General features: G+C 33.2%; 48 protein-coding genes, 1 pseudogene and 1 CRISPR repeat array (2 of these 50 only partly in view). Of the genes and pseudogenes, 30 read left to right on the plus strand and 19 right to left on the minus strand.

Annotation, left to right across the window (positions count from 1 at the left end; all coding sequences use genetic code 11):
* The 18 genes from ABRY23_09955 to ABRY23_10040 form a co-directional block, all read left to right on the plus strand.
* A protein-coding gene (locus tag ABRY23_09955; GenBank protein ID MFA3783374.1) for a helix-turn-helix transcriptional regulator crosses the window boundary here: on the plus strand, positions 1-230 show its final stretch. The gene continues 628 nt to the left of window position 1, outside the view; the window shows 230 of its 858 coding nt (coding positions 629-858); the start codon falls outside the window, past its left edge; its stop codon occupies positions 228-230.
* A gap of 127 nt (positions 231-357) precedes the next feature.
* Positions 358-606 (plus strand): septation protein SpoVG family protein, encoded by a 249-nt coding sequence (locus ABRY23_09960; protein ID MFA3783375.1) that lies wholly within the window; start codon positions 358-360, stop codon positions 604-606.
* A 238-nt stretch (positions 607-844) separates the two neighbouring features.
* A complete protein-coding gene (locus tag ABRY23_09965) occupies positions 845-1231 on the plus strand; it encodes a GxxExxY protein (protein MFA3783376.1) in 387 nt (128 codons plus the stop codon).
* A 128-nt stretch (positions 1232-1359) separates the two neighbouring features.
* Complete coding sequence (locus ABRY23_09970) at positions 1360-1749, plus strand: HIRAN domain-containing protein (GenBank protein MFA3783377.1); 390 nt, start codon at positions 1360-1362, stop codon at positions 1747-1749.
* Between the two features lie 199 nt (positions 1750-1948).
* Positions 1949-2605, plus strand: a complete 657-nt coding sequence (cas6, locus tag ABRY23_09975; protein ID MFA3783378.1) for a CRISPR-associated endoribonuclease Cas6 — start codon at positions 1949-1951, stop codon at positions 2603-2605.
* Positions 2606-2657: 52 nt separating this feature from the next.
* Positions 2658-4397, plus strand: a complete 1740-nt coding sequence (locus tag ABRY23_09980; protein MFA3783379.1) for a hypothetical protein — start codon at positions 2658-2660, stop codon at positions 4395-4397.
* A 12-nt stretch (positions 4398-4409) separates the two neighbouring features.
* Positions 4410-5435, plus strand: a complete 1026-nt coding sequence (gene cas7b, locus ABRY23_09985) for a type I-B CRISPR-associated protein Cas7/Csh2 (protein ID MFA3783380.1) — start codon at positions 4410-4412, stop codon at positions 5433-5435.
* Entirely contained in the window at positions 5432-6145 is a 714-nt protein-coding gene (gene cas5 / locus ABRY23_09990; GenBank protein ID MFA3783381.1) for a CRISPR-associated protein Cas5, read from the plus strand. Before cas7b ends, cas5 begins: the two co-directional genes overlap by 4 nt.
* Positions 6133-8505, plus strand: coding sequence for a CRISPR-associated helicase Cas3' (gene cas3, locus ABRY23_09995; GenBank protein ID MFA3783382.1), 2373 nt, complete (start codon positions 6133-6135; stop codon positions 8503-8505). The genes cas5 and cas3 (ABRY23_09995) overlap by 13 nt, the downstream gene beginning before the upstream one ends.
* A gap of 161 nt (positions 8506-8666) precedes the next feature.
* The gene (locus ABRY23_10000) at positions 8667-9437 is read left to right on the plus strand and encodes a hypothetical protein (protein MFA3783383.1); all 771 of its coding nucleotides are present in this window, start codon (positions 8667-8669) and stop codon (positions 9435-9437) included.
* Between the two features lies 1 nt (position 9438).
* Entirely contained in the window at positions 9439-10359 is a 921-nt protein-coding gene (locus tag ABRY23_10005; protein ID MFA3783384.1) for a nucleotidyl transferase AbiEii/AbiGii toxin family protein, read from the plus strand.
* A 205-nt stretch (positions 10360-10564) separates the two neighbouring features.
* Positions 10565-11272: a CRISPR-associated endoribonuclease Cas6 gene (gene cas6 / locus ABRY23_10010; GenBank protein ID MFA3783385.1), complete on the plus strand. Its 708-nt coding sequence runs from the start codon at positions 10565-10567 to the stop codon at positions 11270-11272.
* Positions 11269-12390 (plus strand): hypothetical protein, encoded by a 1122-nt coding sequence (locus tag ABRY23_10015; GenBank protein MFA3783386.1) that lies wholly within the window; start codon positions 11269-11271, stop codon positions 12388-12390. Before cas6 (ABRY23_10010) ends, ABRY23_10015 begins: the two co-directional genes overlap by 4 nt.
* Positions 12391-12392: 2 nt before the next feature.
* Positions 12393-12872 (plus strand): hypothetical protein, encoded by a 480-nt coding sequence (locus tag ABRY23_10020; protein MFA3783387.1) that lies wholly within the window; start codon positions 12393-12395, stop codon positions 12870-12872.
* A gap of 12 nt (positions 12873-12884) precedes the next feature.
* Complete coding sequence (gene cas7i, locus ABRY23_10025) at positions 12885-14327, plus strand: type I-B CRISPR-associated protein Cas7/Cst2/DevR (GenBank protein ID MFA3783388.1); 1443 nt, start codon at positions 12885-12887, stop codon at positions 14325-14327.
* Positions 14308-15126: a type I-B CRISPR-associated protein Cas5b gene (cas5b, locus tag ABRY23_10030; protein ID MFA3783389.1), complete on the plus strand. Its 819-nt coding sequence runs from the start codon at positions 14308-14310 to the stop codon at positions 15124-15126. Before cas7i ends, cas5b begins: the two co-directional genes overlap by 20 nt.
* Entirely contained in the window at positions 15113-17758 is a 2646-nt protein-coding gene (cas3, locus tag ABRY23_10035) for a CRISPR-associated helicase Cas3' (protein ID MFA3783390.1), read from the plus strand. Before cas5b ends, cas3 (ABRY23_10035) begins: the two co-directional genes overlap by 14 nt.
* Positions 17759-17877: 119 nt before the next feature.
* Positions 17878-18309 (plus strand): DUF1841 family protein, encoded by a 432-nt coding sequence (locus ABRY23_10040; protein ID MFA3783391.1) that lies wholly within the window; start codon positions 17878-17880, stop codon positions 18307-18309.
* Positions 18310-18398: 89 nt separating this feature from the next.
* On the opposite strand, the gene ABRY23_10045 is transcribed toward ABRY23_10040, so the two are convergent.
* From ABRY23_10045 to ABRY23_10055, 3 genes are all read right to left on the minus strand, one after another.
* Positions 18399-19580, minus strand: a complete 1182-nt coding sequence (locus ABRY23_10045; GenBank protein MFA3783392.1) for an ATP-binding protein — start codon at positions 19578-19580, stop codon at positions 18399-18401.
* A gap of 257 nt (positions 19581-19837) precedes the next feature.
* Entirely contained in the window at positions 19838-20146 is a 309-nt protein-coding gene (locus ABRY23_10050) for a nucleotidyltransferase domain-containing protein (GenBank protein ID MFA3783393.1), read from the minus strand.
* On the minus strand, positions 20131-20526 hold the full coding sequence (locus tag ABRY23_10055) for a HEPN domain-containing protein (GenBank protein MFA3783394.1): 396 nt from the start codon (positions 20524-20526) through the stop codon (positions 20131-20133). The genes ABRY23_10050 and ABRY23_10055 overlap by 16 nt, the downstream gene beginning before the upstream one ends.
* Positions 20527-21294: 768 nt before the next feature.
* Here ABRY23_10055 and cas4 point away from each other — a divergent pair.
* The 12 genes and pseudogenes from cas4 (at position 21295) to ABRY23_10115 (ending at position 38312) form a co-directional block, all read left to right on the plus strand.
* Positions 21295-21789, plus strand: a complete 495-nt coding sequence (gene cas4 / locus ABRY23_10060; GenBank protein ID MFA3783395.1) for a CRISPR-associated protein Cas4 — start codon at positions 21295-21297, stop codon at positions 21787-21789.
* A 177-nt stretch (positions 21790-21966) separates the two neighbouring features.
* Positions 21967-22263 (plus strand): annotated as a pseudogene (locus tag ABRY23_10065) (four helix bundle protein).
* 310 nt (positions 22264-22573) lie between these two features.
* Positions 22574-22828 carry a hypothetical protein gene (locus tag ABRY23_10070; GenBank protein ID MFA3783396.1) on the plus strand — a complete coding sequence of 85 codons (255 nt, stop codon included), beginning with the start codon at positions 22574-22576 and terminating at the stop codon, positions 22826-22828.
* The gene (locus tag ABRY23_10075; GenBank protein ID MFA3783397.1) at positions 22812-23375 is read left to right on the plus strand and encodes a nucleotidyl transferase AbiEii/AbiGii toxin family protein; all 564 of its coding nucleotides are present in this window, start codon (positions 22812-22814) and stop codon (positions 23373-23375) included. The genes ABRY23_10070 and ABRY23_10075 overlap by 17 nt, the downstream gene beginning before the upstream one ends.
* Positions 23376-23565: 190 nt before the next feature.
* A complete protein-coding gene (gene cas1b, locus ABRY23_10080) occupies positions 23566-24657 on the plus strand; it encodes a type I-B CRISPR-associated endonuclease Cas1b (GenBank protein ID MFA3783398.1) in 1092 nt (363 codons plus the stop codon).
* Between the two features lie 68 nt (positions 24658-24725).
* Positions 24726-25088, plus strand: a complete 363-nt coding sequence (locus ABRY23_10085; GenBank protein MFA3783399.1) for a four helix bundle protein — start codon at positions 24726-24728, stop codon at positions 25086-25088.
* A 45-nt stretch (positions 25089-25133) separates the two neighbouring features.
* Complete coding sequence (gene cas2, locus ABRY23_10090; GenBank protein ID MFA3783400.1) at positions 25134-25397, plus strand: CRISPR-associated endonuclease Cas2; 264 nt, start codon at positions 25134-25136, stop codon at positions 25395-25397.
* 108 nt (positions 25398-25505) lie between these two features.
* Positions 25506-30329: direct repeats of the CRISPR family, unit length 30 nt; unit sequence GTCTTAATCGCACTACAGTAGAATTGAAAC.
* A gap of 155 nt (positions 30330-30484) precedes the next feature.
* The gene (locus ABRY23_10095) at positions 30485-34252 is read left to right on the plus strand and encodes a LamG-like jellyroll fold domain-containing protein (protein ID MFA3783401.1); all 3768 of its coding nucleotides are present in this window, start codon (positions 30485-30487) and stop codon (positions 34250-34252) included.
* Between the two features lie 1339 nt (positions 34253-35591).
* Entirely contained in the window at positions 35592-36311 is a 720-nt protein-coding gene (locus ABRY23_10100) for a hypothetical protein (protein ID MFA3783402.1), read from the plus strand.
* A 186-nt stretch (positions 36312-36497) separates the two neighbouring features.
* A complete protein-coding gene (locus ABRY23_10105) occupies positions 36498-36929 on the plus strand; it encodes an Rrf2 family transcriptional regulator (protein MFA3783403.1) in 432 nt (143 codons plus the stop codon).
* A 55-nt stretch (positions 36930-36984) separates the two neighbouring features.
* Positions 36985-37437, plus strand: coding sequence for a carbonic anhydrase (locus ABRY23_10110; protein ID MFA3783404.1), 453 nt, complete (start codon positions 36985-36987; stop codon positions 37435-37437).
* A 29-nt stretch (positions 37438-37466) separates the two neighbouring features.
* Positions 37467-38312 carry a RimK family alpha-L-glutamate ligase gene (locus ABRY23_10115; GenBank protein ID MFA3783405.1) on the plus strand — a complete coding sequence of 282 codons (846 nt, stop codon included), beginning with the start codon at positions 37467-37469 and terminating at the stop codon, positions 38310-38312.
* A gap of 353 nt (positions 38313-38665) precedes the next feature.
* On the opposite strand, the gene ABRY23_10120 is transcribed toward ABRY23_10115, so the two are convergent.
* The 16 genes from ABRY23_10120 to ABRY23_10195 form a co-directional block, all read right to left on the minus strand.
* Positions 38666-39043: a cupredoxin domain-containing protein gene (locus ABRY23_10120; GenBank protein MFA3783406.1), complete on the minus strand. Its 378-nt coding sequence runs from the start codon at positions 39041-39043 to the stop codon at positions 38666-38668.
* A gap of 56 nt (positions 39044-39099) precedes the next feature.
* Positions 39100-39555 carry a heavy metal-binding domain-containing protein gene (locus ABRY23_10125; GenBank protein ID MFA3783407.1) on the minus strand — a complete coding sequence of 152 codons (456 nt, stop codon included), beginning with the start codon at positions 39553-39555 and terminating at the stop codon, positions 39100-39102.
* An 18-nt stretch (positions 39556-39573) separates the two neighbouring features.
* Positions 39574-39744 (minus strand): hypothetical protein, encoded by a 171-nt coding sequence (locus ABRY23_10130; protein MFA3783408.1) that lies wholly within the window; start codon positions 39742-39744, stop codon positions 39574-39576.
* Between the two features lie 2 nt (positions 39745-39746).
* The gene (locus ABRY23_10135; protein ID MFA3783409.1) at positions 39747-39956 is read right to left on the minus strand and encodes a P-II family nitrogen regulator; all 210 of its coding nucleotides are present in this window, start codon (positions 39954-39956) and stop codon (positions 39747-39749) included.
* 164 nt (positions 39957-40120) lie between these two features.
* A complete protein-coding gene (locus tag ABRY23_10140) occupies positions 40121-43267 on the minus strand; it encodes an efflux RND transporter permease subunit (protein ID MFA3783410.1) in 3147 nt (1048 codons plus the stop codon).
* A 265-nt stretch (positions 43268-43532) separates the two neighbouring features.
* Complete coding sequence (locus ABRY23_10145) at positions 43533-45227, minus strand: efflux RND transporter periplasmic adaptor subunit (GenBank protein MFA3783411.1); 1695 nt, start codon at positions 45225-45227, stop codon at positions 43533-43535.
* 13 nt (positions 45228-45240) lie between these two features.
* Positions 45241-46521 carry a TolC family protein gene (locus ABRY23_10150; GenBank protein ID MFA3783412.1) on the minus strand — a complete coding sequence of 427 codons (1281 nt, stop codon included), beginning with the start codon at positions 46519-46521 and terminating at the stop codon, positions 45241-45243.
* 393 nt (positions 46522-46914) lie between these two features.
* Entirely contained in the window at positions 46915-47103 is a 189-nt protein-coding gene (locus ABRY23_10155; protein ID MFA3783413.1) for a type II toxin-antitoxin system HicA family toxin, read from the minus strand.
* Between the two features lie 58 nt (positions 47104-47161).
* Entirely contained in the window at positions 47162-47308 is a 147-nt protein-coding gene (locus tag ABRY23_10160) for a type II toxin-antitoxin system HicB family antitoxin (protein MFA3783414.1), read from the minus strand.
* 127 nt (positions 47309-47435) lie between these two features.
* Complete coding sequence (locus ABRY23_10165; GenBank protein ID MFA3783415.1) at positions 47436-48812, minus strand: sigma-54-dependent transcriptional regulator; 1377 nt, start codon at positions 48810-48812, stop codon at positions 47436-47438.
* On the minus strand, positions 48763-50886 hold the full coding sequence (locus ABRY23_10170; GenBank protein MFA3783416.1) for an ATP-binding protein: 2124 nt from the start codon (positions 50884-50886) through the stop codon (positions 48763-48765). Before ABRY23_10170 ends, ABRY23_10165 begins: the two co-directional genes overlap by 50 nt.
* A 103-nt stretch (positions 50887-50989) precedes the next feature.
* Positions 50990-51448, minus strand: coding sequence for an acyl-CoA thioesterase (locus ABRY23_10175; protein MFA3783417.1), 459 nt, complete (start codon positions 51446-51448; stop codon positions 50990-50992).
* Entirely contained in the window at positions 51445-52323 is an 879-nt protein-coding gene (locus ABRY23_10180) for an SDR family oxidoreductase (GenBank protein ID MFA3783418.1), read from the minus strand. The genes ABRY23_10175 and ABRY23_10180 overlap by 4 nt, the downstream gene beginning before the upstream one ends.
* Positions 52324-52387: 64 nt before the next feature.
* The gene (locus tag ABRY23_10185; GenBank protein MFA3783419.1) at positions 52388-54181 is read right to left on the minus strand and encodes an acyl-CoA dehydrogenase family protein; all 1794 of its coding nucleotides are present in this window, start codon (positions 54179-54181) and stop codon (positions 52388-52390) included.
* 40 nt (positions 54182-54221) lie between these two features.
* A complete protein-coding gene (locus tag ABRY23_10190; protein ID MFA3783420.1) occupies positions 54222-55397 on the minus strand; it encodes an acetyl-CoA C-acyltransferase in 1176 nt (391 codons plus the stop codon).
* A 14-nt stretch (positions 55398-55411) separates the two neighbouring features.
* A protein-coding gene (locus ABRY23_10195) for a 3-hydroxyacyl-CoA dehydrogenase NAD-binding domain-containing protein (GenBank protein MFA3783421.1) crosses the window boundary here: on the minus strand, positions 55412-57671 show its 3' portion. Its footprint extends 146 nt past the window's final position; the window shows 2260 of its 2406 coding nt (coding positions 147-2406); the start codon falls outside the window, past its right edge — the gene reads right to left on this strand; it ends in the stop codon at positions 55412-55414.

A 57671-nucleotide genomic window follows, 5' to 3' on the forward strand; every position in this document is an offset into this window, starting at 1 on the left:
AATTCCTGCCGCCCTGGTCAGAAAGAATTAAACCTTCTCAATTAATGGAATCCCAAAAAGTAATTGAAAATCCGGACGGTTCAATTTTCTTTGAAACAGAAGTAAACTCCTTAAAAGAAATTGCAAGCTGGATTGTGAGTCGAGGTAAAGGAGTTATTGTTATTGAACCGCCTGAATTAAAAAAAATTGTAATTGACACAGCGAATGGTGTGCTTGAGAATTACAAGTAAGTATAAAAAAGTATCATTTAATGATACTGTTTAAAAAGAAATTAATTGCGAAATTCGACTTGTAATTTTACAGCTTCAAATTCAGCTATATAAATAAAATCAAATCACAAAAAATGGAGGAGCAAAAATGAAAATCCTACGTATGAACAAACTCGATAAATCTAATGGCGGAAAAACCTTAGCCTTTTTCGACATCGAGACTGATGATGGAATTTTAATCAAAGGCTTCAGGGTTGTCAATGGCAACAATGGTTTGTTTATTTCATCACCGGATGAAAAAGGAAAAGATGGTAAATACTACGAGACAGTTACACTTCCAAGAGAAATGAAAAAGAAATTAGAAAAAATGGCAATTGATGAATACAATACGAAGTGAGGGTATTATTACCAAGATTACCAAATTACCATGATTACCAAATTACCAGATTACCAAGATTAGCAAATTACCAAGATTAAATAATTGAAAAAGTAATCTATGATAAATTACTTTAATTCTTTAGATACTCCGTGTAAATCCGTGCTATCCGTGTCGCCCGTGTCCTATAAACGTGGGGATAGAATACGGATAACACGGACTACACGGGTAAGCACAGAGAAATAAAAAAGGTATAATAATGTTACACTCAGAATTGACAGAGAAAATTATTAAAGCGTTTTATAAAGTAAATGACACTTTGGGTTATGGCTTTTTAGAAAAAGTTTATGAAAATGCATTAAGAATTGAGTTACAGAGAATGGGATTAAAAGTAGAACAACAAAAAAATATAAAAGTGCACTATTTAGGTTATGAGATTGGGGATTACTATGCTGATCTTATAGTAAATGATTTGATAATTATAGAACTGAAAGCAGCAGAATCGTTATGTGAAGAGCACGAAGCACAATTAATAAATTATTTACGTGCAACCAATAAAAAGGTAGGACTATTATTAAACTTCGGTAAAAAAGCTGAATTCAGAAGAAAAATATTTACAAATAATAGAAAGCAATTGTCCGTGTAAGTCCGTGTTGTCAGTGTCGTCCGTGTTCTATAAGCGTGGATAGAACACGGATAACACGGACTACACAGATTAGCACGGAACGAAAGTGTTTATAAGTTATCATCAATAAAAACTAAACGGGTAGAACAATGAACCGTTTATCTTTTATTAAAAAAATACTTTTAGGAGCGGCGGGATTATCAATACCTACCAAGACTAATAGTGAAGGCAGGAAAATTTTTCTATCTAAATTTTACATAGCTGGTTTTTCATATTATGATGGTGATATTGCATTGAAAACCCTTAAAGAAAACGATAGGCTTATAATTAAATATGAACCTGATAATCCTTATGATCACCGCGCTTTAGAAGTTTATACTACTGATAGAAAAAAACTAGGCTATGTACCTCGTACAGAAAACCCAATACCCTCACGATTAATACGACAAAACATAAAGCTTACAGGAGAAGTGGAAAAAATAAATTATAATGAAGAAGATTGGAAAAAGGTGAAAATACGACTTTATATGGCAGTATAAATAAGTCCGTGTAAATCTGTGCTATCCGTGTTCTAAAAGCGTGGAGATAGAACACGGATTACGCGGATGACGCGGATTAGTACGGATAAATAGAATTGATAATTAAATAGGGAGGTGAGATGTGAGACACGAATTTCACGGCTTGCACCGTGTAATTTTCGAGGAATTAACACGGATTAAAAAATAATATGGAGGTAAAATGAGGTTACATTTTAATTTAACACCGAATAAGGAAATGGTTCCATTTGATTACCAACACTTTTTAATCGGTACATTTCATAAGTGGATGGGATGGAACGAGATCCATGATGAAATTAGTCTTTATTCATTAAGCTGGCTGCATGGTGGGAAAATGGTTAAAGATGGATTTAATTTTCCCAAAGGTGCAAAATGGTTTATCAGTTTTTGGGATGAAGAAATTGGTAAACAATTAATAATGAATGCTATGAAAGATCCTGTTGTGTGTTGTGGAATGCTAGTAAAAGAAATTCAGATTCAAGAAACTCCTCAGTTTGGTGCAAAGGAAAAGTTTATTGCTGCAAGTCCAATATTTATTCGTAAATATGATGAGAATAGGAAAGCAATTCATTTAACAACTAAAGATGATGATGTAGATTACTACTTAACTGAAACACTAAAGAAGAAATTAAAAACTGCAAATCTTAATTACGATGTAAAAGTAACTTTTGATAAAAGTTATTATAGTCCTAAGACAAAACTGGTAAAGATTAATGGAATTGAAAATAAAGCAAATTTTTGTCCTGTAATTGTTGAAGGTCATCCCGAAGCAGTTAAATTTGCATGGAATGTAGGAGTTGGGCATTCAACCGGCTGCGGGTTCGGAGCATTGGGATGAAAAAATAATTTTATTTTATCATAAATCAATTAAGTGAAATTATGGAGGTGAGATGCTGGATACAGTTTTACAAATAGGAAAAACTTTTCGTAATTCACCTGATGGTTTTAAATATCATCGATATATATTTTCATTAAGTGAAAAAGAAAAGGAAAAAGTAGCTTTTTATAGCATTCCAGTTCTTGAAGATTATTCGTTCGACTTAAATAATTGCACACCTATAATGAACGAAAATCTGAAACATAAGCTGTACTTTCTTAAATTTAAGACATCAGACCAAGATGGGGCTATAAAATATATTTATGGGGACATTTATTACGGGTTAAATAAAAGCGGTAAAGAATTTGGAAATTATCGGATTACTATAGACGCGTTTGAAAACGGAGTAAAATATTTAAAGGGTTCTAAAAATGAAGCACTTTTGAAATTCACAGACTCTTTTAGAAAGAATAAAAATGATATTCATAATCTTCTTAGAAGCATTAAAGCTGTTTTTTTACATTTTGATTTTGATAACAAGCATTGGTATGAAACCGATGCATTAGATGAGATTAATAAAATAATGATTAGCAATTTTACAAATACAGTTGAAAAAGATGGACATAAGGGTCTAGTATTTCAAAAAATGCTATACCGTACATTGTGCTCTGGGGATGAAAAAAATGATAGGCAATTCCCTTTATTTACAAATAGAAATAAATATAAATCAAAGTTGTTTAATGTAGAAGAAATAAAAAATTTGTTTTACGGTATTAATTATACTGAGAAACCAGCTATTACTCCATATAATTTCCATATTAATAATAAGGCGGCTGAAAAAATAAAAATTGTGATCCTTCCTAAAGCGAAGGATGACCGATTGACAGCAGAGGATTATGAAGATTTTTCAGTAACCCGCGAGGAAGTTATAAAGGCATCATACGAATTAAAAGACAATGATTGGTTGTTCTCACCTTTGTTAAATAATGTTAAAGAAAGTATGATAGCATTTGATGTTATTTTTGTTAAAGAAGGAGCAAGAACTGAAAATGATATTCTGGAAATAGCCGGTATTGAAAAGAGTTACATAAAAGAGTTAAATAATAGAATTAATAAAATAAAAAGTAATTTTGAACAGAGATTTAATAGACAATTTTTTATAGTAAATTCTTTTCTAAATATTTTCGATGATAAAACAAAGGCTTTAAAAAAGTATCAGAACCACCTTTACAAAACTCTTCCTAAAATATACAGCGGTAATTATTATAATGACCAGAATCTTCTGAATGCAACTATCGAGAAAATAGAATTTTCGGTACGGAATCAAGACAATCAAAATTCTTATACTGCCAATTACAAAGCAAATCAATTGATACAAGATTTTAGTTTTTTAACCACAATTCAAAATACACCAATAGAAGGAGAAAATCTTATGAAAATTTTAGAATCGCCGAGTTATAAGCTCGGCTTGTTATTGGGAATAATGTCTCGTCCTTTTGCTTCGTGGCGAAAGGATTGTCCGATAAAGTCTTTTGAGAAAAATTATGTGGGTAATTTAACGAGAAGAATAGCTTCCTTAGATGATCTAATTGAGTGTAAAGTCGATATCGACCAAAAACTGATAATGCATGGCAGAATTTATCCTGATATTAAAGAGGCATCCTTAACATTAGTAGAAGAAGTTAAATCCTTCAAGGGGAGATTTGATAAGAATGAATGTGCCTTTGGCTTCTTTGAGAGTTACTTTGCTAGCTCAAAGAAAAATGAAGAAGATAATCAAGAAGAAAATCAAATCGATAATTTAAATAATTAAGTGAGGTAAAAAATGGAAAATAATAATAACTCAATAGTTCAAACTAAGTCCGAGCTTCTATTTTTATACGAAAGCATTTATAATATTCCTAACGGCGATCCCTTCACAGGTGAACAAAGATATGATGAAGAAACAAAAAAAATTCTTGTGAGTGATGTTAGGATAAAAAGATATATTCGTGATTACTTATTCGAAAGAAAATATCCAATTTATGTTGTAAGTAATAAAGAGAGTATTGATCTTGATGGAGAAGGTTCTGAGGCGGCAAGAAGATTTAAAAAACTACAACAGACATTTAAGAATTTAACAGAACCAGAAAAAATATTATTACAATGTATCGATGTAAGGCTCTTTGGTGGTATTGTAACTATTAAAAAAGCTAAAGGTAAAAAGAAAGCTGAACCTTCATCAGATGAAGAAGATGCCGCTGCTTTTAATTTAACTGGACCAGTACAATTTGCTTTATTAAATCCTTCTCTTAATGAAGTTGAACTTAGAATACATCAGAATACTTCAGTCTTTTCATCAAGTGAAGAAAAGAAACAAGGCGCTATCGGTACTACAACTGTTGTTCCCTATGCAATAAATCAAATTCACGGATGGATAAATTCCTATTCTGCAAAATACACAAACCTTTCAGATACTGATGTAAATATTATGTTCAAAGCATTGTGGGAAAGTATTAATAATGTAAACACTCGAACTAAAGCAAATCAAAACTCACTATTGCTGTTGCAAATAATCTATTCGGAACCGAATAAAAAATTATATGGCTTGGATAGATTAATAAAAATTAATACCAAGATTAACGACGAAGTGGAAAAGAAAGGTGAACAGTTACGCTCATTAGAGGATTTTAAATTTGATTTTAGCGGATTATTCTCTATAGCTAACAATGATATAGTTCAAGAAATACGATACTACACAGAGTCAAGCAAAATAAAGAAATCTTTGATCCAGAGACAAAAAAAAGAAAAATCAAAATTCAAGGAACTAAAATTATCTGAGATAAATTTCGATGGTGAGGCTAAAAAATGAAAGGGTTTCAGTTGAAAATTGAAGGCAACTGGGCTCACTTTAAGAAACCGGAAACTAATAATAATCCATTAACCCATGATTTTATTACAAAGACTGCTTTTATCGGGCTGCTCGGCGCTGTTTTAGGTAAGGATCGTGATGAAATGAAGGAGTTATTTCCTGTGCTTAGTGATGATATTCTTTACGGTGTTCAGTTATTAAATTCAGTAAAGAAAGAATCGTGGGGATTTACTTTGCGAAAAGCGGTCAACCTATTTGAGAAAGCGCCAAAGAATATGGAATTTTTAAAGCATCCGAAATATTTAGTATCTATCGCCTTAAAGAATCAGCGTTCTGAAAAAGTATTTGATTCTTTTTTAACTGCAGTTAAAAATAGTGAGGCGCAGTTTACCCCAGTTCTTGGACTACACAATTGTCCAGCTAACTTGTATTATTTCTCAGAAGGTGAATTCTCTGATTTACAAAATGGTAGATTTACTGCTAAATGTTTTATATCCAAAAATCATAGAGTTGTGGATATATCACTTACAAAACATTTTAGAGTGGGTTTGGATAAAATACCAACATACCAGAATAATGATTTTTGGAATTTGCCAGAGAAATACAAGGAAGTTATATATCCTGCAGCTGGCAATGAAATTATAGTTGAAGGAGAATATTATTTATATAAAAGTAAAAATAAAGAGGAGGAATATTGGTGGTTAACTTAGGTGAATATTTATCACATAGTAACCCAAACAAAAAGTTAATCGATCATATAAATGGAGTTGTTGCGGGTGTAAAAAGAAGAACTGATTCAAAGGTAGCTGAGTTATCTGCTATCTTTCATGATATTGGTAAAATGAATCCATACTTTCAAGAAAAACTAAAGACAGGTAAAACAAAACGGTATGCTAATCACTCGTATTTATCCGCTTACATTTTTTTATGCTATTTAAAAGAAAATTATAAACAGGTTATAGATTATTTACATGGAAATGACAATTTAATAAGCTCTGTATTGGCATTAATTACACATCATCATGGGGATCTTCCTGATTTTCCCAAGATCTTGGATGACTCCGAAAAAGAAAAACTTAGTTCTTTTTTAAGTGAAGTGCTGAATCTTCCGGCTTCTGAATATTTGGACAAGTATTTTCCTCATGTTTCATTCAATCTTAATATTCCATATAAAGATATAATTTTGGATGATATATCTAACAAAATTTGTCTTATAACACAGAAATCGGAAAAGGATCCACTAAATTTTTTCTTTACAACTCGATTTTCATTTGCTTCATTAATCACCGCTGATAAAGAAGATGCTAGCAATTTTATATCTACTTCTGATTTAAGGAATTTTTGTAAGACATTTAATAGTAATCTTAAAAACTATATTAGCAATTTTAGGAATGATAGCGAAATTAACAAGATTAGAACTGAGATTCGTGAGGAAGCAAAATTAAACATTAAAAGTCTTCTGGGTAAGGGTTATAGAATTTTTTCCCTTACTTCACCGACAGGCTCGGGCAAGACAGTGATACTTTTGAGTTTAGCTGGTGAAATTTTGAAAAGTAAAGGCGATTATCGAATCATATACGCATTACCTTTTCTTTCTATCACTGAGCAAGTGGAATCTATTTGTAACGACATATTTAAAGAGAATAGTAACAGTATAGTTAGGATTGATTCAAAAGCTGAGAATAAATTATTTGAAGTATACCAGAAAGAATTAGATGCAGACCCTCAAGCAAATAAAAAAATAATCAATGCCCAATTTGCGGATGATCTATTTGATCATCCTTTTATAATAACTACTTTTGTAAAAATATTTGAAACGTTGTTAAGTAATAAAAACTCAACTTTGCTTAAGCTTCCAAATTTTTCAAGAGCAATTTTTTTGATAGATGAGATTCAGGCTTTACCACCAAGACTTTATGGCTTTTTCGTAGCATTACTTGATATATTCTGCAAGAAATATGATTCTTATGCAATTATTTCTACCGCTACGATGCCATATTTTGAATTACCATCAAATAATAAACATGATTTAACAAAATTCTTCGGAAGTTATACTGTACCCCCAGAATTAGTGTCATTAAATTACTTTAGTTCCAAAGTCTTTAACAGATACAAAATGAAAATAATCAGTGAAAAAATAGATATTGATAGACTTGCTTCTCTAATAGTAGAAAATGATTCCTCTGCATTAGTAATACTAAATACTATTGAAGATACTAAATCATTGTTTTCTAAGTTGTGTGAACTTAAATCAAAATTAAAATTAATTTTGTTAAATACTCATTTTACACCGTCAGATAGAAAGAAAAAAATTCGAGTTGCAAAATGGTATTTAAAAAAGAAAACAAAGGTCGTTTTAATATCTACTCAACTTATTGAAGCGGGAGTAGACATAGATTTTCCACTCGTATACAGAGACTTTGCACCAATTCCAAACCTTATTCAATCCGCAGGCAGAGGTAACAGAAATGGTTTAGTAAAAGAGGGTGCACAAATTGTTATCTTTCAATTAGTAAAAGGTGATTATGATAGGGCATCTTTAATCTATAAAGGAATGGATCGAGATATCTTATCTTTTTCTAAAATACTTTTTCTAATGAGTGATATTGATGAAGCTAGACTATTAGAAGTTCAAAAAAAATTTTTTCAGTTTACACAGCAAAATTTAATCTTTGGACAACATAATGGGACTGATCTGATTGATGAAATAAAAAAGATGGCTTTCGAAAAAGTTGGTCAATTTAAACTAATTAATGAAAGAGAATACGGAGAGGAGATACGGTATTATATACCTCGAAACAAAAATGACAACGAGTTTGAAATACTTGAGCGATTATATGAGGAATTACAAAATATTATGTACAACGATTTTGAAAAGAAAAAAGTGAAATGGATTGAAATCGAAAATCAGTTGAAAAAAATGTCAGATAGAATTGTGCAGGTAAGAATAAAATCAAAAGATGTTAAACCAGTCGCTGATAAAGACCCCTGCTTTCAAATTTATAAGTTGTCAACTGGATATAGTTCAGCAAAAGGGGTGGAATTATCAAGTATTAATCAAATATTATAATAATATAATCGACACTTGCATTCGATTACGAAAACCAATTAAAATAATTACAGAGTAGCAAAGCTCGTATATCTTTATTTTGTTGGAATTTATATTATCATTACCTATATTTTGTAATAGATAGAACACATTATTCTATTATAAACTATAATTAGGTAAAAATGAGCGGACTATTAAAATTATTTGCAGAAAAAGAGTTGTTCACTTTTGACCAGGCTTTGCAATATTCTACAACATCAAAAGCAAGTTTATCGCGGTTGCTTAATAAATATATTAACCAAAACAAAATACTTAAGATAAGAAATGGACTTTATTATTTAATCCCATTTGGTAAATCTACCGTTACTCCTAATCCTTATAAAATAGCTGCTTCACTAACTACTGATTATTATCTGGCGTATCACACTGCATTGGAATTACATGGAGTAGCTTATACAACTTTTAATATTAAATACATTGCTGCAAAAAAATTATTTAAACCTTTTTTCTATAATGAAATAACTTACCAATCAACCAAAGCAATAAATGACAATCTTAATACTGGAATAGTAGAGCTGTTGATTGATAATCTTTTGGTAAAAGTATCTGACCGAGAAAGAACATTAATTGATTGCTTAGATAGAATGAATTACTGCGGTGGTATCGAGGAAACAATAAAAAGTCTACGCAACTTTCCGTCTGTAAATTTTAATAACTTATATAAATACTTAACTAAACTTAATCGTAAAATATTATTCTCAAAAACCGGCTGGCTACTTCAACTATTGCAAGATAGATGGAACGTAGAAAACAAATTCTTAGATAAATTGAAGCGACATGTATCCAAACGTCCTATGTACCTTTATAACTTGGAAGGATTTGAATATAAGTACAACTCTTTTTGGAATTTGATGATCCCTTCCAACATCAACAACATGTTAAAGGGAGTATAATTTGCAAGCCTATACCAGCAGTCAACTTGAAAATACACCTTTTGGTCATCTCCATATTGTTGAAAAGGTATTGCGCATGATTAAACTTCTTGAGGAAATCAATCGCTCCGATTTTCTTATGAAGTCGCTGGCTCTCAAAGGCGGAACGGCACTTAATCTTATTTATTGGGACCTTCCACGTTTGTCTATAGATCTTGACTTCAATTACGTCGGTCAGATTGAAAAAGATAAAATGCTCAACGATAGAAACAAAATAACTGACCTCATTTTTAACATAGCTTCTTTTCTAGGTTACTCATTCAACCATCAAAAAGATAAATATGCTCAAGATCGATTTATATTATCTTATGATAAATTCAATGGTGGTAATGAAACAATAGAAATTGAAATTAACTATATGCTTCGTGTTCCTCTATTCGCCCCGAAAAAAAATAAGCCCAAAATAATATTGAATAAATTCCATATACCTTCAGTTGTTTCTTTATCTTTTGAAGAGATAGCTGCAAGTAAATTTACTGCTCTCTTGTTTCGTGCAACTCCTCGCGATTTATTTGATGCCGTCGAAATTGTGAAAAGTAAAAGCATGTTAAAATATAGACTTCTTAAATCTGCTTTCATTTTTTATTGCTCTATTCAAAGTGATAATTTTGAGAAAATCACACAAAAATTGTATAGAAGAATTTCAAATCACGAAATAAAAACTAATTTACTTCAAACATTGAGAAGGGGTGTTCACTTTAAACTGAAAACAGCTTTTGAAATCTTAGATCCTTTTATCGATAGACTACTTAGATTTAACAAAAAAGAAAATTTATATTTAACGCTTTTCTCAAATAAGGAATTTAAACCCGAACTTTTATTCAAGGATAATATTAAAAAGATTAAAAACCACCCTCGTGTTCCTTGGTTATTCGAAAAATAAAATCTATTTCCTGAGTTAGATGTGAAATTTTCACTTTATCATCCATTATAAACAAATTGTTAAAAGAACAGAATATGAATTGTACTGATTAGCATTGAATAAAAACCGTGTAAATCCGTGTTGTCCGTGTTCTAAAAGCGTGGAGATAGAACACGGATTACGCGGATGACGCGGATTAGCACGGATAAAAAAATAAGGAGGTAAAATGAGGTTAACACTTGATTATGAAATAACTCCCGATGTAATTCCCAAAAATTATGGTCGTGGATTTATTTCTCTAATTAAAAAACTTATTGAAGAAACGGATCCATTACTTTTCAATTGTTATTATAATCAACACAAATTAAAACCTTTCACTTTCGGAACATATTTCCCTGAGCTGCAAGGGAATGAAGGCGACAAGTTAAATGTTGGAAAAATTGTTAAAGTAAATTTTTCTACGTCTTCAATTCAACTTGCAACAAATATTTACAATGGATTTTTGAAAGTGAAAGAGCATACCTGGCAAAACAACGGAAGCTCAATTAATTTCAGACCGTTGAGAGCTTACCTCCAGTCGAATAAAAAAATTAACAAAGAAAAGATTGTTGTAAAAACACTTTCGCCGTTACTTGTTAATAATATAGGGGATTCCAACAAATTTTTGCTGCCAGGTGAAGAAGGATTTTTAGAAGGATTGGAATTTTCAGTCCGTGAATGTGCAAAAGAATTTTTGTGTGACGATTCTAATTTTCCGTTTGAGTTTGAGGTAAAGGCATGGAAAAGAAGAGTTCTTTATCATTACAAAAAAATGCCAAGTACAACTGGAATGTTTACAATTAAATCCAAACCTGAGATACTCCAAATGATTTACGATGTTGGACTTGGAGTTCACCGCTCTCAAGGTTTCGGAATGCTGGAGGTGGTGGGATGAGTGAAGAAAAAAATGTAATAACTCTTTATCCTTCTAATTGGCTGTATAATGCTAGTGTAATCGGTTTTATCAATTCTGTTGAAACCGTTGAAAAAGAAATTGATATAAAAAATTCTTTAAAAAATACCGGTGCAGTAATCTTAGATTTACCTCTTTTTAGTATGTTAAATATAAAAACCAGGTATTTCGATGAAAATAAGGATAGTCGCGTTTCATCAATTTATAGAAATGCAGTATATCGTAATTATTTAACCACCGAAGATGAAAAAGTACTTTTTTATGACTTTGTCAAATCATTAGATAGAGTTAAGCAAGGTGATAATTGTGATTTTTGCAATAATGGATATTTCTTAACAAATGAAGATTCAACAAGAATAAATAACAAGCAGAAAAGTGATAAAAAATTTCTAAGTAGAATAACAAATTTTAATTTTGTTCATAACCAAGATTTAGGCCCAGCACCAGAAAAATTTCCAAATTCATATTGGAATAACAACCACGGAATTAAAATCTGTCATTTATGCAGTTTCTTAGAAATTCATCATCATTTGGCAATTACAAAACTTACAAATTTATCTCAAGTCTTTATTAACGTACCCTCTTTTCGCCTGATGTACGACTTGAATAAACTTGTAAAAGAATTGTATGGCAATTCATCCCAAGAAGAGAATAAAAAAATTAGAGAGATACTTGCTACTACAATAATTGAATACACAAGAAAAATACAGAGTGTTCTTGGTGTTTGGACAACTATGAATATTGAAATTGTACACAAGTATAAAATCAAAAATGACAAAGGAAAGTTAGAAGATAGGATTGAGTTCTTTTCGCTGCCATCGGATGTAATAAAAATAATATCTGATAGAAATATTTCTAATATTTTATCTGATTTAGCAGAATTTAAAATTTTAAATATAGTTTTAGATGAGAAGTTTTCTTTCTTAACTGAGATAGGATACAAACTATTGCGAGAGGGTACAAAAGACTATAATAACAGAAATGAAAAATTTATAAGTAGTATTCTTTACCAACCGAAGAACCAATATAATCCTACCTCAACCGCAAACAAAATATTGAAATTATATTCGTTGATTGAAGATAAATTAAAAAGGAATTAGCTATGGAAGAAAAATTAGAAATCCTAAATAAGCAATTGAAAGATTGCCAGCCCGTTCTCAAAGATTTTGAGAACTATTATAACGAACTCAATCAAAAATATGAAGAGTTCCAAAAACTAATTGAGTATGCTGCCGAACTCAAAAAAGATGAAAAGGAATTTGAAAATCTTTACAAACGAGTTGCAGGAAGAAATGCTTCGAGTTTAGTTGATAATCTTACCAGAAAAGGATATGCATTAAAAAAAGAACTAGGAGATGCATTTGAAAACATGGGCTATCGTTTGCTTGAGCAAGCTAGAGCTGGTAAAAAAGATGATGTTTACTATGGTATACTTAGGATATTTGTAGCAAACAAAAGGAAATTTCCGGATGAATTAGTAGAAGTATTCAAACCGATATACTCTGAGGAAATGTTCAAAGTATTCATCTTCTCTTTTTTAAGCGGAATAATCGGGAAAGAAAAACAATTAGAAAATAATTAAAGGAGCTATAAAATGAAGAACATAACATTAACAATGATTTTTGAAGGTTCAGCATTGAACCGCGATGAAAAAGTAGGTGGTAACATTCTTTCAATTAAAAAAATGAATGTTAACGGTGAAATTAAATCTTACATCGGTAAACCAGCTATCAGACACTATTTGTTTGAAACTTTGCAAAAAGCTTATTCTGATAATTGGGAAGGAGCTAAATTAACAGGTCAAGGTCAAGTAGTACAATTTGATATTGCTGAGGATGATATTTTAACTAAATCAGAATTAGATGCATTTGGCTATATGTACACAATTAGTGGAGATAATTCTATTACAAGAAAAAGTCCGGTGGGTATAACAAAAGCAATTTCTACATTTTCTTATGAACAAGATATTGCCTTTTATGCAAATCACGATTTAGTAGGCAGAGCAATAAAACAAGGAAACAGCGTTAAACCAAATCCTTATAACAAAGAAGAACATACCTCTCTTTATAAATTTAGTGTAACACTTGATGCAAAAAAATTTGGAGAAGATATATGGATTATGAAAAATAAACATTACGAATATCAAAAAAATGATTTAAACTTCTTAAATATTGAAATTGCTTCTCCTAAATCAATTATTCTTGAAAACGTTGAGAGCAAAGAAGATGAAAATGGCGATATTTTCTATGAGATACAGGTTCAAAAACAGAACAGGAAGATTATTATTAATGGGAATGAAATAATCGTTGATTATGATTTAATGAAAAAAAGTAAAATCAAAAAGTCTGAAGATACGAAGTTAAACTTTATCCCAGAAATTGTAAAAGTTTCTCAAAAAGATGATAAAGAAAAATTAAAAAAGGAACAGCAAAAAGCTTCTAACGATTTTGAAATAATCGACTATGAAGAGAATGAAGAAGAAAAAACTTATACTTTCTCTGTATCAAGAAAACCAATCTATTCCAGTGGCGATAAAACATTAACTTTAGAATTAGGGGCTGTAAAATCTTTCGAGATAAAAAACAAAAATGGGAATGAATATGAAATAGAGAGAGGAAAAATTAAAATTGAGAGCATATCATCTAACGGACCTTTTAAAATAACTTTTTCATTGAAAGACGATGAAAAACAAAAAAGAATTAAAAATATTCTAGAGGTGTTCAAAAATGGTCTATGCGCCCAATCCAGTGGCGAAGCTAATACAATCGTTCCATTATTTATTATTGCTAGTGGAGTGAAAATCCCTTCCCCCATTTTTCATAGTTATATTGACGTTAAAAGAGAAGACGACAAGTTCAAAATAATCGGCATTAAAGATTGTTTGAGTAACGGATGGATAGATGGTCAAGTATACATACAAGATTGCGAAAGAATTCCGGTAGATATACAAGATGGAAAAGTAACCAAAGATTGGAATACATTTATGAAAAGCCTCAATAATAAAGAAGAGGATAAAAATGCATCTTCTACGAATTAAAATCTATCAACCAAATGCACATTATAGGCTACCCTTTGCGTATCAAAGGAGGCATACTTATCCACTGCCTCCTTATTCGACAGTAATTGGCTTTCTGATAAATGTGCTTGGTATTTGGAATCAAGAAGATAATTTCTATAAAGAGGGGATTAGAAAACTAAAAATATCACTTGCAGGAAAATTTGACAGCAAGATAACCGAATACATTTGGTTCAGGAATATGAGCAAGAAGGCTCATATTGGTAGATTTAGTTATGTTGAAAATAGAGAAAACAATGGAACTATTGAACATCCCGGCGGGCAATCTCCGATGAGGATTGATGTGTTAAACGATGTTCATTTGCTAATATATTTAGGACACAAAGACATTGATGTGCTGAAAAGAATAAGCGAAGAAATTTCTAATCCTATAAATAGATTGGAAATCCTTCATCTCGGCCGTGCCGAAGACTGGATTATTTTAGAAGAAGAACCAAAGTTGCTTGAAGATTCACAATTAGCTTACGAACAACACGGCGGTAACTTTAAACATTTTTTCTGGATACCTCAGAATTTTTATGTCCTCGAAAATGAAAGTTGGAAACTAGTTAGTAATGATAGCTTCGAAGGATTGTTATATAATCTACCAACTTTCAGCTCAATAGAAGGTTATGAAGAAAATTTTAACCGGCACGGGAAAAGAACTTTTGAGTATGTACGAACTAAATTAAATGACGGATTAATTATTGGTCAAAAACTGATGATTGATAAAGAATTAAACCTACCAATTTTTTTAGGTGATCTAAATGGCAGAAACTAATTATAAAATTTGGGCTAAAAGTCCATCGGGAGATAGTGAAAAAGGAATATCGCTTTATCAACATATAAAAGATATTCTTAACAATCTTGATAAACTAAAGAAATTCATAAATAATGATAAATTATATGAGCTAATCAAAATATCCGTGTTGCTGCACGATTTAGGTAAGGCATTGCCTTATTTTCAAATCAGAAGTGTTGGTAATAAAAACTATAAACCATTTAATGTATCGTCAAACATCCCACATTCAATCTTTTCATTGTTTTTAATCAATAAAAAGAAATTGAAGGAATTAATTAATGAGTTAGTTCAGCAAAAAGCAGATGAGTATACTCAATTCGTTTTGTCTGCTGTAGCTTATCATCACTGGCGTAATAATTTTGAAGAAGTAATTCGTTATTCGAATAGTGACATTAACAAATTTCGGAATTCTAATTTCATCGAGGAAATAATAGAAAATCTCCAAGAGGATTTGCAAAATATTTTCAACGGCAAAATTGACTTAATTCAATTCGATGAAATTATGGCAAAGGAAATTTTAAATGGTTCACAAATTCAAAATTATGCTGTACCCCCATATAATTTATATTGGCTACCAATGCGATTATCTTTCGAAGAAGTTAATGTAATAGAGTGGGTTAAAATTGCAGGCTTCTTAATGCGTTGCGATCACTTTGCTTCTTTTTGCGAAGGAGAAAATAATTTTGAATACAAAATTGAAATACCAGGATTAGAATATAATCAAATAAAAGAGAGAATCGTAGCAGCTATTCAAGAAAAAATTGGTAATGAGACTAAAATAAATCTTTGGCAAGCAGAATTAATTGAGCACAGGAATCTAAGTAATAAAAATGTTATCCTCATCGCTCCGACCGGTAGTGGTAAAACAGAATTTTCTTATCTATGGTCAAAAGGTGAGAAAACATTTTATACATTGCCTTTGCGATCAGCGGTAAATCAAATATACGATCGCTCAATTAAATTATTTGGGGAAGATAAAACTGGTTTGCTGCATTCAGATGCAGATGTTTACTTACTTGGCGACGGTAATGAATCTGAAAATATTGATTCATATAGCTTATCCCGACAATTAAGTTATCCTTTTATGATTTCCACAGGCGACCAGTTTTTCCCTTATGCATTAAGACCACCTTCTTATGAAAGAATCTATGCAACTTTTTCTTACTCAAGATTAGTGATTGATGAAGTACAAGCTTATAATCCTAAAGCTGCTGCAATAGTTGTAAAGTACCTTCAAGACATTCATAAAATGGGCGGTAAGTTTTTACTGATTACCGCTACATTACCTACTTTTATTAAGCAAGAATTAGAAAAAAGAATAAAGAATGAAAGTGAAGAGACTACCGACTTCAAAGTGGTTGATTATTATGACCAAAATGAGACTTATGCAAGCATAAAAAAACATAAGTTGACTTTTATACTAGAAAAAAATAAAGAAAAAGAATATCAATTCTCTGATAAACTCATAAAAGACATTGTTTCTAAAGCAAAAGAAAATAACGGTCAAAGGGTTTTGGTAGTCGTTAACACTGTAAAACTTGCAATTGATACATTTGACAAAATTCAAAAATTAATCGAAAAAGAAAAAGACTTTTATATTGAACTACTCCACTCCAGATTAACTTTTGAAAAGCGACAAGAAAAAGAAAAAGGAGTTAAGAAAGAATTTTCAAATCCTAAACCCGAAGACGAACATAAACCTAAAATAGTTGTAGCTACGCAAGTTGTAGAAGCATCATTAGATTTAGATGCAGACATTCTTTTTACAGAACTCGCTCCAATGGATTCATTGATTCAACGAATGGGAAGAGTATTGCGGCGTTACAAAAATGAATCACCAAATTCTTTGGAAAGTCCGAACGTATTTATTATTGTTTTTGAAAACGGAATTGAATCAGGAGGACATACAGTATATTCAAATGATTTAATTGAAATTACTTTGAAGTTGCTCTCTAATTCACTTGATGACTTAAAACAAAATTGGTTTGACAAAAATGGATATTACAAGAAAAAAGGAAATGATTGGCGTAGTCCCAAGACTGTTGACCAGTTTTTCAAAGCAATTAAAAAAATGGAAGAAGATGATTTCAAATTATCTGAGTCTCAGAAAAAAGAATTAGTAGAAAAACTATATAATAAAGATTTATTTGCAGAATCAGGAAGTTATCTATCAGATTTTTACAAAACACTTGATATTCTTGATGCTGGATTTATGGCCGAAAGAAAGGAGGAAGCACATCGCATATTTAGAGAAATTTCAAGCATAACAATTATACCTTATTCACAGCTGGATGAACTAAAAAACGCTTTAGAAAATTTCTTTAAAGAGAGTACTGAAAAGAAAAATCTTTATCTCAAATTCAAAGAAAAAATATTGAATAAATTTGCTCTTAATGTTTCTTTCCCTAAATGGCAATACGACGCAGTTAGATTTAGGGAGGATATTAGACTTAGTTACAAGTTGGAATTTAGTGAAAATAATTTTTCGAACTCTCAGCTTAACATATTAAAAAAATGGTGTAAGAATATTTTTGTTGTTGAAGTAAAAGATTACGATCCTAAAAAAGGAATTGTTGAGTATAGTTTCCCAGATTATGATCCTTTTATTTAATCATAGCAGAATTCTCGTGGCTAACAGTCCAGTTAGTGTCTATATTGCTTAGAAAAGTTGTTATCTTACAATATTAATATTTTACAATCATGCATCAGTTTAAAATGATGAGGAAATTTATGGAAAAGTTCAACTTAAGTGAAATTAAAGAACTTTCCCGGCGCCAATATCATGACATCTGGCAGAGATACAATGCCGGCGAGCCTCTCGAAGAAGAGGAAAAAATTATTGCAGAACTTATGGCCGAACACGAAGAATTTTATGACGACTGGAATTCAACTGACTTTGATTATGAGTACAGCCCGGAAAAGGATGAAGTAAATCCGTTTCTCCATTTAATGATTGATACTGTTGTAATGAACCAAATTTTAGCCAACGATCCACCGCAAACAAGATTTACATATAACAAATTGACAGCGCGGGGATATTCACATCTCGAAGCAATCCATGAAATTGCCGCCGTTGTAGTCGAAGAAATCTGGAATATATTGCATGAAAAAAGGCCATTTGATGAAAAAAAATATGTAAGTAAGTTGAAAAAGCTAAAATAAACAACGTATCCAAACAATCATCCCAATCCTCCAAGCTTGGTAATCTTACATTTTGATATTATTATTGATAAGAATGAATCATATAAACGTTACCCCAAATCACCACCCCACATAAAATCATGGAAAGTTGGTGATGGATATCGGGCAATTATAAAGTTCTTTGAAATATTTATACCTTTTGCAAGTGATTCTAACTGCTTCTTATCTTGTATGGTTGCTCTTTCTTTTACTTCTATTGCAGTATTCCCGTTAAGAATGAAATCTATCTCTTTGCCGGTTTTTAATGAATAATATTGTAAGTCGCCATAAAACTTTAACTGGTTGAAAACAGCATTTTCAAATTGAATTCCGCTGCTTACTTCTACAAGCTGATTTAGCAGGCCATTGTCACAAATAAATATTTTTGGAGCTTTTACAATTTCTCTATCACGGTTTTTTGAAAATACCGGCACCCGTTTGATTACAAATGTATTTTCAAGCAAATCTAAATAATTATAAACTGATGGTCTAGAAATGCCTGTAAGTGATGAAAGTTTAGAATAATCAAGGCGGGTGCATACCCTTGTTGCAACCATTTTAAGAAGATTATGCAAATTTTTTTGATCTCTTATATCTGCAATATTTTTTATATCAATGTTTAAGTAAGAACTGAGGATATCATTTACAATATCTTTTTTATCAGATATGCTTTTTGATAATACAACTTCCGGAAAACCGCCGAAACGAATAAATTCATCATAATATTTTTTTAACCGTTCATATTCGGCAGCTATAAATTTTTTCCATTTCTGTTTGTCAGAATATTCAATATCCTTAAAAGTTAAAAACTCTCTAAAATTTAGTGTATATAACTCAAAAACTTTTTTTCTGCCGGCTAAAGATTCACTAAATAAATTTTTAATATAATATGTACTTGAACCTGTAATAACAAATTTAATTGGGTAATTGTCATAAAGATATTTTATTACACTTACTATATCGGGAAGCAGTTGAACTTCATCAATCGCTATTAAAGTTTTTTTAGTAAAGTTTATTCCCCTTGTACTTAAAGCAGTAATGATGTTTTCATAGTTTTTTTCAGAAAAAAGTTCTCGGTTATCTATTCGCTCAAGATCAATGTAAATCTTATTATTGGTTTTGAAGTCTTCAAGAAGTTTTTTGAGTAATGTTGTTTTACCAGTACGCCTTAAACCTGTTATAACTGTAATGTATTTTTTTGAAAGATGATCCTTTAATTCGGAATATATTAGTCGCTCTTTATAATAAACCATTTTTTAACTTCCTTACTATTTGCTAAAGCTAATTTACAAATAGTATTACTAAATGTAAAGTTTGTTTTACAAATAGTAAGAAGGATTTTTTATACTAAACAATATAAAATATAGGTTTTTTGAACGAAAGGAATAGGACACGGACAACACGGATTACACAGCTTGCCCCGTGTACTTTACGGGGGATTCACACTGATTAATTAAATCCGTGAAAATCCCACTTAAAATTCACGAGTAGGGTGTATAATTTCTGTTTGTTAGAGGGTAATTTCTACCCCATGCTTTATTATTTCGGAAGCAATAATATTATTTTCATTAAAATCTTCGGGACGGAATGTGATGGGTTCAATGCGGGTGTCTATACCCCATGTTAAAATTCCAACATTAACATTATCCTGAAACCGATTCCCACTGAAGGAAGACGAAACGAGCGCTATATCAATGTCACTTTCTGCCGACGCCGTTTCTAAAACTTGTGAACCGAAGATATAAGCTTTTTCTATTTTATAGATTTTGTTCACTTTTGCAAGATATTTTTTTACTGTATTAATTAATTCTTTATGCATTTTAATAACCAATCTTTTGTTTCGAGTACTTTGTTGAATCTTATTTGAGTGAACTCTTTTGTGGCTGTTTTATACAACGTGAATTTTTCATCAGGATACTGTGTATCTATCTGGAATTGATTTAGCTCCTGAAATAAGATTAGTTTTGAATCGTCAAGAGTAAGTTTTCCAATTTCTGCGAGTCTTAAAAGATTATGTGTCTTAGGCGGGTGATTATTTGTTACTTTTACAACAACAGCTTTTAACAATTTCTCAACACATAAGTGGCAGAGAAACAAACAAAAGTGATAATTTTTACCCGAATTGAATATATCGGCGGCAGTATTAAAATCAAGTTCTGCCGAATCAACCCAGTATCTTATTTGTTTCTCTGTATCCATTGTTATTTATTCTATTAATAAAAAATTACTTAAAAATAAATAATTATCAAAGCAGTTATCTTTTCTAAAACTTCCAAAATAAACGATATGAAAAAATCCAAACTACCTTATACCCAGATAAACCTTCGAGCAACAACCTCAATATAAAAAAAGTAGAAGTAATAGAGATAATTGCCGGTAAAAAGGAATACAGAACAGTAAAAACAACAGTGAGTAGAGGAGGCACATGAACCTTGTGTATTATTACATAAATGTGTATTCGAAACCAGCTATTATTATTTAGGGCGCTGATTTCACAGCCTGCCCTGTGCATTTTATTTGGGACTCACACTGATTAATTAAATTCTTCTAATTTTTTTAGAAAAAAGTTCTCTGTTATTTATCCATTCAAGATCAGTGCAAATCTTATTATTGGTTTCGAAGTCCTCAAGAAGTTTTTAGAGTAATGTTATTTTACCAGTTCGCCTTAAACCACTTATAACTGTAATGTATTTTTTTGAAAGATGATCCTTTAATTCGGAACAAATCAGTCGTTCTTTATAATAAACAATTTTTTAGCTCCTTTACTATTTGCCAAAACTGATTTACAAATAGTTAGAAGGTTTTTTATACTAACATTTTTTCAACAACAAAAGAAGTAGAACACCGACAACACTTATTACCTTGATAATTTAGTAATCTTGCTAACTTGGTAATTTTGCTAATTTGGTAATCTTGCTAATTTGGTAATCTTGGTAATCTTGCTAATTTGCTAACCTGGTAATAAACATGACCGGCACCCAAATATCATATTATTTCCTTTGCCAACGTAAGCTTTGGTTGTTTACACATCAAATCGATATGGAACAAACTTCTGATACAGTTGCAATGGGTAAGTTCATTTCAGAATCAACTTACGAACGCCAAAAACATGAAATTCATATTGCAGACGATGAAGACGAGATTGTTATTGATTTCTATGATGCCAAAAACAAAGTAATTCACGAAGTGAAAAAATCTGACAAGATGGAAGAAACACACATTTGGCAAGTGAAATTCTATATCTACGTTCTTGAAAAAAAAGGAATAGAAGGAGTAACAGGTGAAATTGATTATCCAAAACTACGTCAAAAAATTAATGTTACATTGAAAGATGACGACAGAAAAAAACTTGAAGAAATTAGAAAGGATATTACAAAAATTTTATCTATGGAAACCCCGCCTTCAACCATTAATAAACCATTTTGTAAACAATGCAGCTATTACGAACTGTGTTATGTTTGATTATTACCAAGATTAGTTATTACCAAATTACCAAGATTATTTATTACCAAGTTACCAAGATTGTTTATTACCAAATTAATATGTATGTAAAATTAGTAGATGGATTTAACAATATTATAATATTATTTCAATTAATGGAGAAGTAATTATGAAAATAAAAAATTTGAGGACCTTAAAGTATGGCAAGATGCACGTATTTTTACAAATGAAATTTATAGATTAACATCAAATAATAATTTTAAAAAAGATTTTGGATTAAAAGATCAAATTCAACGTGCTTCAGTTTCAATTATGAATAATATTGCGGAGGGATTTGAAAGAGATAATAACAAAGAGTTTATAAAATTTTTAATTTATTCTAAAGGTTCGGCAGGAGAAGTACGTTCGCTAATATATCTTGCATTCGACCTTCAATATATTTCGAATGAAGAATTTATAAAAATAATTGAACATTCAATTGACATAATAAAATAAATTTCCAAATTCATCAGCTATTTAAAAACAAATATCAAAACAAGAAATTAATGATAAAGTATTATAAAAATAGACCAAATTAATAATCAGCAAATCTTATAGCTTATTAATCTTGCTAATTTGCTAATCTTAGTAACCTGGTAATCTTGGTAACCTGGTAATCTTGGTAATTTGGTAATCTTGGTAATTTGGTAATCATGGTAATTTGGTAATCTCGGTAATTATTCAGTTTTTTGTTGATTATATTTGAGAAGGATAATTTGAAAATGATTAAAGTATTCTATAATTAATCAAGTGATTACTATTATATATGCGAATTAAATGGACATATCCACAGTACGTTTCATTCCCATCGAAATACAAAAAATTTCTTTGGGAATATCCAGATCAAAAAGCCCCTCTCGAAAAAATTATATATCGAATCTTTACGTACGGTTCATTTGATGATATTCGGTGGCTCTACGAAAAATATCCAAAAGAAGCTTTAACACTTTCGAAAAAATATAACAATATTAAACGCGGTGTAAAATTTTGGATAGAGTACTGGCATGAACAAAGAATATAAATTGCTTTTCAACCTAGCAAAAGAAATTAACAAATTATTTCCTTCATTTTATCTTGCTGGAGGAACTGCTTTAATGTTCAGGCACAAACATCGAATTAGTGTTGATTTAGATTTTTTTAGTCAAAAACCATTTTCATATGCACGACTTTCAACAAAAATCAGAAAAAATTTTATAGTTGAAGCAGAAGAACACTTAGGAGATAATATTGATTTCTTTATTGAAAGTAAAAAAGTTTCATTTGTTTTCTTCCCTTTTAAGAACATTTTCCCTCTTGAAAATCTAAATGAAGTTATGATAGCATCTGATTATGATATTTTTCTGAATAAAATTTATGCCGCTGGGAGAAGAATAGAACCGAAAGATCCATATGATGCAGCTTTTCTTTATAAAAAACATCACTGGAATAAAAAACAAATTAAAAATGATTTTGAAAAAAAATTTCCAAATCAAAGCTTTGAATTATTTTTAGGTGCTTTAATCAATTTTAATGATTATCCCAAATTAAATAAATGGATTAAAAAAGAATTAATAAAATTGATTGAATAGATGCTAACTTGCCTACTGTAAGCAGGCTTGCCTATTATAAGTAGGTAAAATTATTATTCTTCATCCCTTTTTTCTTTAATGTAATTTCGTCTCAAATAAACGACCTTTGCATAATCTTGGCAATCTTAGTAATCTTAATAATTTAGTAATCTTGGTAATTTGGTAATCTTGGTAACTTGGTAATAAAAAAATGAAACGCAACTATTACATCTTCAGCAGCGGTAAACTTATCCGCAAAGACAACACACTCTACTTCGAGCCTGGTGAAAGCAAAGAACCAGAAGAAGTAGAAGTCGCAGAAGAAGAAATTCAAGTCGATGATTCTTCAATAAGTGAAAATGAATCTGAAGATTTAGAACCCAAAAAACTTCCGCGCAAACCCATTCCAGTCGAAGACATCGATTCTATTTATTGCTTTAGTGAATTAAGATTCAATACAAAATTTCTCAACTTCATTTCACAAAAAGAAATTGTTCTTCATCTATTCAATTATTATGGATATTACAGCGGTTCATTTTATCCACGAGAACCATATTTATCTGGCAAACTCTTAGTAGAACAAGTTCAAACATACTCTGATAACACTAAGAGAGTAGCTTTAGCAAAAAAATTTGTTGAGGGAGCTGCAGAAAACATAAGAAAAAATTTACAATACTATAACGCACGTGACAAAGATTTATCTTATTTTATAGAAAAGACTGAAGAACTCATATCAAAAATTGATTCAACAGAAGATGTTCAAGAACTAATGGGCATAGAAGGAAACATTCGTTCCAATTATTATTTCTCATGGAATTTAATAATTGACCAAGAAATTAATTTTGAAAAACGTCAAAAGCATCCACCATCAAATCCAATAAATGCATTAATATCTTTTGGTAACTCATTAGTATACACAACCGTACTTTCAGAAATTTACAAAACACAACTCAATCCCCTAATCAGCTTTTTACACGAACCTGGTGAAAGAAGATTTTCACTGTCATTAGACATTGCTGAAATATTTAAGCCGCTGCTTTCAGATAAATTGATATTTTCACTTTTAAATAAAAAACAAATTCAAGAAAAACACTTCAGCCAAGAACTGAACAAATGTTACCTGACAGAGGAAGGGAGAAAAATATTCTTAAAAGAATTTGATGAAAAGTTAAAGACAACAATTCAGCACAGGCAGTTGAAAAAATCAGTTAGTTACAGACATTTAATTCGATTGGAATGTTACAAAATCATCAAACATTTACTTGGAGAAAAAGAATATAAGCCGTTTAAGATATGGTGGTAATTTTGAAAATTAAAAATTAGGAATTAGGAATTAGGAATTAGGAATAAAATATTTGAGGGGAAAATAAGTTGAAGGATAATAATATAATTCAGAAAAAAAGTTATAATTTTGCATTAAGCATAATAAAATTATTTCAAAGATTAAAAACTGAGAAGGAATATGTAATATCAAAACAACTATTAAGAAGCGGAACTTCAATAGGTGCTAACATTGAAGAAGCCTTAGGAGGTCAAACAAGAAAAGACTTTTTTATGAAAATTAATGTGGCTTATAAAGAAGCGAGAGAAACAAAATATTGGTTAAACTTATTAAAGGACAGTAAATTAATAGAAACAAGTGCAGCAGAATCATTAATCAAAGAATGTGAAGAAATTTTAAAAATACTAGGCTCTATAATAAAAACTATGAAAGAAAATTCAACTAACACCTAACATATAATTCCTAATTCCTAATTTCGAATTCCTAATTAAAGAAAAGTGTATATAATATTAGTTTACGATGCAGCTCCCAAGCGAGGCACAAAATTATTAAAATACTTGCGTCAGCATTTAACGTGGGTACAGAACTCTGTTTTTGAAGGTGAAGTCACCGAAAGTGAATTTGAAATAATAAAGAAAGGAATAAAAGATATAATTAATGAAAAGGCAGACAGTGTTATTTACTATACATTTGAATCACAAAATTATTATGAAAGAGGGATAATGGGAGTTGAGAAAAATGATTTGGACAGTTTCATATAAAAATTTTGGAAGTCGTCGTTCCCCCAATAATTTAGCACAATTACACATTGACGACGTAATGAATAAAAATTGCTTGCAAAATGGCTTAATTTGGGCTAATTTTGGGCTGTCTTAATCGCACTACAGTAGAATTGAAACATGGTAGTAATAGACGCAGAATTTGTTAATGGGGAGTCTTAATCGCACTACAGTAGAATTGAAACGACTACTTGATGCAACAATTTGGCAAACATATAACGGTCTTAATCGCACTACAGTAGAATTGAAACTAAAGTTCGTGGCACTAAACACTTCAACTGTTGTTGGTCTTAATCGCACTACAGTAGAATTGAAACCTCTAAAACCTTGCCTACTCTGTTAGGGAAAGACGCGTCTTAATCGCACTACAGTAGAATTGAAACCATCAAACTTAATTTCTACTGGGCTAACGGCTAAGCCGGTCTTAATCGCACTACAGTAGAATTGAAACTAGTTTTTTCTGGATCTAACGTACCAACACGATTTAAGTCTTAATCGCACTACAGTAGAATTGAAACCATTTTCACCTAATACTATTTTTCCGAGATTTCGTTAGTCTTAATCGCACTACAGTAGAATTGAAACGAATATACTATCAAAGGAATGATAACAGTAATTGGCAGTCTTAATCGCACTACAGTAGAATTGAAACCCTAAATGCGGCAGATTGTTAAGAATTGCAAATTTTGTCTTAATCGCACTACAGTAGAATTGAAACTCTGCAATGATATTGCTTGGCACTACGACTGGAAAGTCTTAATCGCACTACAGTAGAATTGAAACAATGATGCTGATTATTATCAAGGTTGGTTCTCTGTGTCTTAATCGCACTACAGTAGAATTGAAACACATCATTAGATTTATATGAATGATTTTAATGGAGGTCTTAATCGCACTACAGTAGAATTGAAACCGATAATTTGGATTGCGTTCGATAAGTTTTTTAAAGGTCTTAATCGCACTACAGTAGAATTGAAACAAATTCTGGAAGATTTAGGGGCGGCTTTTATATGCAAAGTCTTAATCGCACTACAGTAGAATTGAAACGGATTGCAGACCAACTGCATACATATCCTCAAAAGAGTCTTAATCGCACTACAGTAGAATTGAAACTTTAGATTACCAATTGCCCAATATTCTGACCAATCATGTCTTAATCGCACTACAGTAGAATTGAAACTAAGTTTCTACAAAGGGAATCATTACGACAAGACATTGTCTTAATCGCACTACAGTAGAATTGAAACTATTCACCGTAGAATGTTAAATTCCCATTCGTTAAGTCAGTCTTAATCGCACTACAGTAGAATTGAAACATGCTAAATTGATATTAGTATTTGATAACCAATTCAGGTCTTAATCGCACTACAGTAGAATTGAAACTAGAATTTGGTATACCAATTTTTAACTAAATACTAGGGTCTTAATCGCACTACAGTAGAATTGAAACTTAATTACTTTATTTGGCGATTCATTAAAAGCATTAGTCTTAATCGCACTACAGTAGAATTGAAACTGTAGCTCCATAATCTGAACTTGTGTATAATCTGCCGTCTTAATCGCACTACAGTAGAATTGAAACTGTAGCTCCATAATCTGAACTTGTGTATAATCTGCCGTCTTAATCGCACTACAGTAGAATTGAAACTAATTAATTCAATTTTATTATCACAAGAAAATAAAAGTCTTAATCGCACTACAGTAGAATTGAAACTTTGCAGAATTGGCTATTTTAGCTGATGATGGCAATGTCTTAATCGCACTACAGTAGAATTGAAACTAATTAATTCAATTTTATTATCACAAGAAAATAAAAGTCTTAATCGCACTACAGTAGAATTGAAACACTAATATTTCCATTTGCTAATTTGCCGCTGCCATGTCTTAATCGCACTACAGTAGAATTGAAACTGCAGGTTTTACTATATTTATTTCATTTCTCAATTTCAGTCTTAATCGCACTACAGTAGAATTGAAACTATAACAAAACCAATTGCAACAGTTCCCTGCTTGTCGTCTTAATCGCACTACAGTAGAATTGAAACTAAAATTTATTACAAAATTGGTCGTGTAAATAAATTTGTCTTAATCGCACTACAGTAGAATTGAAACGAATTTTGGCAGATAATCTTATTGGATATTTTATTTCGTCTTAATCGCACTACAGTAGAATTGAAACAAGTTCCGCTTGTTTGCGATGATTGATTTACTTCTGGTCTTAATCGCACTACAGTAGAATTGAAACTATTTATTTCATGATCATATAAATGTATTTTATTTGCGTCTTAATCGCACTACAGTAGAATTGAAACTTCGGGCAGAGTTTTGATTTCGTTAGTTTCTAAGTTGTCTTAATCGCACTACAGTAGAATTGAAACTTATATTTTTCATTCATTTCTCGTACCGTCGCAGCGTCTTAATCGCACTACAGTAGAATTGAAACTTGTATGCCCTCCATTTTACTCTTAATTTTGCATCGTCTTAATCGCACTACAGTAGAATTGAAACGTTGATTTTGGTTTATCAAATGTATCGGGAGAAGATGAGTCTTAATCGCACTACAGTAGAATTGAAACGAAAACGAAGAACTAAAAATAGAACGCAAACTGTACAGTCTTAATCGCACTACAGTAGAATTGAAACCTGGATGCTTTAAAAATGTTAGCTGCATCAATGCAGTCTTAATCGCACTACAGTAGAATTGAAACTACCAAATTGAATGGCTTAATGATAATAGCCAGATGTCTTAATCGCACTACAGTAGAATTGAAACTTAGTAAATTCGATCGTGAAAGTTTTGATTGATTTATGTCTTAATCGCACTACAGTAGAATTGAAACTTGTTAGTGGGGAACAATATCTTAAACGAGGACTAAGTCTTAATCGCACTACAGTAGAATTGAAACCAATTTGCGGTTAATAAGGAAGCGCTCAAATTGGAAGTCTTAATCGCACTACAGTAGAATTGAAACAAATCAATTCAATATCATAAACTCGATGCGGCAGAAGTCTTAATCGCACTACAGTAGAATTGAAACAGATAAGAAAAGTTTATGATAATAAACTAAGCGCGAGGTCTTAATCGCACTACAGTAGAATTGAAACTTATAACCCCCAGGCTTTTTGACGATATAAAATTTGTCTTAATCGCACTACAGTAGAATTGAAACTTGAATCCTCCGCCGCAGTTAATTATTGATATTTGTGGTCTTAATCGCACTACAGTAGAATTGAAACAACAATTGCTCTCCCCGTCTAATTATAGCTCTAATTCGTCTTAATCGCACTACAGTAGAATTGAAACACTGGTACTGGTTATGGAGTAGCATTCAGCCCAGATGGTCTTAATCGCACTACAGTAGAATTGAAACAAAAAAAGGGTGCATTATTATCTATGCACCAACAGGCGTCTTAATCGCACTACAGTAGAATTGAAACAAGTCTTGCTTGCAGTCGATAGAAGAAACGACAACTTGTCTTAATCGCACTACAGTAGAATTGAAACATAAATTTACTATTAACAACATACTTGGGGCAGTTGGTCTTAATCGCACTACAGTAGAATTGAAACCATGTAGGTAATATTATACAAGGGACTTGAGATGTGTCTTAATCGCACTACAGTAGAATTGAAACAAAGAGAAAAAACAGTTAATTATAAGCATGCTTTGACGTCTTAATCGCACTACAGTAGAATTGAAACTACACATCTATAAAATGCTTAACAGAAAGACGAGCGTCTTAATCGCACTACAGTAGAATTGAAACGTGTTTCCAGCGGTGGTCTTTTTCAAAACTTTTTAGTCTTAATCGCACTACAGTAGAATTGAAACAATTGAGAACGATAACGACGCCATTATACTTGAGATGAGTCTTAATCGCACTACAGTAGAATTGAAACTAATGGTAATTTCTTTACCGCTCCATTTTTTACATTGTCTTAATCGCACTACAGTAGAATTGAAACTTAAATTTTAAATTTTGCATCGTGCCTGGCTTGTCATCGTCTTAATCGCACTACAGTAGAATTGAAACTATTGAAGATGGTAAAGGGTATGGCGAGGGGATAGTGTCTTAATCGCACTACAGTAGAATTGAAACTTACAACAAACATTAATATTAGATTATAACAGAGGAGTCTTAATCGCACTACAGTAGAATTGAAACGGGGAACTGGGTAATATAACGGAGAGCGATTTAACGTCTTAATCGCACTACAGTAGAATTGAAACGCCGAAAAATTCATATTCAAATAATTTGCTCTTTAGTCTTAATCGCACTACAGTAGAATTGAAACCGTTAAATGATGAGACTGAATTTGTGGAAGATTTTGAGTCTTAATCGCACTACAGTAGAATTGAAACCATTCTTGTTGTAGCAGATTTTCTAATCCGTTCTCAGTAGTCTTAATCGCACTACAGTAGAATTGAAACCACAATCTACAAGATGGGGATGATGTTTTATTACAGTCTTAATCGCACTACAGTAGAATTGAAACTTCGTTCTCTAAGCGCTCAATCATCTCTTTTGCGGTCTTAATCGCACTACAGTAGAATTGAAACTTGATTGGAGTGGCGTTAACAATAAGCCAAGCACCTAGTCTTAATCGCACTACAGTAGAATTGAAACATGCGGAATTTTAGCTTCGTATTCTTCTTTAGAATAAGTCTTAATCGCACTACAGTAGAATTGAAACGGGGAACTAGGTAATATAACGGAGAGCGATTTAACTGTCTTAATCGCACTACAGTAGAATTGAAACACAAAGGCAGCTAAGGATACTAAAAGCAAGTTTGCAGTCTTAATCGCACTACAGTAGAATTGAAACCTTGATAATTTGGCAAAGGCTTTTCATTAGTATTTGTGTTTTAATCGCACTATCCCGTTAAACGGGACAAGTAGTAGAATTGAAATATTGATTGATGTATTGGTATTAGTAAAGAATCTTTTATGCCTCAATTGCAGTATTGCTTTAAGTCACATTAATTTTTCATATTATATCTTAATTTATAATTAATACTTTTTGTCGGATTAATTTATTACTGTAATTAACAATTCGAGAGGGTATTATGAGGGATATAATAGACTATATACAGCCAAACCATCTACTTCGAGTACTTGGTCTATGGCTTCTTATATTTTTGTTTTCTGTTCCTTCCAAGGCGCAAACCTGCGGTGTTTCCCTCCAAACCATCGGTCCTGAAATCGACCAGATAAATCAGGTGCACCGATGGCGCCTTGTGCTTACTAACCAGCGAACTGAAGTAAGCGAGATCACGATTAAAATACCCAGCTCAAAGGGCGGGATGTATCGTGTATCTTCAACAAATCCAAATATTGTACCTACTATAAGACAAGAGATAGAAGATCCACCATACATTTGGGCAGAATTCCGTTATCAGGATACTACAACGGGAGGCTTCCGCAATTTTCCAGCCGGGCAGATTGAGCTTGGTATCTTAGAACTTGCTATTGTGGAAGCACCAGGTGTCAATCCTGATTCTATCATGGCAACAGTATTTGCAAATTCCTGGAATAGCGGGCAACCAACAACTGTCTGCCAGTTCGATATCAGGCTCTCAGGATTTCCTATTCCTACGGACAATGACCCATGTGCTAATTTGAGTTCATCGCTTATAATCAGCACAGGCTGGAACCCCACAGCAGGGACAACCTACCCGATTGGTGCATATGACAACAACTGGACTGTGACTAGTGACCCAGGCATTGGTTACAATGTGCCTCGGCCTGCGTGGGTAGTGGATGGTTCGAATTGGATGTTTACACCTCCGGGCTCTCCATATCAATGGATTGCTCCACAGCCAACTGCAACGCAGCCTATAAATGGCAAGTATGTCTTCGAACGCTGTTTTTGTGTTAAAGGTGATTCTGGACAGGTTATCCAGGCAAATATCAACATCCAAATTGCTGCAGACGACACAGCCGCTGTTTATCTCAATGGAAATCTTGTAGGATCTACTACAGGACCATTGCATTTTAATCATTTCACAAACATTTTTAAACCTGTTCTGCTGCAACCAGGGAAAAACTGTCTACGGGTTGATCTACACAATACATGGGGTTCCCTATCAGGTTTTGTTTTATCTGGTACCATATCCACTGCGACCGGTGCACCCCTTTACCACACTGACCTTTGCTGTAATCCAACAGCATGGATCATAGGGCAGAAAATATGGGACAAGAACTGCAATGGCAGAGTAGACCAGGGCGAACCTGGACAGCAAGGCTGGATTATCACTGCAACGGTAGGGAACACCACCGTAAGCGATACCACAGACCTGAATGGCTGGTATTACCTTCAGGTGCCGGCATCACTGAGTACAACTTGTTATACTGTGAGTGAAATAGTTCAGTCAGGTTGGTCACCTTCTCAGCCAGTTGCTGGTTCGCAGCAAGTCTGCATCAAAGCCGGGCAAACAAAGGTTGTAAATTTCCTAAATTGCCAGCAGCAATTCGGTAATATCTGTGTATTGAAGTTTAACGACCTTAATGGAAACGGCCGAAAAGACACAAATGAGGTTGTGCTTTCTAACTGGACTATTATAGTTAGAGATAGTTCAGGCAATGTAATAGATACGTTGATTACCCAGGATAAGCCAGTTTGCGTGAGCGTGCCTGCACCAGGGACTTACACAGTGAGTGAGGTGCTGCAATCAGGCTGGACGCCGACGACGCCAGCAACAGATACTGTGACAGTTCAACCTGGGCAGACAGTTAATGTTATCTTTGGCAACAAGCAGCGAGAAACAGGCTGTATTCAACCCCCGGCGGGCTTGGTCGCCTGGTGGCCGCTGGATGAGCAGAGTGGGGCAACGACGGTCGCCGACATTATAGGTGGGAACACTGGCACTCCGGTATCAGGACCTGTAGGTTCCTTCAATCCCCCTGGTCCTAACTCAACTGCAGGTATGGTAGGAGGTGCTTTCTATTTCTACTTAGACACTACTTATGTTCGAGTGCATGATAACCCATCTTTGAACTTTGGTTCTGGCGACTTCACCATCGACGCATGGGTGAACCCCGTTCAGGTCGGCTCCTCTTGGTTCCAACCCATCGTTGACAAGGCGCAGGCGGTCACCGGTGGAAGCGGCGCCGTAGGCTACCGGCTCTATATCAAGAATGCTCAGCTCCACTTCGCCCTCTCTGACGGCAGCACGATTGCTACTGTCTCGACCTCTCCCGGTTCAATCAACTATGGAACATGGCAGCTTGTGGCAGCGCAGCGGGTGGGTAGTGCGTTGAATCTTTTCATAAACGGAGCACTGGCAACCACAACAACGCTACCGACCTTTGGTAGCGTCAGCAACACTGCTGATCTCCTCTTGGGGGGCATCACGGCGGTGGGATTTCAAGCTCAGCCCATCATCGGAGAAATAGCTATTGACGAGGTTGAGCTTTTCAACCGAGCGCTTACTCAGCAAGAGATTCAAGCTATCTATAACGCTGGTAGTGCAGGCAAATGTAAGCCGCAACAACTCGGTAGCCTCTGTATCTTAAAATTCGATGATCTTAATGGAAACGGCCGAAAAGACACAAATGAGGTTGTAATTCCTAATTGGACTATAATTGTCAAAGACACTTTAGGCAATACAATAGACACTGTGATAACGCAAAATCAGCCTGTATGTATTCAAGTGTCTGCACCTGGGACTTATATAGTGAGTGAGGTATTGCAATCAGGTTGGACACCTACAACACAAGCATCGCAGACTGTTACAGTTCAACCTGGGCAGACGGTTAATGTTGTCTTTGGCAACAAGCAAGAGTGTTTTGGTTGTGTCCCCCCACCACCAAAACTGGTCGCATGGTGGCCATTAGATGAGACATCTGGCACAACAGCTAATGATTTAGCCGGATTTAATAACCAGGGAACGCATGTAAACGGACCTATACCTACACCTGGAAAGGTCGCAGGTGCGCTTCATTTCGATGGCATAGATGATTATGTTATCGTACCTAATCACAGTGAGCTAAATGTAGGCACAACTGATTTTACCATAGACACTTGGGTACGTACAACGGATTCTTTAGGTGTGGTATTGCTGCTCGACAAGCGTAGTGGTCCTACACCTCTTGGTTATTCGCTGTTTTTATCCAATGGCCGCCTAGGAGTCCAGATGGCAAATGGTATAGGGAGTGCTGTTTGCGCTCCGTCCCCTACAGTTGGAGTAGCATGTGTGAACTATGTAGCACCTGTTGGCGTAAATGTTGCCGATGGACAGTGGCATCTTGTAGCAGCAGTAGTGAATCGCGCGGACACAATGAGCGGCGTGCGTCTTTACATAGATGGATTGCTGGTTTTTACTGGCGCTCCTCTGGGCACTACTCCTCCAGCAGCATTTCCCCCTGCCAATTTGGACAACGCGAGCGACCTCTACCTGGGCGTGCGAACGCCTGGCATGGGCGGGGGTGGATTCTTCCCCGGCGACCTTGATGAAGTGGAGATTATTAGATACGCTCTTACTCAAGCTGAGATTCAAGCTATCTATAATGCTGGCAGTGCTGGCAAATGTAAGCCTACAACAGGCATTAGGGAAATTAAACAAATACCCGAGAAATTTGAATTGATGCAAAATTATCCTAATCCATTTAACCCAACTACTATAATTAGATTCTCAGTACCTAAACAGGAATACGTAACGCTGAAAGTTTTTGATTTACTAGGCAGAGAAATAACTACTCTAGTGAGCGAAGTATTAAACCCTGGAACATACGAGATAAATTTCGACGCAAGAGGACTGGCAAGCGGAATCTATTTCTATCGTTTGCAAGCAGGTAATTTTATTAAAACAAACAAACTTATTTTGCTGCGCTAGATAATTTTGACGTCGCTATTGGGATTGAGATTATGTAAATATTTTACATAGTCTCTATCCCTTTAGAATAAATTTTCTCTTTATAGTTATGCTACATCTGTCCAAAACGCTGAATAAAAAAGACCCCCTTCCTATAGATTAAGTCCGTAGGAAGTATCTTTGAGTTGTCAAAAAATCAAGGACGGGCAGGTTTGGACAGCATTAATTACTTTACTTCTGTTGCGTTATCTACGAGAATGCACCACTTCGTAGTCTGTACTACTATTATTTCAATTCTATCTTCGAAGCTTCTTTCAGTTTGTATTCTAAAACTTTGCTTAAACTCCTTTGACTTGTAAAATCCTCTCTCTTGCTTACTGTGCTATTCGCAATTAGCATATTAGTATTTTGTTCTTTTTTTAAACTACCACTTAAATTCCTTGTGCTCTTCGATTTTGAATGACATTTCTGTTTAAGACTTAACTAGCCTACTTTTCGAGCGCTCTACTAAGGAGCGGTTTCTAATGATTTACTTTAATTATAAGCCTATCTATTCCGTATCCTTAATTTAACTTTTTTCTGTTATGTTTGATACAGAGTTTTTTGACCAACAAATTTCTTACGTCGTCTCATTAATTATAAAGAAGCATGATTGATAGGGAGAACTCAACTCTGTATCATTTGATTCATCTATTCTCACCAATGTAAAGGCAAGGTCCTTTTGCCTCCACATGTCATTAACTAAACAAATAAAGCCGTTATTATGACCGCGCTGTTAGCTGGGTTGCATGACTGTATAATATGTTTTAGCAGAAACTAATTCAATCGTCTTGATGAAAAATGCAAGGGCTTTCTTGTAATAACAGTAATTTCTTATTCAATTATTAAATTTCCTTAGCGCACTAAAGCATCAATCCAAAGTTCTGCAATTCACATCATCGGTGTAGACAGGCTAGCCTGTTACGTAAATACTTATATCGTGTGCGGATATTCTGATCTATGTAATCTGAGTTATTGTATTCTTCAATAAGATTTTTACTTTTCAACCGCTTCCAAAAAATCTCGGAAACCTATACAGTAATTTTTCAGAAATTTCAATTTATTTTCTACCACTTGATTACTAATATAATCGATATTAGTTATAGCTTATCGGCCAAATTTTTTAATGAAAATTTGACCTTAAAATCTCTGAGAACCCCTAAGTTTCTGCTGTTAGTATAGAGTAATAAATAGAAGAAATTTTTACCCTTGAAATAAAATATCAACTTTTTTATAAATTAATCGATTATTAAAGTAGACCTTGTTTACAGAAATTTATGAGTAACGAAAAGTAATATAAATCACATCAGTGGGTGGCAATATGGAAAACTTAACAATGGAAGTTTTCTTATCGTCAGCAGAAGATTCAGAACTGTCAGAATATAAAGTTCTTGCGGCTCTCAAAAATAGTTTAGAACAGCTTTATAAGTACAAATTATATCCGACGTTCGGACAATTAATAGAGCTAAGCAACGAACTAAATAATTTATTAAACCAAAGAGAAAATTATAAAGGACTATTATCTAAAAAAATTGTTGGAATTGACTTAGAGAACAAAACATTAATTTATGAATACAACATTGAAAATATTAATGAGGAGAAACTTTCAAAAATTTTTGATTTTATAGAATGGGCATTGCCAAAAATAAAGGAAGTAATTGAGGAGGGCACGGCTATATATGATTTTGTCGACTCAAATATTGATATAAAAGAAATTGGGATTTTACCTCTTTACAAAGACGAGGGTTACTTTTTTATTCCGTCTCCTTCAGAAAAAATTACATACATCTATAGGTTTTTGCTTTCAAATATTGTTACTTCAGAAGCACCGTTTAAGACATTAAAGACTCATTTCTTAGAGACAATTGATGAAAGTACAACAGTAATTCCACCAGAAAGTATTAAACTTGATCTTATTAAAAAATATCCTGAACTGCCAAATCCTGCAACTTATAATCTGCATAGTGATCTTGACTTCCCATTTACTGAAACAATTCTGCCGGTAGCAAAAAGAAAATTAATGAGATATTTGGCAGCCTGATAAAAAAACATTTAACTATCCTGGTTTAACTCTGTAACGACGGGGAAACTAAAGATTGATATTATGTGCAACATTTAGATTCATTCAAATAGACTGCATTTTATGAAATTATTATTTGTCCCTACAAATTTTATTAATAAATTTGCATTTGAAAATTTGTGACAGCATACCCAAAATATTTATAAAATGACAGTTATTTTTTCTAAAAAATGTGAGCTTGCAATACAAGCAGTACTTTTTCTATCAGTAAAAAAAGATAAAATAATTTATAGAGCCGAGGAGATTTCAAAAGAGTTAAAAGTTCCAAAGGAGTTTGTATCTAAGGTGCTGCAAATTCTTACTGGAAGTGGAATTGTCGGATCAAAGAAAGGTAAAAGTGGCGGCTTCTACCTTGCTAAGAGTCCTAATCAAATTCGTTTAATTGACATCGTGAGAATAATTGACGGCACAGAAATTTTTGAAAATTGCGTACTTGGTTTCCCAGGGTGTTCATCAGAAAAACCATGCCCAATGCATGAAAAGTGGGGTAAATTGAGAGATGAAGCATATAAAATGCTAAGCGAAGAAACATTAGAACAATTAAAAGAAAAGACAATAAGAAAAATAATTTCTTTGTAATCCCCCTTAAGTCTTATTTTCATTTTTCTAAATAAAAATAGAAAGTTGAATTACAATGAACGACCACAGTAAGACTTATCAATCACCATCCCAAGCGGTTAAAATTGAAGCACTTTTGTTGACCTGCATGGATTTCAGGTTAATTGAACATAAAAATAAATACATGGAAATGCGCGGCTTAACTGGCGATTTCGACCAAATTATTTTAGCTGGTGCCTCTTTGGGTGCGATTAATGAAAAATATACCTCGTGGAACGAAACATTTTGGCAGCATCTTCAACTTGCAATTGAACTACATAATATTAGAAAAGTTATTCTTATGGATCATAGAGATTGCGGCGCATACAGAATTATCCTAAAAAAAGATTTTTATAAAAACAGAAAAGAGGAAACCGAAATTCACTCTGAATATTTAAATAAATTAGCTAAGCTGATTAAAGAAAAATATCCACACTTAGAAATTGAAATGCTCTTGATGGACCTTGATGGAAAGGTTGAAACTTTTTAGCCTTTATGAGAACGTGTGCATTTTTAACGATGGAAAACCTTAAAGAGCTTGGTTTTGTAAGCGACGATGAGATTGTTTATCCTTATTTTGAGGAATTGGGATGGAAAGTTGAACCTGTTGCTTGGCAAAAACCTAATGCTGATTGGAATAAGTATGATGTTGTTCTTATTAGAACTACATGGGATTATCAAAACCATCCGGGAAAATTTTTATCAGTGCTGGAAAGAATAACAAAATCGACCCACTTAGAAAATCCCCTTGAAGTCGTTCGCTGGAATTTGAATAAAAATTATTTGTTAAAACTCCAGAGAAAAGGGATTGATATTCCACCCACGATTAAATTCCATCTTTTGGATTATGAAAAGGTAATTAACCTGTTTGATAAACTTCAATCCGATGAGATAATCATTAAGCCAATCATTAGTGCTAATGCAGATAGAACGTATAAACTTCATCGCGATACTTTCCAAAATACCATAACAGAAGTTTTAGATACAATTAACAAACAAGAGTATCTTGCACAGCCGTTTAGAAAAAATGTTGTTGAAGAAGGCGAATACTCAGTTTTCTTTTTCAATAATAAATTTAGTCATGCAATTCTCAAAACACCTAAAGCAGGCGATTTTAGAGTGCAGGAAGAACATGGTGGCGTCGTTAGATCAGTTTCACCATTTAGCAGTTTAATTGAAACTGCAGAAAAAATATTAAAGGTACTCAAGCGTAAACTTCTTTATGCAAGAGTTGACCTAATTAGAAATGAGCAGAATAAATTTGAGCTTATAGAATTAGAATTAATTGAGCCATCACTTTACTTAAGAACCAACCCCGAGGCACCTGTTAACTTTGCAAAAGCATTTAATGAGTGGTTCAAATAAACGTGTTGCAGTCTTAAATAAAACCTGTCAAAGATTCTGGTAAAAAATTTTAGTAAATATCTTATTGTACAGTTGACAATTGAGATGAAATTTATCCATGTAACTTACCATGAACAATTAGACAAGAATAATTTTAGTGTAATAGTTTTTAGCCCGTTCATACATTTTAAAAAGTTAAATATATATGCATTTATTAATTTCGTTGGGGTACTAACAGAGCGCAGATTCATCTGATTAAATCTGAGTTATATTATTAACCACTAAGGAACACTAAGTATTCACCTTTGTGTTCCTTTGTGAATACCTTTGTGGTTCTTTGTGGTTAAATTTTTTTAGCTATATCCTTTAAATAACTATTTCACAATCAGCTTCCCTTTAACCATTCCCATATCACATTGAAAAATGTATTCACCGGGTTTATCAATTTTTAATTCAACTGGGATAGTCTTAAAAGGTGTTAATGTTGCTCGCGTATTGAAATCGGAAAACACAACTTCTTCGGTACAGCTGGCGGTTTCTTCCCTAATGAAATTTAGTCTGATTGGTTTACCGGCTTCAAAAATTAAAACATCGGGAGTATAACCGCCTTTTACATTTATTACTGCCTCCTGAATACCTGATTCACATGTCTCAACTTTAACTGCCTTTTTCTCGGAGAACCAGAAATACCAGGCTACAAGTGCAGAAAGCCCCAAACCTCCGAAAAGTACAATTATCTGGTCGATAGTCATTTTATTTTCTCCTATGAATAATACTGACAGCATTCATCTATATAAAGTAGAGCAGATTATTTCTGCTCTACGCCATTTTTAACCTTAAAATTATGTTTGAGTAAATTTTCTTTTGCTTGCTGAAGAGTTACCTCTTTTAGATTCATTCCGCATAACGGGCATTCACCGGGTTTATCAGAAATTACATTAAAATCCATTTGGTCTTGAAAAACTTTTCCGTCTTTATTTTCATCAATTGCATTCAAATCGATTTCACCTTCTCTTATCCAAGGGGATTTTTTCCCCTTAGTCATTTTATGTTCTTCATTTATCATTTGATGAGTTGAGTCTTTCATCATTTTCATATTGTGCATTTGATGCTGGCTTGATGAATCGTGCATCATTTGATGATCGTGCTTCATTGCCTTGTGCATCGTTTTGGTAGTATCTTTCTTCACTTGTGCTAATAAAGCAGCATTAGTAAGAAGTAGAATTGCTATTAACAAATTCATAGAGATTTTTATTGCTTTCATTCTTTGCTCCTTTTTTATTTAATGAACTTTTTTTAATTGAGATTTATTACTTATCAGCATTTCGTAAGTTGATTTTGTAATTCTTGCTTTTATTCGTCTTTTATGTTTGGTTACATAATAACAGTAATACTCTATTTCATCAGAGGTTTTATTTTTCATAAAGTACATAGAAATAGATTTGAAAATCATATCTAAACTGCACCAGTTTCTTTTGTGTTTATCTTTATTGATTCTTCAATAGGTGAAATGAAAATTATACCATCGTCGGAATTGCCGGTGTAATCATATTTTGCAATTATCTCTACCGATTTATCCATATCTTGATCATTACATATAATTTCATTATTCCACGTTATCGAATCAGCATTTTCTCTTCTTATGTATGCTTTTATTTCTTTCATTTTGAGTTCCTCCTCAAACTTGCAAATTTAATGGCAAGATTTATTTTTATTAATCATACTTCTTATTTTTATAATTATTAAGAACACTACAATTAAACCAATACCGAATACTATAGCAGTCATATAAATTCCTTTTTTAAGATTCTAATTCTATTCCTTCCCGTCTAAAGTCGGGACAGGTTTTCCTTTGCTTCTTTTTTCATTTCCCATGAACGCCAGAGGTAATAAATTACAGGATAAACAGCTAATTCCATCAATACTGAAGTAACAACACCGCCAAGCATAGGTGCAGCAATTCGTTTCATTACATCTGCACCAGTTCCGTGACTCCACATAATTGGAATTAAACCAGCAATAATTACAGAAGCAGTCATAATTTTAGGTCGTACACGTTTAACAGCACCATGATGAATAGCTTCTTTAAGTCCTTTCAATCCAGTAAGTAAACCTTTTTCTTTCCATTCTTTTAATGCAATATCAAGATAAAGTAACATAACGACTCCAGTCTCTGCATCTAAGCCTGCAAGGGCAATTATTCCAACCCAAACTGCAATACTTAAATTGTAACCGAGTAAATAAAGCAGCCAAAAAGTACCAACTAAAGAGAATGGAACAGCAAGAAAAACAATTGCAACTTTTGTAAGCGATCGAGTATTGAGATAAATAATTACAAAGATTATGAATAAAGTCATCGGAATTACTAACATCAATCGTTCTTGAGCACGCAGCATATATTCATATTCACCGCTCCATGTGATATTATAACCAGCAGGCAGTTTAATTTTTTCAGCTACTATTTTTTGAGCATTTTTAACATAAGTTCCTACATCAATATCTTTTATATCAACGTAGACCCATGCATTAGGACGTGTATCCTCACTTCTAACAACCATAGGACCTTTGCGTGGTGTAAAAGTTGCAAGTTGACCAAATGGAACCTGTTCTCCAATCGGAGTTGGAATTAGAACTCTTTTTAAAGCATCAATATTATCTCGTAGTTCTCTGCTGTAGCGAAGGTTAACAGTATATCTTTCCAATCCTTCTACTGTATTTGTAATAGCCATACCGCCCATAGCAGTTTGAATAACTTTTTGAACGTCATCAATCGTCAAACCATATCGTGCGGCTTCTTTTCTATTAATTTCAATATCAAGATAATTACCACCGACAGCTCTTTCTGCGAAGGCACTTAAAGTCCCGGGAACTGTTCGCATTACAGCTTCCACCTTTCTACCAATTTCTTGCAGTGTATCCAAATCGGGTCCAGAAATTTTAATTCCGACTGGTGTTTTAATTCCAGTGGCGAGCATATCAACCCTTGTTTTAATAGGCATTGTCCATGCATTTGTTACACCTGGGAACTGAATAGCTCTATCCATTTCATCAATAAGTTTTTTGGGAGTCATCCCCGGTCGCCATTCACTTTCTGGTTTTAACATTATAGTAGTTTCAATCATATCAAGACCAGCTGGATCTGTTGCAGTTTCTGCACGACCAATTTTTCCAAAGACATGATGAACTTCTGGAAATTGTCTTATGATTTTATCTGTTTGCTGCAATAATTCTCTTGCTTTTGTAATTGACATACCGGGCATTGTTGTGGGCATATAAAGTAAATCACCTTCATAAAGCGGGGGCATAAATTCAGAGCCAATTTTTTTGAACGGAATTATTGTTATACCGAGAATAATTAATACAGCAACAATAACAGCTTTGTTATGCTTTATTACAAAATCAACAACAGGATGATATATTTTAATAAGGAATCTGTTAATAGGATTTTTTTCTTCCGGCATTATTTTTCCACGAATCCAATAACCCATTAAAATAGGGACAATTGTTATAGATAGAATTGCAGCAGCAGCCATTGAATATGTTTTAGTGAATGCCAATGGTCTGAACAATCTGCCTTCCTGGGCTTCGAGTGTAAATACTGGAATAAAAGATACAGTTATTACAAGCAGTGAATAGAATAACGAGGGTCCCACTTCTTTCGATGCCTCGATAATCATTTGCCAGCGATTTCTTCGTTCTTCGGGTGGTTTTAGTGCTTCGTGTTCAATATGTTTATGTGCGTTTTCAATCATAATAATCGCAGCATCCACCATTGCACCGATTGCAATTGCAATTCCACCTAATGACATTATGTTTGCATTAATTCCCTGCCAGCGCATTATTATAAAAGACATTAATATAGCTGTGGGCAATGTAAAGATTGCTACAAATGCACTTCTTGCATGCATTAAAAATATTATACAAACCAGGGCTACAATTAATATTTCTTCGATGAGTTTTTCTTTTAATGTATCAATAGCTCGTTCAATTAATCCCGAACGGTCATATACGGGTTCAATTTTTACATCATCAGGCAACCCTGCTTTCAATTCTTCTAACTTCTTTTTTACATCTTTAATAACCTTGAGAGCATTTTGCCCATACCTCATTACTATTATACCGCCAACTACTTCACCTTCGCCGTTAGCTTCAACAAGTCCTCTTCTCATTAAAGGACCAAGCGTAACATCAGCAACATCTTTTAAGTAGACGGGGGTGTTAGTTTTTTTATTTACCATCAATGGAATATTTTCAACATCCTCAATTGATTTGATGTAGCCAAGTCCTCTCACCATAAATTCCATTTCACCCATTTCAATTACTTCGCCGCCGACGTCATTGTTCGATTTTTTAATTGCCATTTCTATCATATCGATTGGAATGTTATAGGCTAATAATTTTGCCGGGTCAACTGTTACTTGATATTGTTTAACATATCCGCCAATACTTGCTACTTCAGCTACGCCTTCAACAGAAGAAAGTGCATATTTTAAATACCAATCTTGAATTGAACGAAGTTCTTGAAGTGACCTTTTATTGGAGGTAAGCTGATATTCATAAACCCAGCCTACACCTGTTGCATCTGGACCTAAAGTAGGAACAACTTTGGGAGGAAGTCTTTTTTGTGCATAGTTAAGATATTCTAATACTCTGCTTCTTGCCCAATAAATGTCAGTTCCATCTTCAAAAATTATGTAGACAAGTGAGAAACCAAAAAATGAATAACCCCGCACTACTTTAGAACCCGGCACAGAGACCATTGCTGTAGTTAAAGGATAAGTAACTTGATCTTCTACAGTTTTTGGTGATTGCCCGGGATATTCTGTATAAATAATAACCTGCACATCACTCAAATCTGGAATAGCATCCACAGGAGTATTCACTAAAGAATAGATTCCAATTCCAATTATAAAAGCCGTTGCAAGTATAACGAGAAATTTATTCTTTACAGAAAACTCTATTATTTTTTGTAACATTTTGACTCCACTAATTTTCTATTATTACTTTTTTACTTTTGACTTATAATTAACTCTCTCTACAAAGACAATCTCAAAAGTTATTTTTCAATTCAACATTCTGTGAAAATCTACCTGTCGGTAGACAGGCCTGACTGCTGTCAGGCAAGTCCCGTCTCATCCGTGTTCTATCCTCCGTTTATAGAACACGGATTACACTGACTACATGGACTTTCACGGACATAACTTCTCCGTGTTAATCCGTGTAATCTGTGTCATCCGTGTTCTATTTCTTATATTGAAAACCATGTTTCTCAAGATTAGCTTTAACTTCGTCAATTGTAAATTCTTTGAGTGTCATTCCGCAAATTGGGCATTTACCCGGTTTATCAGAAATTACATTCCAGTCCATAATATCTTGATAAAGTTTTCCATCCTTATTTTTATCAATTGCTTTTAAGTCAATTACTCCTTTGCGAATTATAGAACTCTCGTTGTGTTCTTTATGGATACTTTCAGATTTTTTTGATTTTTCATCATTCTTTTGTTTCTCTTTTTCGTCCATATTCATTTTGCTGTGGTCTTCAGTAGCTTTTTGCTGTTCCATCGTTTTATTCATATCCATTCCTGCATGACCACTCATTTGCTGAATTGCTGCTTTAAGATTGCTTTCTGAATCAATCAGGAATTGAGAGGAGACAACAATTTTTTCACCTTCTTTAATACCTTCGAGTACCTGAACCATTCCATCTGATTCAACACCCAATTTAACTTCTCTTGGGTCGAAGTAGCCGCCGCCTAATGAAATTACAGCTATGTTTCTTTCACCAGAGCGGATAATTGCCTGGTTCGGAACCACAATAGCATCCACTGAAACGGGTGAAACAAATTTAACAGTTGCAAACATTCCAGGTTTAAATTCATAGTTAGCAGTATTTCTCACTTCTGTTCTTACTTTAACTGTTTTTGTTTCCTCGTTTAAGAAAGGATAAATGTAAGTAACTTTACCTTGATAAGTTTTACCTGGTAAGTAAGACAATTCTAATTCAACTTTTTGGCCCAACTTAATCCACGGTAAATCCATTTGATAGATATCAGCCATAACCCATACAGTCGAAAGGTCGGCAACTTTATATAATTCCATTCCTGCCATAATTTGTTGACCTAAGAAAACCATCTTTTCAACAACAATACCATTGACTGGCGAATAAATAGTAAGAGTTTTTTTAGGAGCATTATTTCTTTCAATTTCTTCAATATCTTTTTCGGAAATGTCCCAGTAGAGCAATCTTCTCTTGGCACTATTAACTAATTCTTGAGCTCCTTCTTTTACATCGCTCGAACTTTGAGATACTTTTTTTAGATAACGAATTGCCTGTAGATATTCTTCTTGAGTACTTACAAGTTCCGGACTGTAAATTTCAAACAGCGGTTGACCTTTACTGACATATTTACCCGTGTAATCAACATATAATTTTTCAATCCAGCCCATAATTTTTGTTGTGATAGTTGTAACTTTTGTTTCATCGTAATCAATTTTACCTGTAGTTCGAATTACTTTATTTAACTTCTGTCTTTTAACTTCCTGAACTCGAACTCCAATATTTTGCACAACTACCGGGTCTATTTTAATTCCTTGTACATCACTTTCACCTTCATAGACCGGAACTAATTCCATTCCGCAATCTGGCGCAATTCCCGGTTTATCCGAAGTGTACCATGGATGCATCGGGTCTTTATAATAAGCAATTTTCTTTTCTCCGCTTTTAGTTCCTTCATCTGCATAAACTGGAACGTAATCCATTCCATCGGGTGCCTTTTTAGGTGTAGGAGAAGTTTGAGTTGGATCCATTGGATTACGATAGTATAAAATTTTTCTCTCTTTTTGTTGAACAGAAGACGTACTTGATTTAAATACGAGCCATCCAATACCTAATCCAACAATAAGGAAGACAATTGCAGTTATAATTATTTTTCTCATTATGAAATCTCCTTTAGTTTCTATTAATATTTTCTACAATTTCATTGATTGATAAACCGACTGCTTGTTCTAATTGTGCTTTTGCTAACATTAAATTCATTTCGCTCATATAAAAATCTAACTTTGCCATAAAAAGCATTCTGTATGCATCGATTAACATTAAGAACTCGGTCTTACCAGTTTTATATGCTGCAAGTGTTGATTGAAGTGTTTGTTCAGCTTGCGGTATTACAGTGTTTTTATTGAGGTTATATAAATTTCTGTTTGTTTCTAATTTGACAATTGCATTTTGAACTTCGTAAGAAATCATATTTTTCATAGAATTAAATTGCTCTTCAGCTGTTTTGATATTCAACTGATTTTCTTCAACCTTTCCGCTGTACTTATCTTTCGACCAAAATGCAATCGGGACATTCACACCTACCATAGCAGACCAAAAATCGTTCTTTGTATCAGTCATATTTTTATACATTACTCTTACCATAATATCTGGATAGAATTCTAACTCAGATGCTTTCAATTCACTTTTATACATTTCAATGTTGAATTTCATCCCTTTCAATTCAGGTCTATACGACAAAGCAACTGGAAGCAGCTGCTGATATTTAAATTCTGGAATATCTTCATATATACTATCAATCTCTTTAAAAGGCTGATAAGGTGGACGATTTAAAATTGTATTGAGCATCGTTTCAACATCTCTCTTCTCCTTGTAAAGATTTACTTCATCGTTAATCAATGATGAAAGTTCTGTTTGTGCACGAATAATGTCGGGCTGCTTTCCCATACCTACTTTATACTGTTCCGAAGCTATTTCAATAAACTGTCTAAGTAATTCTTGATTCTCTTTGTTTATTTCGATTTTGCGTTGAACAAGATAAAGTTCATAGTAAGCGCTCTTTAAGTCTCTGATTATTTTATTCTTTAATGCATTGAACTGCTCTTCATACATGTTAGCATTATAAGTTGCAGATAATCCCATTGCGTTTAGTTTACCAGGAAATGGTATCATTTGTTGAACGAAATAATCTGTCTCCATATTATTTTTTAATGGATTTGGAAAGGATTGAATCGGAAGTTGGAAAAATTCAATCCCTACTTGAGGTGCATCCCAGGCAGTAACTTGTTTTATCTTTTTCTCAGAACTTAAGTATTGATTTTTTGCGGCTTTAAGTTGAGGATTGTTTTGCAGTGCTTCTGTTATTAAGGAATCAAGATAAGTTTTTTGAGTTTGTGCTTTTAATATGTTAAAAAGCCCTGATATAATTAAAATAATAATTGAAGTTCTTCTCATAAGTTTTTCCTGAGTTCATTGTTTGATTTTGTTGATTCGTATTAAGATTAGCATAATTCCAATGATTATTACGAAGTAGACAATTAACCAGATGATATTTATTAAAGTGTTATTCATATTAAGTGAGTCTTACAGCAAAGGATGTGCCTGAGAAATGAGCGGGTTTTTTAGCTTGTTTTAAGATGTTAATTGGTTATTTATTAAAAAAATTTTAAATGGTTTTAAAATTTTTAAATAAACTAATGAAATGTAAAAACTTGCTTACACTATTATCTCCGTGTTTCTCTGTGACCTCTCTGTGGTTCTCCGTGTAATTTTTTTCTTAGACGGAGATTAACAGAGTTTGTCAAAGGGAGCCAAGAAAAAAAATCTATGTTTTAGTTTCTTGAAAAATTATTCGTAAAAGAAATGACTTTTTAATTCAACTTCAGATATGTATTTCGAAGCTTGTCTTAGTATTGCTTTTAATGTTCTTTTTTCTACTTCTTTGTGATTCGGGATTGTTATTGATTGCTTTATATCATCTTTTAAATAACGAGTTAGTTTAAATGACTTCCTTTTTGCCCTCGATTGTAAAATCAAATTTTTGAAAAATCTTAATTAAGTCCTCACCGGATAGGACTTTTAGTTTAGGCATATATTAAATTATTTCTATATTTGCAATAACTGTTGGATTTGGTGCGATATCAAGTTCTTCCAAATTTTCATTTTCGAGATGAAGTTCAATAGCCTCCTTCAAATTATTAACAAGTTCATCTAAAGTTAGACCTTGTGTTACAATTGGCAAATCAGCACATTCAGCTACAAAATATTTTTCTCCTTAGAATATATGCCCACTTATTACTTTTTTCATAATGTCCTCTTTCATTTTTTATAATGTACAAAAAAATTAATTATAATCGTTCACTTTTCTATCAATCCTGCTTAGAGATTTTATAACTCTCAATTTTATTATAAAGTGTTGGAAGAGAAATTCCGAGTATTTCAGCAGCTTTAGGTTTATTCCAGTTTGTATAATCCAGAACTAATTTTATGTGCCTCTTTTCAACTTCATGAAGCGGCAATAAATAATTTTCATTTTCTGAAATATCACTAAAAGATTTCCTCAACAATATATTTTCTTTATGAAGAACATCATCCGTGGAAAGCACAACAGCCTGAATCAAAGTATTTTCTAACTCACGAACATTTCCTACCCAGTCATAATTTTTCAGCATTAACATAACATCGTCTGGAACTTTCGTAACATTTTTATGAAGTTCTTTATTTATCTTTGTTAAGAAATAATTTACTAAAAGCGGAATATCTTCTTTTCTTTCTCTCAGCGGAGGGATTTTAATTGAAACAACATTTAATCTGTAATATAAATCTTCTCTAAACTTACCTTCTTTAACAAGCTGTTCAAGGTTTCGATTTGTTGCAGCAATAATTCTGGCTTTCATTGGAATTACAGTTTCGCCGCCAACTCTTTCAAATTCTCTTTCTTGAAGAACACGCAGTAGTTTCACCTGTAAGTGCGGCGACATTTCGGAAATTTCATCAAGAAAGATTGTTCCTTCTCCTGCTAATTCAAATTTTCCCTTTTTTGTTCTATCAGCTCCCGTAAATGCACCTTTTTCATGACCAAACAGTTCGCTTTCCAAAAGTGATTCTGTAATTGCAGTACAGTTTACAGCAACAAACGGCTGATTTTTTGTTATTCCACTATAATGAATTGATTTTGCAACAAGTTCTTTTCCTGTGCCGCTTTCTCCTAATAAAAGTACAGTTACACGGTTATTCGATACCTGCCCAATTAACTTATAAATTTCTCTCATCGCAGATGATTTGCCAATAATTCTTTTTTCGGGTTGAAATTCTTGAGCTTCTTCTTCGATAAAAGAATCAATCCTCTCACTTAATATTTTTGATTCGAGTGCGCGCGATATAGTTACTCTAAGGCGTTCTATATCTAAAGGTTTTTCGAGATAATCATAAGCTCCATTCTGCATGGCTTCAATAGTTGTTTGTATATCATCATGAGCAGTAATAAGAATAACTTTTATATTTGCATCAATATCCTTTGCCTTTTTTAAGACTTCTAACCCGGATAAATTCGGCATTCTTATATCAGAGATAATTAAATCGGGCTGATTTTCTTGTAAGCTTTTTAGTCCGGATTTTCCATCCTCTGCAGCATAAACATTATAACCAATTCTTTTCAAATAATTCGTTAATGTTTGACGAATTGATTCGTCATCGTCAATTACTAAAATTTTTTCTTTCATTTCTAAAAGGAAGTTTAATTTCAAAAATTGTTTCGCCTGCTTTTGAAGAAATTAATCTTAGTGTTCCATTATGTTGTTCAATTATTTTTTGAGATACTGATAATCCAAGACCAGTTCCTGAAGGTTTTGTAGTGAAAAAAGGATCAAAAATTTTTTCTGGTTCTTCAATTCCGTTTCCGTTATCCTTGATATAAATTAAAATCGCATCTTCATTTACTTGTGAACTCAAATGAATCGTTCCTTCATTTTCAATTGCATCAATCGAGTTTTGAACTAAATTTAACATTACCTGCTTAAATTTATCTGAATCAACAAATATATCTGTATCATCAGTTTCATTTATGAAAGTAATTTGTTTATATAAATTATTTGCTTTTGCAAGTTGAAAGATTTCTTCGATAAAGAATTTCAAATTTACTTTTGATAAAGTCAGTTCAGATGTTTTAGAAAATTGCAGAACTTCCTTTACAAGTTGAGTTAATCGATTTGTCTCTTTCTTAATAATTTCAAGGCATTCCTTATCATCATCATTTAGATTTAGAGTTTGACTTAAAATATCCACGTTCATTTTTATAGATGTCAAAGGCGTTTTGATTTCGTGAGCGAGTACAGCCGACATTGCACCAAGTGCTGCTAATTTTTCAGAACGCAAAATTTCAGCTTCCAATTTCTTTTTATCTGTTATATCTATCTCAACAAATAAATAACCTTTTTGTTCTTGATTGGGGGAAATTATTTTAGTAACTGATAGCAGTAAATCTTTGCTTTTGTTTTTATTGTAAGCAATTTTAATTTCCCCAAAATACTTGCCTTTAGTTTTTACTTCCTCTATTATATTTGTAAATAAATCTGGTTCACTCTGAAACTGTAATAAATCTATACTGCTAAATTTAGCTCTGCCATAAGCCTGTTCTATCAAATTGTAAAATTGAGGATTTGCTTCGACTAACCGTAAATCATTATTTACAATAGCAATTGCTGCAAGTGATTTTTCAAAAGCGTTAAGCAAAATTGATATTCTTTCTTCACGATGAATTAATTCAGATCGATTTCTGCTTAAAGTTGCTGCCATACTATTAATCGCGTTTGTAAGTTCACCAATTTCATCTGTTGACTTAAATTTCACATTTACATCATAGTTCCCTTCTTTTATTTGTAAAACTTTTTCTTTAAGCATAGCAATTGGCTGAGCTATTATTTTTAATATTATGAATGAAAGGGCAAGACTGACAATTAAACCTATAAAAATACTGTGCAAGAAAAATCGCATAAGTTCATCATGAGTATTTATATTAAAGAGCACTCTGCCAATGGGTATTTGGATTAGCAGTATTATAATTGGAACTACCACAAGTGCGGAGAAAAATATTTTTTTATTTAAACTAAAGGAGTGAACTTTTTCAATTGCTGCCGGTAACATGTTATATTTGCTAATAGCTACAGCTGTGAAAAAAATAAATCCAACTAAAAATGCTAATGGACTTATTTCAACTAAGTAGTAAAAACCAAGTATCCATGGGAAAAATATTCCAAAGCTAAAAGTTGCTATGTAAGTAATAATCAATCCAAACAAAAAGAAAAGCAATTGTTTCCGTGTATTTGGGTCGCTTGCTCTTCTGTATTTTATAATTATCAATATAGTGCTCACTATTATCAAAATTAGATACCACAAGACGTAAAAGAGGTAGAGCGGGGTAAAATGAGCAACAAAGTGTTTTGGGTGTGCGTGAGACTCTATTATTAACTTACCACTCCAAAGCAAAATTAAAAGAACAACGGACGGCACAAGAATTATAAATCCAGTAACTATGCCTATTTTCTTAGGCTCAGGGTAATTAAAAGTAAGAAAAGTGATTGACAGAAGAATCATTAGTAAAAGCGAATGACAAGATTGGTCGAGCAGAGTGACATCATGAGAAGGCATTATTACAAAATGTATTGTATGAGAGATTAAGTAAGCAATAACTAAAATTAAAGTCACTATAAAAAGTCTGGAAGTAATAACATTAGAAAAACGAGAATAGATTATAAAAATTAAACCTGCTGCTGCAATAAACGATGCCAAAAGAAACGGTATTTGTGTAAAATCTAATTCCATCTAAAAACTTTTTTTAACTAAAATAAAAATACATGAAGAGTTTAAGGATGTAAACAGAATAATAAATATTTCTAAGAGGATATATGTTGTGCAGTGTAAAAATTTATTGACCAATTATTTCCACATTTCTGTCAAAAGCAGAGATTTTAGTGTAAAATTCGGGGGGTAATGGTGCAGACTTTTTAGTTACTGGGTCAACATGCACAAGTACCCCCTTTCCCTCTGCTAACACATCATTATTTCTGTCCCTCTCAATTATGTGCTCGAAGCCAAAGCTCGATTTTTTTATGTATGAAATTCTTGTATAGATGTTTAATTCGTCATCAAAAAATGCTGGCTTTAAATAATTGATTTCGTTCCTTGCCATGTAATAGAGACGATTATCACTAAAAATTCCTTTGGGAGGTAGCAGACCGGCATCTTGCACATAATGAATCCTTGCTTGTTCCAAGTAATTAAAATAGACAGCGTTATTTAGTATTCTTAGCATGTCAACTTCGTTAAATCTTACTTTCACTTTATATATATGTTTAAATTTATCTTTTTCTAGTTGTGGTTTCATTTTTTATTCCTTATCATTTGTTCAATATAGTCCCATGATTCATTTGAAACAGCCTCGAGCATATTAAATTGGCCAGCACCTTTAAGCCACTCGCCGCCGTCTATTGTTATTACTTCACCATTGATATAAGCTGAAAAATCTGAAACAAGGTAAGCTGCCAAATTAGACAATTCTTGATGTTCACCGACTCGTTTTAGTGGAACTTTGTTTTTAAAATCGAATTTGTCTTTAAGTTCACCCGGAAGCAGTCTATCCCAAGCTCCTTTTGTTGGAAAAGGTCCAGGTGCAATCGCATTAAATCGAATTCCATACTTTGCCCATTCAACAGCAAGAGAACGAGTTAGTGCCAATACCCCAGCTTTTGCACAAGCAGAGGGCACAACATAAGCTGAGCCAGTCCAAGCATACGTAGTGACAATATTTAAAACTGTGCCCTCTGTTTTATTTTTTATCCAATGTTTTCCAAATGCTAAAGTACAATTATATGTTCCTTTCAGCACTATGTTTACTATTACATCAAAAGCACGATGGGATAATCTTTCAGTTGGACTAATAAAATTACCTGCGGCATTGTTAACCAATACATTTACTTCACCAAATTTCTTAATACTTGTATTTAGCAGATTTTCAACTTGATTGTAATCTGTTACATCACATTCGACCGGTAATATTTCACCTTTTGTTTCGTCTGCTAACTCCTTAGCAGTGTCAGCTAAGATAGGAAATTTTCTGCTGGCTATTACAACTTTAGCTCCTAATTCTAAGAAATACTTACTCATCGATTTACCAAGCCCGGTTCCACCGCCAGTTACAACTATTATTTTTTCTTTTAGTGAATTGTCTTTTAACATCGGGTTATTATATTTCTTTGTCATGTTTAGTTACGGGATTGTTAATATAAGATTGAATACAAATTGATCCTTTAGTGCAAAATAATATTTAGAAGCAATAAGTATTGGCTTCAATTAACCTATTGGCGATTTTTCTCCGCAATCCTATAGTGTTAATAGGCTCATATTTTGTAAATCGTTTTAGACCAAGCAGAAGCATTTTCAACTCGTCACCAGTTGCAAATGCAGCGATTGCATGTTTGCCGTATTTTTCTATTTTTTCCATTGCGTCATTTATATAAACTTTTGTCATATCAATATAAGGTTGAAGTTCTTCCTCCTTTTTAATTTGAGAAAGTTTCATGGTTCTTAAATAAGCAGATTCGCAGGCAAAGACTTCAATCATCATATCAGTAACATTCATTATAATTTCTTGTTCATCTTTTAATTTTTCCATTAGCTTTTGTACAGCGCTTCCAGCTATCATAAGAATTGCTTTTTTTGCATTGCTTATAGCCTTTTTTTCTTTAGCTAACAATTCATCACCGCTTTCATCAAAAGAAGGTACAGACATTAGTTCTTTTTGGATTGCAAGTGCGGGTGTCATTAAATCAATTCTTCCTTTCATGGATCTTTTAATTAACATATCAACTGTAAGAAGCCGATTAATTTCGTTTGTCCCTTCAAAAATTCTATTAATTCTTGAATCGCGGTAAGCACGGGCTACAGGGTATTCTTCCGAGTAGCCGTAACCGCCGTAAATTTGTACTGCTTCGTCAACTACATAATCTAACATTTCAGAGCCGTAAACTTTCAGCATTGCACATTCAATTGCATATTCTTCGGCAGCCTTTAATGCTGCTTGTTCGTACTTATCACCTTGTGCTTGATGTTCTTTAATTTTTTTGTTGATTAAATTACTTACTCTGTAAGTAGCGGATTCAGAGACAAATATTCTAATTGCTTGTTCAGCCAGTTTATGTTTGATTGCCCCAAAGTTAGAAATTAATTGTCCAAATTGTTTTCTTGTATTAGCATATTCGATTGAAAGTGAAGACACCTTTTTCGCACTACCAGTCGTCATCGCGCCAAGTTTAAATCTGCCCACGTTCAATATATTAAAAGCAATATAGTGTCCCTTTCCTATTTCACCAAGAACGTTTTCAACTGGTACTTTAACATTATCTAAGAACAAAGCGCGTGTTGAAGAGCCTTTAATTCCCATTTTATTCTCTTCTTGACCGCGATTAAAGCCCTCTGAGTTTGCATCAATAATAAAGCATGTAAATTTATCGCCATCAACTTGTGCAAATGTAATTAGTATATCTGCAAACCCTCCGTTGGTAATCCACATCTTTTGTCCATTAAGAATGTAATATTTTTTGTCATCTGAAAGTTTAGCGGTAGTCTTTGCTGAAAGTGCATCTGAACCTGAAGTAGGTTCAGTTAAACAGTAAGCTGATTTCAGTTCACCGCTTGCTAATTTAGGAAGGTATTTTTTCTTTTGTTCGTCTGTGCCATAGTAAAGAATAGGAAGTGTACCAATTCCAGTATGTGCGGCATATGAAACGCCGAACGAATGACCTTTACCCATTTCCATTGCAATTGCAGTATTGGAGTTAAAGTCTTCACCTAATCCGCCATATTCTTCGGGGATAGCTGTACTAAGCAAGCCAAGTTCGCCTGCCTTTTCCATTAAACTTACAGTTAGGTTAGGTTCTTGTTTATCGATTGCATTTAGTTTTGGCCAAATTTCTTTTTCGATAAATTCTTTTGCAGTCTCAGCCATCATTTTTTGTTCTTCTGACAAATCTTCAGGAATAAAAATTGATTGAGGGTCAGCTTCTTTAATTAAAAATTCACCGCCTTTAATTACTTCTGAGTTTGATTTTACGTTTTCCATAGTACACCTTTATATTGTTATTTTCCGTTAATAGAGATTATTAATTTAGCAACTCATAAATAGCTGCAACGCCTTGTCCACCGCCAACGCAGGCTGTAACCATTCCATATTTCTTTTTTCTTCTTCTTAGTTCGTTAAAAATTTGGATAGAAAGTTTTGCACCAGTACAACCAAGCGGGTGTCCTAAAGCAATTGCCCCGCCATTGACGTTAACTTTTTCTGGATTTAACCCAAGATTTCTAATTACAGCAAGGGATTGGGATGCGAATGCCTCGTTGAGTTCAATTAAATCTATATCGTCTAATTTTAGGTTAGCTTTTTGTAATGCTTTTGGGACTGCTGCAATTGGACCTATTCCCATAATTCTTGGGTCAACACCTTCTAAAGCAAAAGATTTCAAAACGGCAATTGGCTTAAGATTTAATTCCTTAACCATTTCTTCAGACATTACAAGCACAAAAGCAGCGCCATCAGACATTTGAGATGAATTACCTGCAGTTACAGTTCCTTCCGCCGCAAAAACAGGTTTTAATTTGGATAGTGCTTCGAGTGTAGTATCAGCTCGGGGTCCCTCATCTGTATCAACAATATATTTTTTTGCTTTCCTTTTTCCATTTTCAAGGAAAATTTCTTCAACTTCGATTGGAACAATCTCATCTTTAAAGTAACCGTTTTTAATTGCATTTAACGCTTTCATGTGAGATTCATAAGCAAATTTATCCTGGTCCTCACGAGAAATTTTATAATCCCTTGCAACTTCCTCTGCTGTTAATCCCATACTCAAATAATATTCGGGGTGCTCTTTTGCAAATTTATAATTTGGTGATAACTTCCAGCCAGCAGTTGGCACCAGTGACATTGATTCGGTACCGCCTGCAATTATACAATTTGCATAGCCTGCCCGAATTTTAGAAACTGCTATTGAGATTGTTTCTACTCCAGATGCACAATAGCGATTGACAGTCATTCCCGGCGTACGCATTGGTAAACATTGCAGAGCTATCATTCTGCCAATTTGCAATCCTTGTTCTGCTTCTGGTACCGCATTTCCTACAATTAAATCATCAACTCTATTGGGGTCTAGTTGAGGAACTTTGTTTAACAAATATTTAATTACGTCTGCAGCTAAATCATCTGGTCTGTAATTTTTAAAGCCGCCTTTTTTAGCTTTTCCTACTGCAGAGCGATATCCAGCTACTATATACGCTTCTTTCATAATTTTTACCTTTATTAATTTCTTAATGGTTTTCCTGTTGTAAGAATACTTTGAATTCTTTCTAATGTTTTCTTTTCTCCAATTAGACTAAGAAAAGCTTCTCTTTCTAAATCGAGCAAGTACTGTTCAGAAACTAAAGTGGGAGCAGTTAAATCTCCGCCACACATAACAAAAGCTAATTTCTCAGCAATTTTTTTATCGTGTTCTGTTATATACCTTGCTGTATGGAATGAAAATGCACCAACTAAAAGAGCAGCTAATGCTGATTTACCCAATACTTTTATATCATTTCTTTGCAGCGGTTGAGTATAGCCTTGGTCGCTTAATTCGATGACAGCTTTTTTTGCTTCGTTTATTAGTCTGTTTTGGTTGAGAATATATTTATCTCTGCCATTTCGCAGTATTCCCATGCCAAATGCTTTTTGGGCAGATGTAGAGACTTTAGCCATTGCTATGTTCATAAACATTTCTTGAAGGATTGGCAGTTCAACAACACCTTCTTGGTATTTATCCGAGGCACGAAGTGTCATTTCCTTAGTCCCGCCGCCGGCTGGAATAATTCCAACTCCAACTTCAACAAGTCCAATATAAGTCTCAGCGGAAGCAACAACTTTATCAGAATGCAGACAAACTTCGCAGCCGCCTCCCAAGGTCATTCCATGCGGTGCCGAAACAACAGGCACAGCGGAATATCTTATTCTCATTGTAGATTGTTGAAACATTCTAACAGCCATATCAATTTCATCGTATTCTTGTTCTGTGGCTAACATAAACATCATAGCTAAATTTGCACCGGCTGAAAAATTTTGGGCATCGTTGCCAATTACAAGTCCTCGAAAATCTTTCTCTGCAATTTCAATTGACTTGTTAATTGCTTCAAGAATTTCAGAGCCAATTGAGTTCATCTTTGTTTGAAATTCAAGATTTAGCACACCATCGCCAATATCGTGCAAAGTTGCACCTGTGTTTTTCCATACAGGTTTGTTTGCTCGATAGTTATCTAAAATTATAAATTCATTTTTACCCGGAATATCTTTATAAGAATTTGAATTTATATCATAATACTTTTTCTTGCCGTTTTCTATTTTGTAGAAGGAATTGAATCCTCCTTTTAACATTTCATAAACCCATTTGGCCGGCTTAAGGTTTTCTTCTTCCATTAACTTTATAGTATATTCAACACCGAGAACGTCCCAGGTTTCAAAAGGTCCTAGTTCCCAACCAAAACCAGCTCGAAGTGCATCGTCAACTTTGTATATTTCATCGGCAATTTCTAAGATTCGATTTGAAGAATACTGAAATATCATAAACGAGAGTTTCTTAAGAAATTCGCCGGCTTTATCTTTAGAGAAGGTTAAAGCTTTTATTCTTTCTTTAAGGTTTTCTAATTGCTTAGCTGCTGTTACCGATGCGTACTTGACTTTTGGCGAGGGCTCATATTCAAATGTTTCAGTATTTAGTTCAAGGATTTCTTTTTCTCCTTTTTCGTTTTTTACTTTCTTATAAAAGCCTTGACCTGTCTTATCGCCCAGCCAGTTATTGTTTACAAGTTTACTTACAAAATCCGGAACTTTAAACAACTCGCGCCACTCATCATTAGGACAATCTTTGTATATATTGTTCGCGACTTTAACAAGTGTATCAATCCCAACTACATCGGCAGTACGAAATGTTGCTGATTTTGGTTTGCCTGTCAACGGCCCAGTTAAAGTATCAATCTCCTTTACTTTTAAGCCAAGTTCTTTCATCAATTTAAAGACAGCCATAATGCTGAACACGCCAATTCTATTTGCGATGAAAGCCGGTGTATCTTTACATAGCACAGGTGTTTTGCCCAAAAATACGTCGCTGTAATACACTAAAAAATCTACAACTTCTTGTTTTGTTTTTTCTGTTGGAATAATCTCCAGTAACGGCAAATATCTTGGTGGATTGAAAAAGTGCGCTCCGCAAAAATGTTGCTGGAAGTCTTCGCTTCTTCCACTTAGCATCGAATGAATTGGGATTCCGGATGTGTTAGTAGTTACCAGAGTTCCGCTCTTTCTAAATTTCTCAACTTTTTCAAGAACTGACTTTTTTATTTCGAGATTTTCAACCACTGCTTCAATTATCCAATCGCATTCTTTCAGCCAACCGAGATTATCTTCAAAATTACCGGTTTTAATTCTTGAGGCAAAGGACTCATCGTATAGCGATTCTGGTTTTGCCTTTAATACATTTTGTAGGTTTGTGTTAACTATTCTGTTTCTAAATTCGGCACTTTGTTCTGTTAAG

Source organism: Melioribacteraceae bacterium 4301-Me (assembly GCA_041538185.1).
Lineage (GTDB): Bacteria > Bacteroidota > Ignavibacteria > Ignavibacteriales > Melioribacteraceae > Pyranulibacter > Pyranulibacter aquaticus.

Excerpts from the sequence above, each read along its gene's own strand:
- ABRY23_09960 (MFA3783375.1), top strand. The coding sequence starts at position 358 with ATGAAAATCCTACGTATGAACAAACTCGATAAATCTAATGGCGGAAAA.
- ABRY23_09965 (MFA3783376.1), top strand. The coding sequence starts at position 845 with ATGTTACACTCAGAATTGACAGAGAAAATTATTAAAGCGTTTTATAAA.
- ABRY23_09970 (MFA3783377.1), top strand. The coding sequence starts at position 1,360 with ATGAACCGTTTATCTTTTATTAAAAAAATACTTTTAGGAGCGGCGGGA.
- cas6 (MFA3783378.1), top strand. The coding sequence starts at position 1,949 with ATGAGGTTACATTTTAATTTAACACCGAATAAGGAAATGGTTCCATTT.
- ABRY23_09980 (MFA3783379.1), top strand. The coding sequence starts at position 2,658 with ATGCTGGATACAGTTTTACAAATAGGAAAAACTTTTCGTAATTCACCT.
- cas7b (MFA3783380.1), top strand. The coding sequence starts at position 4,410 with ATGGAAAATAATAATAACTCAATAGTTCAAACTAAGTCCGAGCTTCTA.
- cas5 (MFA3783381.1), top strand. The coding sequence starts at position 5,432 with ATGAAAGGGTTTCAGTTGAAAATTGAAGGCAACTGGGCTCACTTTAAG.
- ABRY23_10000 (MFA3783383.1), top strand. The coding sequence starts at position 8,667 with ATGAGCGGACTATTAAAATTATTTGCAGAAAAAGAGTTGTTCACTTTT.
- cas6 (MFA3783385.1), top strand. The coding sequence starts at position 10,565 with ATGAGGTTAACACTTGATTATGAAATAACTCCCGATGTAATTCCCAAA.
- ABRY23_10015 (MFA3783386.1), top strand. The coding sequence starts at position 11,269 with ATGAGTGAAGAAAAAAATGTAATAACTCTTTATCCTTCTAATTGGCTG.
- ABRY23_10020 (MFA3783387.1), top strand. The coding sequence starts at position 12,393 with ATGGAAGAAAAATTAGAAATCCTAAATAAGCAATTGAAAGATTGCCAG.
- cas7i (MFA3783388.1), top strand. The coding sequence starts at position 12,885 with ATGAAGAACATAACATTAACAATGATTTTTGAAGGTTCAGCATTGAAC.
- cas5b (MFA3783389.1), top strand. The coding sequence starts at position 14,308 with ATGCATCTTCTACGAATTAAAATCTATCAACCAAATGCACATTATAGG.
- cas3 (MFA3783390.1), top strand. The coding sequence starts at position 15,113 with ATGGCAGAAACTAATTATAAAATTTGGGCTAAAAGTCCATCGGGAGAT.
- ABRY23_10040 (MFA3783391.1), top strand. The coding sequence starts at position 17,878 with ATGGAAAAGTTCAACTTAAGTGAAATTAAAGAACTTTCCCGGCGCCAA.
- ABRY23_10045 (MFA3783392.1), bottom strand. The coding sequence starts at position 19,580 with ATGGTTTATTATAAAGAGCGACTAATATATTCCGAATTAAAGGATCAT.
- ABRY23_10050 (MFA3783393.1), bottom strand. The coding sequence starts at position 20,146 with ATGCATAAAGAATTAATTAATACAGTAAAAAAATATCTTGCAAAAGTG.
- ABRY23_10055 (MFA3783394.1), bottom strand. The coding sequence starts at position 20,526 with ATGGATACAGAGAAACAAATAAGATACTGGGTTGATTCGGCAGAACTT.
- cas4 (MFA3783395.1), top strand. The coding sequence starts at position 21,295 with ATGACCGGCACCCAAATATCATATTATTTCCTTTGCCAACGTAAGCTT.
- ABRY23_10070 (MFA3783396.1), top strand. The coding sequence starts at position 22,574 with ATGCGAATTAAATGGACATATCCACAGTACGTTTCATTCCCATCGAAA.
- ABRY23_10075 (MFA3783397.1), top strand. The coding sequence starts at position 22,812 with ATGAACAAAGAATATAAATTGCTTTTCAACCTAGCAAAAGAAATTAAC.
- cas1b (MFA3783398.1), top strand. The coding sequence starts at position 23,566 with ATGAAACGCAACTATTACATCTTCAGCAGCGGTAAACTTATCCGCAAA.
- ABRY23_10095 (MFA3783401.1), top strand. The coding sequence starts at position 30,485 with ATGAGGGATATAATAGACTATATACAGCCAAACCATCTACTTCGAGTA.
- ABRY23_10100 (MFA3783402.1), top strand. The coding sequence starts at position 35,592 with ATGGAAAACTTAACAATGGAAGTTTTCTTATCGTCAGCAGAAGATTCA.
- ABRY23_10105 (MFA3783403.1), top strand. The coding sequence starts at position 36,498 with ATGACAGTTATTTTTTCTAAAAAATGTGAGCTTGCAATACAAGCAGTA.
- ABRY23_10110 (MFA3783404.1), top strand. The coding sequence starts at position 36,985 with ATGAACGACCACAGTAAGACTTATCAATCACCATCCCAAGCGGTTAAA.
- ABRY23_10115 (MFA3783405.1), top strand. The coding sequence starts at position 37,467 with ATGGAAAACCTTAAAGAGCTTGGTTTTGTAAGCGACGATGAGATTGTT.
- ABRY23_10120 (MFA3783406.1), bottom strand. The coding sequence starts at position 39,043 with ATGACTATCGACCAGATAATTGTACTTTTCGGAGGTTTGGGGCTTTCT.
- ABRY23_10125 (MFA3783407.1), bottom strand. The coding sequence starts at position 39,555 with ATGAAAGCAATAAAAATCTCTATGAATTTGTTAATAGCAATTCTACTT.
- ABRY23_10130 (MFA3783408.1), bottom strand. The coding sequence starts at position 39,744 with ATGATTTTCAAATCTATTTCTATGTACTTTATGAAAAATAAAACCTCT.
- ABRY23_10135 (MFA3783409.1), bottom strand. The coding sequence starts at position 39,956 with ATGAAAGAAATAAAAGCATACATAAGAAGAGAAAATGCTGATTCGATA.
- ABRY23_10140 (MFA3783410.1), bottom strand. The coding sequence starts at position 43,267 with ATGTTACAAAAAATAATAGAGTTTTCTGTAAAGAATAAATTTCTCGTT.
- ABRY23_10145 (MFA3783411.1), bottom strand. The coding sequence starts at position 45,227 with ATGAGAAAAATAATTATAACTGCAATTGTCTTCCTTATTGTTGGATTA.
- ABRY23_10150 (MFA3783412.1), bottom strand. The coding sequence starts at position 46,521 with ATGAGAAGAACTTCAATTATTATTTTAATTATATCAGGGCTTTTTAAC.
- ABRY23_10170 (MFA3783416.1), bottom strand. The coding sequence starts at position 50,886 with ATGGAATTAGATTTTACACAAATACCGTTTCTTTTGGCATCGTTTATT.
- ABRY23_10175 (MFA3783417.1), bottom strand. The coding sequence starts at position 51,448 with ATGAAACCACAACTAGAAAAAGATAAATTTAAACATATATATAAAGTG.
- ABRY23_10180 (MFA3783418.1), bottom strand. The coding sequence starts at position 52,323 with ATGACAAAGAAATATAATAACCCGATGTTAAAAGACAATTCACTAAAA.
- ABRY23_10185 (MFA3783419.1), bottom strand. The coding sequence starts at position 54,181 with ATGGAAAACGTAAAATCAAACTCAGAAGTAATTAAAGGCGGTGAATTT.
- ABRY23_10190 (MFA3783420.1), bottom strand. The coding sequence starts at position 55,397 with ATGAAAGAAGCGTATATAGTAGCTGGATATCGCTCTGCAGTAGGAAAA.